Here is a 41868-nt window from a genome sequence, read left to right on the forward strand (position 1 = left end):
GTGCCGTTCGAGCGGTTGGTCGATGAGTTGAATCCGGCTCGTTCCGCCTCCCGCAACCCGCTGTTCCAGGTGATGCTCGCCCTCCAGAACGTGCCGCGCACCGACTGGGGGCTGGACGGACTGGATGTCCACGGCGTCCCTCCGGTCTCCGACCCACCGGCTCGCTTCGACCTCTCCGTGACATTGGCCGAGCGGCGTTCGGAGGACGGTGCGCCGGCCGGGCTGGGTGGCGGGATCCTGTACGCGGCTGATCTTTTCGACGAGGGTACGGTGCGTGGTCTGGCCGCTCGCCTGGCCCGGGTGCTGGAGCAGGTGGCCGCCGATCCGCAGCTGCGGCTCAGCGACCTCGACCTGCTGGACGCCTCGGAACGCGCCACCGTCGTCGAGCGGTGGAACGAGACCGTGCAGGACGTGGACACGGCCTCCGTGTTGGAGCGGTTCCGGCGGCGGGCTGCCGAGGCTCCGGCCGCGGTGGCGCTGCGCTCGGAGGGCCGCACTCTGACCTATGCCGAGGTGGACAAGCGCTCCGACGCACTGGCGCGGGGGTTGGTGGCGCGGGGTGTGGGGCGTGAGTCGCGGGTGGGGCTGTGTCTGCCACGTGGGGTCGAGATGGTGGTGGCTCAGCTTGCCGTGTGGAAGGCGGGCGGGGCGTATGTGCCGCTGGATCCGGAGTATCCGGCGGACCGGCTGGCGTTCATGGTCGCCGACAGCGGTGCGCGGCTCGTCCTTGCGACCGCCGACACTGCCGGAGGACTTCCGGAGGGCGCCGAGGTGGTCCGGCTCAAGGATCTGGAGGTGGGATCCGGTGGCGAGTCACTGCATGTGAGTGTGGAAGCGGACCAGTTGGCGTACGTCATCTACACGTCGGGGTCGACGGGGCGGCCGAAGGGTGTGGCGGTGGCGCATGGTTCGGTGGCGAACCTGGCATCCGCGATGCGTCCGGTACTGGGGGCCGGCCCTGGTGTGACGTCGTTGCAGTTCGCTTCCTTCAGCTTCGACGCGGCTGTGCTGGACGTCGCCGTGACCCTGGCTGCCGGCGGCACGCTGGCGATCGCCTCGGCGGCGGAACGCCTGGACACGGCGGCGCTCGCGGACATGATCGAGGCAAGCGGTGTGGACACGGCGAGTGTCGTGCCTTCTCTCCTCGGGGTGCTGGAGCCGGAGGCCGTTCCCGGTATTGCGAACTGGGTGCTGGGTGCGGAGCGTCTCGAAGCGGGCCTGGCCGCGAAGTGGCGGGCTGCGGCCCGTCTGTGGAACACCTACGGGCCGACGGAGGCGACCGTCATCAGTACGGCTGTCCTCCTGGAGGAGGGCATCACCGGTGAGGATGCGCCTCCCGAGATCGGCCGCCCGCTTCCCAACGTCCGTACCTACGTCCTGGACGCGTTCCTGCGTCCCGTCCCGGTCGGCGTGACCGGCGAGCTGTATGTCGCCGGTGCCGGTCTGGCCCGTGGATACATCGGTCGCCCCGACCTGACGGCGGAGCGGTTTGTGGCCTGCCCGTTCGGGTCGGGTGAGCGGATGTATCGCACGGGGGACCTGGCTCGCTGGACCGTCGAGGGGCAGCTGGAGTTCGTCGGGCGTGCGGATGAGCAGGTCAAGATCCGCGGCTTCCGGGTGGAGCTCGGCGAGGTCGAGGCCGTCCTCGCCGCCCACACCGACGTGGAACGGGCCGTGGCCACCGTCCGCGACGGCCGCCTGGCCGGATACGTCGTCGGCCCCGACGCGGATCCCGACGCGCTTCGGGAGTTCGTCGCCACCCGGCTGCCCGACTACATGGTCCCGTCCGCCGTCGTCGTCCTCGACACGCTCCCCCTCACCCCCAACGGCAAGCTCGACCGCGACGCCCTCCCCGCCCCGGACTTCAGTGCGCGGGCGTCCGACCTGATGCCGGCGGGTGAGGTCGAGGAGATCCTGTGCGACCTGTTCGCCGAGGTGCTGGGCCTCGACCAGGTCGGCGCCGACGACAACTTCTTCGACCTCGGCGGCAACTCCGCGCTGGCCATGCACCTCGCCGGCCGGATCCGCTCGGAGCTCGGCGGCGAGCTGAACATGCAACGCTTCTTCGGCGAGGCGACGCCGATCGGCGTGGCGCGGATCCTCGGGTCGAAGGTGCGCCCGCCGGTGCGCCCGGCCGAGCACGACGGCGACGTCCCGGTGACGGCCCGTCAGCTGGCGCTCTGGCGCGAGGCCGCGGCGAACCCCGGCACCGAGGCCCTGCAGACCGCCCTGGCGCTGCGCCTGGGCGGCCCGCTGGACCGTGCTGCGCTGCGGGAGGCGCTGGGGGACGTGGCGGGCCGCCACGACATCCTGCGGACGGTGTTCGCCGAGTCGTCGTCCGGCGAGCTGCGGCAGCGCATCCTGGAGGCGGGCGACGCCGCGATCCGCCCCGCCCTGCCCGTCATGGACGCCACCGAGGCGGAGCTGCCTGCGCTGCTCGCCGCGCACGCCGCCCACCGCTTCGACCTCTCCCGCGAGACCCCGTGGGCGCCGGTCCTGTTCGCCCTCTCGGAGACCGACCACGTCCTGCTGCTCGTCCTGCACCGCATCGGCGCCGACGACGCGTCGAAGGACCTCCTCGTCCGCGACGTCGCGGCGGCGTACGGGGCACGCCGTGAGGGCCGCGCCTCGGAGCGCGCGCCGCTGCCGCTGCAGTTCGCCGACTTCGCGGTCTGGGAGCGGGAGTTGCTCAAGGGTGAGCGCGACCCGAAGACCCTGATCGGCGAGCAGGTCGCCTACTGGCGGGACATGCTGGGGGACGCTCCCGCGGGTACGCCGCTGCCGGCCGACCGCGAGCGCCCGCGGCAGCCCCGCCGGCGGGCCGGCACCGTGCCGCTGAACCTGGACGCCGAGGCCCACGGCAAGCTGATGGAGACCGCCGGGCAGCTGCGCGCCAACGCGTCGATGGTGGTGCACGCGGCGCTGGCCGTGCTGCTCGCCCGGATGGGTGCGGGCACCGATCTGACGATCGGTGCCCCCGTCCCGCGCCTCGACGCCGACGGCGATCTCGAGGGCGCGGTGGGCCCGTTCGCCGGGCGGGTCGCGCTGCGCACCGATGCCTCCGGCGACCCCACGTTCAGGGAACTGCTCGGCCGAGTCCGTGAGACGGACCAGGAGGCCGGCCAGTACCAGGACGTGCCGTTCGACCGGCTCGCGGAGCTGCTCGGCGCGGCGCGGCCGGGCGACGCCCACCCGCTCTTCCAGATCCTCCTGGAGGTGCAGGACGACACCGCGGAGAAGTGGGACACGCCCGAACTGCCGGGTCTGGACACGGAGGTTGTCGACGTCGCGGCCGCGGCCGTTGAGGTTGACCTGGCGCTCCGGCTCACCGACCGGCACTGGGACGACGGTAGTTCGGGTGGTCTCGACGGGACGCTGTCCTACGCGACGGAGTTGTTCGACCGGGAGACCGCGGAGGCGTTCGCGGCCCGCCTGGTGCGCGTCCTCGAACAGGCTGCCGCCGAACCAGAACTGAGGATCAGTCAGATCGATATCCTGCTGGGCGAGTCGGAGCGGCGTGGGTTGGTGACGAGCCGGATCCTGCCGTCCGAACCGGGACGGATCGCCGCGCTGGTCGGGGACGGGATCGCGGTGCCGGCGCGGCCCGGCGAGCTCCGCGCCCACCTGCTGGACGACCTGCTGCGCCCGGTGCCGGCGGGCGCCGTGGGCGACCTGTACGTGACGGGGCTGGAGCCGGTCGGGGCGTCGCCGTGGCACCTCGTCGCCGATCCGTTCGAGGGCGGGGGCGCCCGTATGCTCCGTACCGGTCGGCGCGCGGCCTGGACCGCGTCCGGGCCGGTCCTGGTGGCGGACCGCCGCCCGGAGCCGGCCGCCCGGCGCCGGGCCCGGAAGCGGGACGACCTCGACGTACTGCTGCCGCTGCGCGCCTCGGGCACCCGGCCGCCACTCTTCTGCCTCCACCACGGCACCGGCCTGAGCTGGGGATACGCCGCACTGCTGCAGCATCTTCCGCAGGACCTGCCGGTGTACGGCCTCCAGGCGCGCGGTCTGTCCGACCCCGACGCGGCGCCCGCCGACATGGACGCGCTGGTCGCCGACTACATCGAGCGGATCCGCTCGGTGCAGCCCGACGGCCCCTACCACCTGCTCGGCTGGTCGCTCGGCGGGGTGCTGGCCCAGGCGGTCGCGACCGGCCTGGAGGAGCGGGGCCACCAGGTCGCGCTGCTCGCGGTGATGGACGGCTACCCCAACGCGGGCGGCCGGGTCACCGGGGGCGGCGGCCCGGCCGACGCGGACCGGGAGGGCCGCGCCGAACTCGCCGAGGCGGAGGAGGTCCCCGGCGGCGGCCCGTTCCTGCAGAACATGGAGGAGACCATGCGGCACCTGGCCGGGCTGGCGCAGCAGTACACCCCGCGCCGCCTCGCCTCGGACCTGCTGCTGTTCGTGGCCACTGTGGAGCGGCCGGAGGACCTGCCGGTCGCGCGGGCGGCCGCGGTCTGGGAGCCCTATGTGACGGGCCGGGTCGAGGTGCACGAGGCCGAGGTGCGGCACACGGAGATGCTGCAGCCGGCGAGCGTCTCGCTCGTCGGCCGGGTGATCACGGAGCGGCTGGGCGGACACGGGAGCGGAGCGGCCTGAGTACACGGCGACGGAGCGGCGCAAGGACCTCAAGGACACGGGAAAGGACACGTGAATGTCGCAATCGGCCGATGTCTTCCAGGATTCCGACCCGGAATCGTTCTCCGGCAATTTCTACGAACTCCATCACCGGGAGGGCTTCGCCCCGCCACCCGAATTGATGCGCTACAGCGAACAGGCGCCGGTCCTTGCGGACACCTCGGAGCTGAAACAGGACTGGATCGTCACCGGGCGCGAGGAGGTACGGGCGGTGCTCGGCGACGCCGAGCGGTTCTCCACGCTGCCGCCCGCGGAGAGCGCCGAGGACTCCCGGCGGGTGGTGCAGATCGGCAACCCGCTGATGCACGATCCGCCGGAACACACCCGGCTCCGCAAAATGCTCACCCCTGAGTTCACGGTGCGCCGGATGCGGCGGATGGAGCCGCTCATAGAACGGATCGTGGCGGACCGGCTCGACGTCATGGAGCGCGCAGGCCGGCCCGTGGACCTGATGCGGCACTTCGCGTGGCCGATCCCCGGCCTGGTCGGCGGGGCCCTGCTGGGCGTCCCCCGTGACGACCAGGCGGAGCTGGCCCGGACCCTCGACGTCAGCCGTCGCACGGAGGGCAACTGGAAGGCACGCCGCACCGCGGCCAACGCCTTCGACGGCTACATGGCGCGGTTCGTACAGCAGAAGCGGCGCGTCCAGGCCGACGACATGCTCAGCATGCTGATCCGGGAGCACGGCGCGGACGCCACCGACAAGGAACTGGTGGGGATCTGTGCGTCGATCATCGCCGCGGGCCTGGAGAACATGGCGGGAATGCTCGGCATGGGCGTCCTGGCGCTGCTGCGCCATCCCGAACAGCTGGCCGCGCTGCGGGAGCGGCCGGAGCTGATGGACCACGCGGTGGAGGAACTGCTGCGCTACACCTCCGTGGTGCCGGTCGCGTCGCCGCGCACGGCGCTGGAGGACGTGCCGCTGGGCGATGAGGTGATCAAGGAGGGGCAGGTGGTGTCCTGCTCCTTCATGACCGTCAACTTCGGCCCGACGCCGGGGGAGGAGGACCGGGAGGGGCTGGACATCACGAGAGAGGACACCTCCCATATGGCGTTCGGCCACGGCATCCACTACTGCGTCGCCGCGGCCCTGGCCCGGCTGGAGCTGCGGATCGCGTTCACCTTGCTGCTGGAGCGGTTCCCCGGCCTGCGGCTGGGCGTGCCGGAGGACGGGCTGCGCTACCGGCCGACCCGCCTGGGCACGTGGAGCGTCGAGGTGCTGCCGGTCACCTGGTAGCGGCGCGGGCGGACGGCCGTACGTACCGGGTAGCGGCGCGGGCGGACGGCCGTACGTACCGGGCAGCGGCGCGGGCGGTACGTACGGCCGTACACGCGAGCCGGACGAGACGAAACGGAAGGGAACGAGAGGGAACCGATGGCGAACTCCCACGACGTGCCCGTGTACAAGCGCCGGGACGGGCTGGATCCGGTGCCGGAGCTGGGCCGGCTGAGCGTCGAGACGCCGGTGTTCCGGGACGGCGCAGCGGGTGTCTACGACTGGATCGTGGTCGGCGGCGAGGAGGTGCGGGCGGTGCTCGGCGACGCCGAGCGGTTCTCCACCCGGCCGCGCCGCGGCCGTGCCGACCACGGGCGGCCCAACTCGCCGCCCGACCCCGGGAACCTGCTGATGTACGACCCGCCGGAGCACACCCGGCTGCGGCAGCTGCTCGCGCCGGTGTTCACGATGCGCAGGGTCCGCCGGATGGAGCCGGCCGTGGCGCGGATCGTGGCCGAGCGCCTCGATGTGCTGGAACGGGCGGGCCGGCCGGCGGACCTGATGCGGCACTTCGCCCGCCCGGTGTGCGGGCTGGTCGGCTGCGCCGTGCTCGGCATGCCCCGCGACGACCTGCCCGAGCTGTCCCGGATGGCCGACGTGCGCGCGGCCGCCCGCAGCCCGCGGCAGGCCGCCGCGCGGAAGGCGTTCAACGCCTACATGGCGCGGCTGATCGCCCGCAAGCGCCGGGACCCCGGCGACGATCTGCTCGGCGCGCTGATCCGGGAGCACGGCGCCGACGTCACCGACAAGGAGCTGGAGGGGATCTGTGCCTCCGTCATCGCCGGTGAACTGGAGAACGCCTCCGAGATGCTGGGCCTGGCCGTGCTCGCGCTGCTGCGCCATCCCGAGCAGGCGGCCGCGCTGCGGGAGCGGCCGGAGATGATGCCGCACGCCGTGGAGGAGCTGCTGCGCTACGTGTCGGTGGTGCCGGTGGTGTCGCCGCGCACGGCGCTGGTGGACGTTCCGCTCGGCGGTGAGGTGATCAAGGCCGGGGAGGCGGTGGGGTGTTCGGTGTTCGCCGCGAACCGCTCCCGTCCGCCCGGCGAGTCCGCCGACGGCCTGGACGTCTCCCGGGAGCCCGGCCGTCACCTGGCGCTGGGGCACGGCATCCACTTCTGCCTGGGCGCGGCGCTGGCCCGGATGCAGCTGGGGATCGCCCTCTCCGGACTGCTGGAGCGCTTTCCCGGGCTGCGGCTGGGGGCTGGGCCGGACGAGCTGAGGTTCCGGCTGCTTGCCCCGCAGCACGGCATCGAGACCCTGCCGGTCCAGTGGTGAGCGGGCCGGAGCGAGGAGCTGTGATGGAGATCCACGTCGACCGTGAGCGGTGTGTGGCAGCGGGCCAGTGCGCGCTGTTCGTGCCCGGGGTGTTCGACCAGTCCGAGGAGGACGGGACGGTGGTGGTGCTGACGCCCGAGCCCGCGCCGCAGGCGCTGGCGGCGGTGCGGGACGCGGTCGGCCGCTGCCCGGCCGGCGCCATCTCGCTGGCCCCGCGCGTGTGACGGTGCCCCGCGCGTGACTGTATCCCCCGTGTGACCGCCGGCTGCGTAGAACAGCTGGCATGCCGAATACATACAAGCGCATGATGGCCGGTCCCGTTCTGGTCGCCGTGTCCGCCGCGGCGGCCGGGATCCTGCTCGCGGGCTGCTCCTCGGACTCGGACACCGCCGCCTCGTCGAGCACGACCGCGGCGTCGCTGACCGGGTACCAGCGGGCGCTGGCCCACGCGAAGTGCATGCGCAGCAACGGGGTGTCCAACTATCCGGACCCGAAGGGCGACAGCTCGGGCCATGTGATGATCGAACCGGGCTCCGGGGTTGACACCACCTCGCAGACGTACCAGAAGGCCGAGGAGAAGTGCCAGTCCCTGCTGCCGCAGGGCCTGACCGGGGGTGCCGCGCCGGGTGGCAGCAGCGGCTCGCTCGACTCGAAGAAGGTCGCGGCGTGGGCGGCGTGCGTGCGCTCGCACGGGGTGCCGAAGTTCCAGGACCCGAAGGTCTCCGGCACCCAGATGATCATCGACCCGATCGCGTCGGGCATCCCCAGCCCCGGTGACGCGACCTTCGCCAAGGCGACGGCGGCCTGCCAGAGCAAGTTCCCGGGCGGCCAGATCATGCTGCAGGCCGGAGGGTCCCAGTGACCGACGGGACGGTGGAGCGCCGGGCAGATACCGAGCAGCCCCTCCTGGCGGACGGCGGGGCGGAGCCGACGGCGGCTCTCCTGGCGGACGGCGGGGCGGAGCCGGCGGCGGCTCTCCTCGCGACCGGCGGGGGCACGGGCGCCGACCGGCCCGAGGACACCCGGCGCCGTAGCCGCCGGCTGCGCGTCGCGCTGGTCACGGCCTGCGCGATCGTGGTGGCCGGGGTGGTGGGCGCCGCCGCCACCGGCGTGCTGGGCGGCGGCGGGACCAAGGCGGCGGCCGCGGCACCGTCCGGCCCGCCGGCGACGACCACGGTCAAACGCACCACGCTGACCAGCACGCAGACGGTGGACGGCACCCTCGGCTACGGGGACACCGAGACGGTCCAGGCGCCGGCGTCCGGCGCCTCGGCTTCGGCGGCGTCCTCGGGCACCGGCCAGTCGGCGCAGTCCGGCGGGAGCGGTGGCACGGGCAGCGGGATCGTCACCTGGATGCCCTCCGACGGTGACGTCATCAGCCGCGGCGACCCGGTCTACAAGGTCGACCAGCAGTCGGTGCCGCTGCTGTACGGATCGGTGCCGCTCTACCGGACCCTCAAGGACGGCAGCACCGGCAGCGATGTGAAGATGCTGGAGCGGAATCTGCACGCGCTGGGCTACCGGGGCTTCACGGTCGACGACGACTACGACGCGAACACCGCGGCGGCCGTCGAGAAGTGGCAGAAGAAGCTGGGCCGTTCGCAGACCGGCGAGGTCGAGGTCGGCGACGCCGTGGTGGCCTCGGGTGCCCGGCGGGTCGCCCACGCGCAACTGGCGCTCGGCTCGGCCCTCGGCGGCACGGTCCTGACCTGGACCGGAACCGAGCGGGTCATCTCCGTCAACCTCGACGTGCAGTACGAGAACCTGGCGCGCAAGGGCGCCACCGCGGTCGTCACGCTGCCCGACGACACCGAGGTCCAGGCCGAGGTCACGAAGATCGGCACGCCCACGACGTCGGGCGGCTCGTCGTCCGGGAGCTCGGGCTCGTCGTCGTCCTCGTCCTCCGGGTCCTCCGACTCGGCGGACTCCTCCAGTGCGACCGTCCCGGTCGAGCTGACGATCAAGGACCCGAAGAAGCTGGGCAACTACCAGGTCGCCTCGGTCACCGTCGAGTTCGCCTCCGAGACCCGCCCCAACGTCCTCGCGGTGCCCGTCAACGCCCTGTTCGCCGAGCCCGACGGGGGCTACGCGGTGGAAGTCGTGACAGGGGGGACGACCGCCTACAAGCCGGTCCGGCTGGGCATGTTCGGCAACGGCATGGTCGAGGTCACCGGCGCAGGCATCGACGCCGGCACGGTCGTGGGGGTTCCCAAGTGATCGGTGTCGCCCACCCGGTGATCGAACTGACCGGGGTCTCCAAGTCGTACGGCGATGTGACGGCGCTGGCCTCGGCGGACCTGGTCGTGCACCGCGGCGAGATGCTCGCCGTCGTCGGCCCGTCCGGCTCGGGCAAGTCGACGATGCTCAACATCATGGGCACGCTCGACCGGCCCTCGTCCGGGACCGTGCGGATCGACGGCCACGCGGTCGCGGAGCTCAACGACCGCGAGCTGTCGGCGCTGCGGGCCGGCACCATCGGCTTCGTCTTCCAGCAGTTCCACCTCGCCGCCGGGGTCCCGGCGCTCGACAGCGTGGCGGACGGGCTGCTCTACAGCGGCCGGCCGCGCCGCGAGCGACGGCAGGTCGCCGAGCGGGCGCTGCGCCGGGTGGGTCTCGGGCACCGGCTGTTCCACGAGCCGCAGCAGCTGTCCGGCGGCGAGAAGCAGCGGGTCGCGATCGCCCGGGCGGTGGTCGGCGACCCTCCGCTGCTGCTGGCCGACGAGCCGACCGGTGCCCTGGACTCCCGCTCGGGCACGGTGGTGATGGAGCTGCTGCACGAACTGCACGGCGCCGGGACGACCGTGGTCGTCATCACCCACGACCGGGACATCGCGGCCTCGCTGCCGCGCGAGGTCCGGGTGCGCGACGGCCGTATCGAGCACGACTCGACGACCGGGTCGGCGCTCGCGGAGCTGACCGCCGAGGGGGTGGCGCGATGACCGCCCCGTACGCGCAGCTGCCGGCCGAACGCCCGCGGCCCTGGGCGGAACTTCCCCCGCCGCCGCGGCCCCGGGCCGCCCGGATGAGCCCGGCCGACGTGGCCCGGGTGGGCGGCTGGGGTCTGCGTTCGCGGCCCATGCGGGTGTTCCTGTCCGCACTGGGCATCGCGATCGGCATCGCCGCCATGATCGGCGTGATGGGGATCTCCACCTCGTCGACGAACGACCTCAACAAGCAGTTGGCGGCGCTCGGCACCAACCTGCTCACCGTCACGCCCGGCACCACCGCGACCGGCGGAACGGCATATCTGCCCAAGGAATCCGTGCAGATGATCGCGGCCCGCCCGGATGTCAAGTCCGCGTCCGGGATCGGCAGCATGGACGCCAAGGTCTACAAGAACGACCGGATCCCGTCCGTGCAGTCCGGCGGGCTCACCGTCAGCGCCGCCAAGAACGACCTGCTCGGCGCCGTCGGCGGGGAGATCGTGGACGGTCGCTGGCTGAACGCCGCCTCGGCCCGCTACCCGGCCGTGGTCCTCGGCGCACAGGCCGCGGCCCAGCTGGGTGTCCACCGGGCCGGCGCGGATGTGCAGGTCTGGCTCGGCGAGCACTGGTTCACCGTGGTCGGCATCATGGCGCCCAACGAGCTCGTGCCCGACATGGACACCTCGGCGTTGGTCGGCTGGCCGGTGGCGGAGCGGCTGCTGGACTTCAACGGCTACCCGACGACCATCTACACCCGGGCGAAGGACGACGCGGTCGAGAACGTCCAGTCCGTGCTGGGCGCGACGGCGAACCCGGAGAACCCCAACGAGGCGAACGTCTCGCGGCCCTCGGACGCGCTCGCCGCCAAGCACGCCACGGACAAGGCGCTGAGCGGCCTGCTGGTCGGCCTCGGCGGGGTCGCGCTGCTGGTCGGCGGCGTCGGGGTGGCCAACACGATGGTCATCTCGGTGCTGGAGCGGCGCTCGGAGATCGGGCTGCGCCGCTCGCTCGGCGCCACCCGCGGCCAGATCCGCACCCAGTTCTTCGCCGAGGCGTTGCTGCTGTCCGCACTCGGCGGCGTCGGCGGGGTGCTGCTCGGCATCGGCGTCACCGTCGGCTACGCCGCCTACCAGGGCTGGTCCGCGGTGGTGCCGGTGTGGGCGATGGCCGGCGGGGTCGGGGCCACCCTCGTCATCGGCGGCCTGGCCGGCTTCTATCCGGCCGTGCGGGCCGCCCGGCTGCCCCCGACGGAGGCACTGGCGACCAACTGAACGCGTCCACCGGGGCCGGCCGACGATCAACCGGCCCCGACCGTCGGCACCTTGACGGCCACCGACCGCGGCCCCCGGTCGCCTCCCCCGTCGACGGGGGGCCGCACCCCGGCTGTCCAAGCGCGCAGGATGGCCGGTTGGGCGTCGCTGTCCTGAAAGGTGTCCGTCGTGGGAACCTGTGGGCTACCACGGGTCGCCCCGGGGGGCTCGCGTGCGTTTTTCCGGTTTTTCTCGGCTGCCAGGCACCGGCGAAAAAGATGATTCATGGCGTATGAAACTATTCGAATTCAGTGTGCCTTGTCGGGTCGCGGCGGGGTCGGATAGCGTCCCTCCTGTCCGTGGAAATCAAATTCTCGGGAGTAGCCGTGGCAAATCCGTTCGACGACGAAAACGGGACCTTTCTCGTGCTGATGAACGAGGAGGGTCAGCATTCGCTCTGGCCCTCGTTCGCGGAAGTTCCCGACGGTTGGCGTCTCGTTTTCGGAGAGGCCTCGCGCAAGGACTGCCTCGCCTATGTGAAGGAGAACTGGACGGACCTGCGCCCGCAGAGCCTCATCGACGCGATGAGGGAAACCGAGGCGGCCGGCTGACGGGCCGTCCGATGTCGACGACACGACCCAGGGGGAACCTGTGGCCATGATGGGCGGCCCCGGCCAGATGATGATCAGGGCGGACGGGCCGGACACCTCGATCAAGAACCAGCGCGCCAAACCCGGAACAGCGAAACGCATCCTCCCGTACACCCGCGGGCACCGCCGCTCCATCGGCCTTCTCGTGGTCTGCACCACGCTGAACGCCGTCTGCGCCGTGGCCCCGCCGCTCCTGCTCAAGTACCTGATCGACGACGGGATCGGGCACCACGACACCCGGACCGTGGTCTGGCTCGCCGTGGCCGTCGCCGTCGCCGCCGTGCTCGCCGTCGGCGTCGGCTTCGGGGAGACCTGGTACTCCGCCAAGGTCAGCGAGGGCCTCGTCTACGACCTGCGTGTACAGGTCTACGACCATGTGCAGCGCCAGCCGCTCGCCTTCTTCACCCGCGCCCAGACCGGCGCCCTGGTGAGCCGGCTCAACACCGACGTGGTCGGCGCCCAGCAGGCGGTGACCCAGATGCTCTCCACCGTCGTCTCCGCGAGCCTGACCGTGGTCTTCGTCCTGGGCACGATGTTCTGGCTGTCCTGGTCGGTCACCCTGCTCTCGCTCGTGCTGGTGCCGTTCTTCGTGCTGCCCGGGCGCCTCGTCGGACGCCGGCTGCAGGGCCTCGCCCGCCGCCACATGCAGATCAACGCCGACATGGGCTCGCTCATGCACGAGCGCTTCAACGTGGCCGGCGCGCTGCTCGCCAAGCTCTACGGCCGCCCGGAGACCGAGACCGCCCGCTACGGGCGGCTCGCGGCCCGCGGCCGGGACATCGGTGTCCGCAACTCCGTCGCGATGAAACTGCTCTTCCTTACCTCGATGTTCGTCGGCTCGATGGCCACCGCCGCGGTCTACGGCGTCGGTGGCGTCCTCTCCCTGCACGGCGCGTTCGAGATCGGCACCCTGGTGGCGCTGGCCACCCTGCTCACCCGGCTGATGGCCCCGGTGGGCCAGCTCGCCAACGCCCAGGCCGACGCGATGACCGCGCTCGTCAGCTTCGACCGGCTCTTCGAGGTGCTCGACCTCAAGCCGCTCATCACCGAGAAGCCGGACGCGGTGGCGCTGCCGCCCGCCGGTGCCGACGGCCCCGCGCCCGAGATCGAGTTCCGCGGGGTGTCGTTCCGGCACCCGGAGCCCGCCGACGTGTCGCTGGCCTCCCTCGAGGCCTTCGCCGCGCCCGCGCCCGCGCCGGAACACGACGACGACGCATGGGCCCTGCGCGGCCTCGACTTCACCCTGCCGGCCGGCAGACTCACCGCGCTGGTGGGCCCCTCCGGCGCAGGCAAGACCACCATCACCCACCTGGTGCCCCGGCTCTACGACCCGGACGAGGGAACCGTCCTCATCGACGGCCACGACCTGCGCGACCTGACCCTCGGCTCGGTCAACGGCACGGTCGGCATGGTCACCCAGGACGGGCACCTCTTCCACACCAGCATCCGGGACAACCTCCTCTACGCCCGTCCGGACGCCACCGAGGAGGAGCTGATCGAGGCCTGCCGGGCCGCACAGATCTGGAAGCTGGTGGAGTCGCTGCCCGAGGGCCTCGACACCATGGTCGGCGACCGCGGCTACCGGCTGTCCGGCGGCGAGAAGCAACGCATCGCCATGGCCCGCCTGCTGCTCAAGGCCCCACCGGTGGTCGTCCTCGACGAGGCGACCGCCCACCTGGACTCGGAGTCCGAGGCCGCCCTGCAGCAGGCTCTCAAGACCGCCCTGGCCGGCCGGACCTCGCTCGTCATCGCGCACCGCCTGTCCACCATCCGGGACGCCGACCAGATCCTGGTGCTGGACGCGGGCCGGATCGTGGAGCGCGGCACCCACCAGGAACTGCTCGACAGCGGCGGCCTCTACGCGGAGCTGTACCGCACCCAGTTCGCCGGGCCGCAGCCGTCCGGGCCGGACGACGACCGGACCCCGGAGCCGGTCCCCGCGGGCGGCCTCCCGGAGCCCTTCATGGGCCCCGGCCCCGGCGGCGGCGCCGGGATGCTCCCCCCGCTCGGCCCCGGCCCCGGCGGCCCGGGCCCCGGCCGGCTGCTGCACGGCCCCGGACCGGGCGGCCCCGGCGCTCCCCCCGGCCGTCCCGGGGGACCCCCGCCCCGCTGACCCGGAAGCGGTGCCCGGCGCTCCGAACGGAGCCCCGGGCACCGCTTTCCGTCCTCCCGGCCAACCCCCTATGCCGCACCCCCGCGCCATGAGTGACAGGGGTTTCGAACGAACTCACCGACTGTTACTTTCGAACTCGTCCACGGCGGGTGACGTGCGGCACCGGGTTCCGAAATCGAACACGATTCGACGGGAAAGCCCGGTCGGCACCGCAGAAGTCCCCCGCAGACGGACGGTTCAACAAGTAATTCCTCTTCTCGGGAACGAAACGACTGCCCGTCGCCGTTGCGGAGGGCAGGTGAGGAGTCGGAGTGAACAACGGGGGATTCATCGATCAACAGTCCGTAGTAAGAGTCGAAATCGACGCCTTACGCCTGGCCGGGTCGCCTCGGCTGGCCGGAGAGAAACAGGAGCACATCGAGATACTCGCGGCCGCACCGAATCCGCTGCCGCCGATCATCGTCCACCGTCCCACGATGCAGGTCATCGACGGCTTCCACCGGCTGCGCGCGGCCCGGCTGCGCGGGGACACCACCATCGCCGCCCACTTCTTCGACGGCGACGAGTCGGCCGCCTTCGTCCTGGCGGTCCAGCTGAACGTCACCCACGGGCTGCCGCTGGCCCTCGCCGACCGGCAGCGCGCCGCGGAACGGATCATCGCCGCCCACCCCCACTGGTCCGACCGCAGAGTGGCCTCCGTCACCGGAATCGCTCCCGGAACCGTCGGCGAGATCCGCCGCCGCCTTGGTCCCGGTGCCGCCGGACCGGACGAGCGCCGGCTCGGCCAGGACGGCCGGATGCGCCCGCTGGACGGCACCGCCGGCCGCCTGCGCGCCGGCGAACTGCTCGCCGAGAACCCGGATCTGTCGCTGCGTCAGGTCGCCCGCGCCGCCGGCATCTCCCCGGAGACCGCGCGCGACGTGCGCAACCGCCTGCGCAACGGCGACGACCTGCTGCCCCGGTCGCGCCAGCGCGACCGCGAGGTCCAGTTGGACCACGAGCACGCGGCCGAGACGGAGACCGGAGCCGGGGCCGACACCGACACCGACACCGGAGCCGAGCCCCTTCCGGCGCCGCGCGGCGAACCCGCCGCCCTGCGCCTGGCCCGACCCACCGCCCGGGCCCGCACGGACGCCACGCTCGACCGTGCCGTCCTGGTCAAGCGCCTGACCGCCGATCCGGCGCTGCGCTTCTCCGAGACCGGCCGCAGCCTGCTGCGGCTCCTCGCGATCCACGCGGTCCGCGAGGAGGAGTGGGACGCGATCATCGGCAACGTCCCGCCGCACTGCAGCGGCATCGTCGCCGACCTCGCCGTCCAACTCGCCGACATGTGGGCGGACTTCGCCACCCGTGTCCGGCAGGACGTCACGGCGTCGGTCGGCTGACCGCCGTAGCGGCACAACGGACATGCCCGTCGCGGCAACGACCGCAGGACCGATCGACGAGCGACTACCCTGGAAGCAAGCTGTCGGGGGAACAGCGAGTCGGGGGGCCAAGTGCCGCGCAACCTCCAGGAACAAAACGGGGAAGTCCAACAGCTCCACCAGCTCTACCGGGCGTGTGCCGCGGGCAGCGGCGCGGTCGTCCTCGCCGACGGACCCGTCGGCTGTGGCAAGACCGCGCTGCTTCGCTCGCTCGCCGAGTGGGCCGCCGGACAGGGCGCGCTGTGCGCGTCGGCGACGGCGTCGCCGGCCGAACGGCGCGACCGTCTCGGCCTGATCGAACAGTTGATGACCGCACTGCGGGCGGCGGCCCGGTCCGTGGACGTCGGGGCCGCCGACGACTGCGCCTTGATCGCCGCGGCCGCGGCCGCCGGCGGCCACGCCTCCCGCGCCCTGCTGAGGCGTTTCGCGCAGGCCGTCACCGGCCTCGCCGAGCGGGCACCGGTCCTCCTCCTCGTCGACGATGTGCATGTCGCCGACGAGGACTCGCTCGCCTGCCTCCGCTACCTGATGCGCAGGATCGATTCGGCCGCCGTGCTCGTCGTGCTCACCGAGTGCGTCGGCCACGAACGGGCGCTGGTGTCCTCGCACGCCGAGACCATGCCCCTGCCGTACAGCCACCGGATCCGGCTCGCGCCGCTGTCCGTCGCGGGTGTGCGGAGCCGGCTGGCGGACCGGCAGGGCGCCCGCGCGGCGGACCGCGTGGACGCCGCCGCCTGGCACCGGGCCACCGGCGGCAACCCGCTGCTGGTCGAGGCCCTCGCCGACGACGCGCGGGACGACCGGACCAGTACCCCGCCGGCCGGCGGGACGCCGAGCCGCGTGGACGCCACGGTCTGGCACCTGGCGACCGGCGGCAACCCGCTGCTGGTCGAGACTCTCGCCGACGGCACCCGGGACGGCCACGCCGGCACCCTGCCGACCCGCCCGGTACCCGGACCGGCCTTCCGCCACGCCTATCTGCGCTGCCTGCACCGTGCCGGCCCCGCGGCCCTCGCGGTCGCCCGCGCCACCGCCGTGCTCGCCGGCCCCGGCACCGATCCCGCCCTGATCGCCGCCCTTCTCGGCGAGGACACCGCCGGCGTCCGGCGCACCGCCGACGACCTGCGCGAGGCCGGCCTGCTCGCGGACGGCACCGGATTCCGTACCGAGGCCGCCCGGTCGGCCGTCCTCGACGACCTCCCCGCCGACGAACTGGCCGCCCTCCGCGGCCGTGCCGCCGAACTCCTGCACCGGGACGGGGTGCCCGCCCGGATGGTCGCCGAGCAACTGCTCGCCGCCCGTGGCTCCGCACGCTCCCGCTGGCAGTCCGACGTGCTGCGGGCCGCCGGTCACGAGGCGATGGCCGCCGGCGACGCCGGACCCGCCGTGGACTACCTGCGCCGCGCCACCGAACTCACCGCCGGCACCCCGTACGAGGAGGAGGCGGCCGCCGCCCTCGCCGAGGCCGAATGGCTCGTCGACCCCGCCGCGGCCGCCCGACGGCTGCCCCCGCTCGTCCGCGCCGCGCGCACCGGTCGCGTCACCTCCGAGCAGGCCCGCGCGGTCGTCGAACAGCTGCTGTGGAACGGGCAGTTCACACAGGCCGAGGCCGTACTGCGGAGTGTCGCCGACGGCACCCCCGGCACCCCGGCGGCACTCGCCGTGCTGTGCGACTGGCTCTGGCTGGTCCACCCCGACCTCGACGCCCGCACCCGGCCCCGGGCCGCCCGGACGCCCAGCGCCCTGCTGGCCCGCGCCGCCGGACCGGCCGGCGACGGCGGGGGCGGCGCGGACGACCGGACGGCCGACCGGATGCTGTGCGGCACCCGCTTCGACGGCCCACTTCCGGCCACCCTCCTGCTCCTGGCCTGTCTGCTGGAGGACGGCCGGCTGACCGGCGCCGACCGCTGGCCCGAACACCTGCTCGCCGAGCCCGGCCATCGCCATGTCCCCGTCCGGCGCGCCCTGCTGCAGACCGTCGCCGCCGCCACCGCGCTGCGCCGCGGCCAGGTCGACGAAGCCGGACGCCTCGCCCGTGCCGGGCTGTTCACACTCACCGCCGACGCCTGGGGCATCGCGATCGGCGCCCCTCTCGCCACGGCGCTGCTCGCGGCCACCGAGGCCGGCGACACCGCCGCCGCCCGCGACGTGCTCGACGTGCCCGTTCCCGGCGCGATGTCCGGCACCCCGTTCGCGCTGCCGTACCGCTACGCGCTCGGCCGGTTCGAGGCCGCCCGCGGCCGCACCCCCGAAGCACTGCGGCACTTCGAACGCTGCCGGGAGCTGGCGGTCCGGTGGGGGCTGCACGGCCCGGGCTTCGTGGACTGGCGGCAGCGCGGCGCCGTACGACTGGGCCGTACCGCGCGCCCGGCCGCCGGTCCCGCGCTGCTCCCCGAACTCACCGAATCGGAACGGCGGGTGGGCGCGCTCGCCGCCGCCGGCCGCACCAACCGCGAGATCGCGGACCTGCTCGGCATCACCGTGAGCACGGTGGAGCAACATCTCACCAAGGTGTACCGGAAACTCAAGGTGCGCCGCCGGGCGGATCTTCCGGAACCTCTCGCACATTTCTCCGGGGAAGTTCTGCACATGGTCGAAGAAAGCCGCGTCTAGCGTTCGGCGGCGTTCGTCCTTATGTCTCTGGCCACTGCCCGGCGGTTTCTTCGACATGCCCTTTCGAAACCGTCCAACCGGCCTTCCGGTCTCTTGGACACGTTGTTGAGGCGGCCGGAATCATGTGATGCTGACCGGGAAAACGGCGCGACCCACCCGAAGATTCCAGGGTCATGGACGCCGTCGATTCTCACCGGGGGAGATACGTTTCCGTGTCCGCCACCGCATTCCCGAACACACCGCCCGACGGCCGTGTGCTGCGCAGGGGGGACCTGCACGCCTGCGTCCGTGATCCCGTCCTGGACACCATGACGTTCCTGAACGAGATCACCCACCGCTATCCCGACGCCATCTCGTTCGCGCCGGGCCGGCCCTACGACGGCTTCTTCGACATCGAGCAGGTCTTCGACCATCTCCGGGGCTATCTCGACCACCTGGCCGCCCTCGGCCGCACCCCCGCCGAGGTGCGCACCGCCCTCTACCAGTACGGCCCCACCGCCGGCCAGATCCGCGGGATCGTCGCCGACTCGCTCCGTGCCGACGAGGGGATCGACGTACCGCCGGAGTCGGTCGTCGTCACCGTCGGCGCCCAGGAGGCCATGCTGCTGGTGCTGCGCGCCCTCGTCGCCGGCCCCGAGGACGTCGTCCTGGTGACCAGCCCCTGCTACTCCGGCATCACCGGCGCCGCCCGCCTGCTCGGCGCCACCGTCGTCCCGGTCGACGAGGACGAGTACGGCTTCTCGCTCACCGAGCTGGAGACCGTGATCGCGCGTGAACGGGCGGCCGGCCGGCGGCCCCGCGCCCTCTACGTCATCCCCGACCACTCCAACCCCTCGGGCAACACACTGGACCGGGACACCCGCGACGGCCTGCTGGCCGCCGCCGAACGCCACGGCCTGCTGATCATCGAGGACAGCCCCTACCGCCGGGTCAGCCCCGGCACCCCGCTGCCCACCCTCAAGTCGCTCGACCGGTCCCGTACCGTCGTCCACCTCGGCTCCTACTCCAAGACCGTCTTCCCGGGGGCCCGCGTCGGCTTCGCGGTCGCCGACCAGGAGGTCGTCGACGAGGACGGGCGCACCGGCCTGCTCGCCGACGAACTCACCCGGATCAAGAGCATGGTGACGGTCAACACCTCCTCGCTGAGCCAGGCCGTGGTGGCCGGTGCCCTGCTCGCCGCGGACGGCCGGATCTCCACGCTCAACGCCGAGCCGGCCGCCTACTACGGCGACGCCATGAACACCACACTGCGCTGTCTGGACGCCCGCCTGCCGGCCGCCCGCCGTGAGTCGCTGGGCGTCCGCTGGAACCGGCCCACCGGTGGTTTCTTCCTCACCGTCCGGGTCCCTTTCCGGGCCGACAATGCGGCGCTTGCCCGCTCAGCCGAGAAATTCGGGGTGCTCTGGACGCCCCTGAGCTACTTCTATCCGGACGGCGGCGGAGAGCACGCCCTGCGACTCTCCACCAGCTATCTCACAAAGGCCGACATCGAGGAAGGCACGGCGCGCCTCGCCGATTTCATCGAGGCGCAGTCGGCCGCGGACCAGGACCTCGTTCCCGTGCCCGCGGACATCCGGCACCGCTGAATTCCACGACCGTTTCCGAAAGTCCGAAAGGTGGAATCCGTGCGCGATTTCGGCACGAATCCGCGATCACTTCAAAAACCGCGCAGCAAGTCCCGTATGTGGGGGTGGACCTTCCGATGACCATCACGCTCGAGGCAGGCGACGGAGTCGTCACCGCGGCACACCGGCCGCGCATCACCGGCGTCGGCACCGCAGTGCCCCCCGCCTCCTACTCCCAGCAGGACGTCCTCGACGCCTTCGCGATCAGCGACCCGAAGATCACCTCCGTCTTCCGCAACAGCGCCATCGACCGGCGCCACCTCCAACTGCCCGAGCCCGGCCCGGACGGCGTCCGCAGCCCCGAGGCCCAGGGCGACCTCCTCGACAAACACAAGCGGTCGGCCGTCGAGATGGGCGCCGAGGCGCTCCGCGCCTGCCTCAAGCGGGCCGGTGCCGACCTGTCCGACCTGCGCCATCTGTGCTGCGTCACCTCCACCGGCTTCCTCACCCCCGGCATCAGCGCGCTGCTCATCCGCGAACTCGGCATCGACCGGCACTGCTCGCGCAGCGACATCGTGGGCATGGGCTGCAACGCCGGCCTCAACGCCCTGAACCTGGTGGCCGGCTGGTCGGCCGCACACCCCGGGGAGCTGGCCGTGCTGCTGTGCACGGAGGCCTGTTCCGCCGCCTACGCCATGGACTCCTCCATGCGCACCGCGGTCGTCAACAGCCTCTTCGGCGACGGAGCGGGCGCCATCGCGCTGCTCTCCGGCCCGCAGAAGGCGGCGCCCGCCGAGGAGGGCCCGACCCTCCTCAAGTTCGCCAGCTGCATCATCCCCGAGGCCGTCGGCGCGATGCGCTACGACTGGGACCGCGACCTGGGCCGCTTCAGCTTCTACCTCGACCCCCAGGTGCCCTACGTGGTCGGCGCGCACGCCGAGATCGTCATCGACCGGCTGCTCGCCGGCACCGGGCTGCGCCGCAGCGACATCCGGCACTGGCTCGTGCACTCCGGCGGCAAGAAGGTCATCGACTCGGTCGTCGTCAACCTCGGCCTCACCCGGCACGACCTGCGGCACACCGTCGGCGTGCTGCGGGACTACGGCAACGTCTCCAGCGGGTCGTTCCTCTTCTCGTACGAGCGGCTGCTCGACGAGAAGGCCGCCGAGCCCGGCGACTACGGCGTGCTGATGACGATGGGGCCGGGATCCACCCTCGAGACGGTACTGGTGCAGTGGTGACGGGAGACCCAGGAGACATGGACGTGACTGTGGACGAAGCGCCGACCCTGGCCGTGGACGGCCGACGGCCGCCGACGGCGGTGGCCGTGAAGGAACTCGCCGCGCTCTGCGACCGGGTGGAGGACGGCGGCCCCGCCGTCGCCGTGCTGCGCGTCTCCGGCGCCCCCGACGCGGACTGGGCGGACGGCCTCGACACCGCTGTGGTCACCAAGTGGGAGCGCACCCTGCGCCGCTTCGAGCGGCTCCCCGCCGTGACCGTCGCCGTCGCCGCCGGGGACACCGGCGGCACCGCCCTGGACGCCTTCCTCACCGCCGACCTGCGCCTGGCGGCGCCCGGCACCCGGCTGGTGCTGCCCTCCGACGGCGAGGCCACCTGGCCCGGCATGGCCGTCTTCCGGCTGGTCCGCCTGCTCGGCGCGGGCCGCGCCCGCCGCGCCGTCCTGTTCGGCGACCCGATCGGCGCCGAGCAGGCCCTGGCCCTGGGCCTCGCCGACGACTTCACGGACGACCCGGAGGCCGGCCTGGCCGCCCTGATCGCCCGTTACGGCGAGGGCGGCGGCAGCGAACTCGCCGTACGCCGTCAGCTCCTCCTCGACGCGGCCACCACACCCTTCGAGGACGCTCTCGGCTCCCACCTGGCCGCCTGCGACCGCGCCCTGCGCCGTACCGCCGGGGAGCCGGCATGACCGGCACCCCGCCGGGCGGCTCCGGGGGACCGGACCCGCAGCGCCGGTCGCTTCCCGCGGCGGCCGACGGCGCGGCGGACCTGGCGGGCCCGCGGTCCGGTGCGGGGGCCTCGGGTGGGGCGGATGCGGGGGCTTCGGGCGGGCCGGACCTCCCGGCGCAGCGGTTCGCGGGGGAAACCGGCGGCGTGTCGGAACTGCCCGGCTGGCGGGCCGTCGTGGCGGCGTCGGACCAGGCGGACCGGGTGCTCGCCGGGCTGGCACCGCCGGCGAGTCGGGGTCCTGCCGCGCGTGAGGCGGCCGAGGCGGCCAAGGACGCGGCGCGGGCCGCGCGCTCTCGTTTCCTCGACGTCCATGCCGACGCCGTCTACGACCACCTGACCGACGGCCGTACCCGCTCCCTCCGACTCGACGAGCTGGTCGAGGCGGCGGCCGCCGCCTACCCCGGTCTCGTCCCCGCCCCCGAGCGGATCGCCGACGAGCACGCCCGGCCGCAGGCCGACAAGGAGGGCCACGAGATCGACCAGGGCATCCTGCTGCGGGCCGTGCTCCGCTCGCCGGTCGCGGGCCCGCACCTGCTCGACGCGATGCTCCGGCCCACCGCCCGCGCGATCCGGCTGCTCCCCGAGTTCCGGCGCACGGGCGTGCTGGAGACGGAGTCCGTCCGCCTCGAACGCCGCGACGGCGTCGCCCGGCTGACGCTCTGCCGGGGCGACCGGCTCAACGCCGAGGACGAGCAGCAGGTCGACGACATGGAGACCGCCGTCGACCTCGCCCTGCTCGACCCGGGTATCCGGGTCGGCCTGGTGCGCGGCGGTGAGATGACCCACCCCCGCTACCGGGGCAGGCGGGTCTTCAGCGCCGGCATCAACCTGAAGAGCCTCAGCTCCGGCGGTATCTCGCTGGTCGGCTTCCTGCTCCGCCGCGAGCTCGGCTACCTCCGCAAGCTCTCCCACGGCCTGGCCCTCGGCCCCGCCGCGACCTGGCACACCCGGCGTGCCGACAAGCCGTGGCTGGCCGCGGTCGACGGCTTCGCCATCGGCGGCGGTATGCAGATGCTGTTCGTGTTCGACCATGTGGTGGCCGCCTCGGACGCGTACTTCAGCCTCCCCGCCGCCAAGGAGGGCATCGTCCCCGGCGCCGGCAACTTCCGCCTGGGCCGCTTCACCGGGCCGCGGCTCGCCCGGCAGATCATCCTCGGCGGCCGGCGGGTCAGGGCGGCGGAGCCCGAGGCCCGGCTGCTGGTCGACGAGGTCGCCGAGCCCGAGGAGATGGACGCCGCCGTCGAACGCGGGCTGGACCGGCTCGACGGCGAGGCCGTGCTCGCCAACCGCCGGATGCTCAACCTCGCCGAGGAACCCGAGGACGGATTCCGCGCCTACATGGCCGAGTTCGCCCTCCAGCAGGCCCTGCGGATCTACGGCGAGGACGTCATCGGCAAGGTCGGCCGCTTTGCGGCGGGGAGCGGGTGACCGGTGCCGTACGCGCGGATCGACGGCAGGGACCTCGCCTACGAGGAGTACGGCGCCGCCGGCGCCCCGGCCGTGGTGCTGGTCGCCGGCACCGGTGCGCCCGGCCGGGTGTGGCGTGCCCACCAGGTGCCGGCGCTGCGCCGGGCCGGCCACCGGGTCGTCACCCTCGACAACCGGGGGCTCGGCCCGGAGCCGGCGCCGCCCGGCTCCTTCACCCTCGCCGACCTGGCCGCCGACGTCGCCGGGCTGATCGAGCACCTCGGCGCGGCGCCGTGCCGGCTGGTGGGGCACTCGCTGGGCGCGATCATCGTGCAGGAGGTGGTCCTGGCCCGGCCCGAACTCGTCGACCGGGCCGTCCTGATGGCGGGCGGCGGCCGGACGGACGCGCTGATCGCCGCCGCGTCCGCGGCCGACCTCGCGCTCGCCGACGGGGGTGTCCGGCTCCCGCCCGCGGTGGCGGCCCACCGGCACGCCCTGCAGAACCTCTCGCCCCGCACCCTCGACGACGACGTGCGGCTCGCCGACTGGCTGAGCCTGTTCGAGCTCACCCTCCCCGACCCCGCCGCCGTCCGTGCCCAACTGGGCCTGGAGCTCATCCCGGACCGGCTGGCCGCCTACCGCCGTATCACCCGGCCCTGCCTGGCCGTCGCCTTCGCCGACGACGTGGTGGTCCGCCCCCGCCTCACCCGCGAACTCGCCGACGCCATCCCGGGCTGCCGCTACACCGAGATCCCCGGTTGCGGCCACTTCGGCTACCTGGAGCGGCCCGAGGAGGTCAACGCGGAACTCGTCGGCCATCTCGTGGGAACCCGGGTGTGACGACGCGTCAGGGGACCCGCTACTTTCCGACCAGCCGGTCGGTCGCTCAGGCCGAGGGCTCGGTCACGGTGGGCTCGCGGCGACGGACGGTGACCACGCCCGCCCATGCCATGGCCACCAGCGGGATGACACCGGAGATGATCACCTGTCCCTGGCTGGAGACCGCGCTGTTGGGGGTGCCCAGCAGGAAGCCGGCGCCGATGCAGCTGCGGGACAGCGCCTGGAAGCAGGCCCAGGCACTGCCGTGCACCTCGGCCGGCACGCGGGCGTGCACCGCGTTGCGCAGGCCGACGTTGCAGGCGCCGTTGCCGAAGCCCGCGATCAGGAACAGCGGGAAGATCACCGCGGCCACCGGGATCAGACCGGTGAGGAGCAGGCTCAGGCCCATGCCCAGGATGCCGGTGACGATCAGCTGGCCGTGCCGGTCCGACCAGCCCGCGCGGCCCGCGAGCAGCGCGCCCGGGACGGACCCGAGGGCCCAGGTCGCCAGGATGAGGCCGAACACGGTGTCGTTGCCGTTGACGACGTCCCGCAGGTAGTAGACGCCCGCGACGTTCTCGATGCTGATGGCCAGGATCGAGGCCGCCAGCGCCGGCATCAGCGTGCCCACCACCGGCGCGTCGCGCAGCGCCCGGTAGCCGTCCGCGAGCCTGGTGGCGGGGCGGCGGCCGATCGCCACGTCCACGGTCTTCGGCACCGCCAGCATGGTGCAGCCCGCGAGCACCAGGAAGGACGCGGCATCCACCGCGAGCAGCGCGGGGGTGCCCCACAGGGAGTTCAGGAAGCCGGCCAGGGGCGGGCCGACCAGCCCCGCGACGGACAGGCCCGCCGTCAGCAGGCTGTTCGCCCGGCCCGTGTGCTCCTCGCCGGCCACGGCGGGCAGCATCTTGAACCCGGCGGCCACCGAGGCCACTCCGGCCAGGGCGGACAGCGCGACCAGGGCCACCCGCGCATGGAACCCGCCGACCGCGGTGGCCGCGCCCAGGGACAGTGACTGGAGCAGCAGCGCCCACAGGCAGACCGCACGCGCACTGAACCGGTCCACCACGGTGCCGATCAGCGGAGCCGCGAGCACCGTGGGGATGAGCTCGGCGAGCATCACCTCGGTCACCCCGAAGCGGATGTCCCGGTCCGCCGCGTGCAGCACCAGGCCCAGGGAGGCGAGTGTGTCACCGAGACGGGAGAACAGCGTTCCCGCGATGAGCACCTGCGCGGCGACCGGCATCGTGGCACCGGGGCGCAGCGCGGCGAATGGCGCTCTCCGCGTCTTTTCCGTGTCCAATCGATTCCAATCCGTCCGTTTTCCGGTCCCATTCAGCCTGCTCGCGCATCAGATTAGGCCTGTTCGTTCAGTGGTAGAGCGTCCACCGGCCACCGGGACGGACCGCTTCCCGGGCATTGCGCGCCCCGCCGGAACCCAAGGCGGGGTCCCAATTTCTCAGCCAAGAGCAGCGCTTCACCGAATGTCCACACATGTTCCACACCAACTCCCGCTGGGCCGGTGCTGGAAGGCCCGCTTCCCGTGTCACCCGGGATGATGTGGATCCGGGGCGTTCCGGACGTCCTTTCCGGCCTCGGCGCCGCCGGTGCGGTGGATCGGCGCCCCGATGTCCCCGTGGAGGCCGTAAAGCGTGTTTTTCGGCCAATCGCTGGAGTTGCGGTGATCTCTGCCGGTGAACAACTCCACTCCCGTCCGTCGATCCGGAAAGCGCCTTCCCGGTGCATGGCGTTATCCATGCCGGCCGGATGAATGTCCGGAAAATGTCGGGACAACGAGCCGCCGCATTCCCCGAGCAGTGGAGAAAAGGGAACGAACCGGTATCTCCGCCCGGCCCCGGGCCGGCACGCCCGGTCGGGGTGTCCGCCGGAGTGCCGGGAGTGCCGGGAGTGTCCGAAGTGCCAGAGCGAGGCGGCCGGTCGAAAACCGAGTGCCGCGCCCCGCACCGCCTGTTTACACTCACCCGGTATCACGCACCGTAGCCGCGGAACGCGGTCCAGGTGCTTTGCCGTGACGAGTTCGGACGAATGAGGGGAGAGGGCCATGCGGGATCGCGCCGCCTTCGCCTCTCCCCGTTCCCGCTACGAGGTGATCCTCGTGTCCCCGTCCCTCCGGTGCCCGCCGCGCGGCCGGCACCGGACTCCGTGACGCGCGACCGGATCAATCAACTACTGGCATATGCCCACGCTTTGACGTGTCGTCAGGCGTGACCGGTGAACTTCGCCGCACGGGAAATTGCGCCGCCCCTTCCCTGAGCAGTTCCGGGAAACCGTCATTCGAAAGGCATCGGGCCATGCGCGCCGAACTCCACCCGAACTCCGTCAACCCTCTTGCCGCCGTTCGCAACCTGGGCATCCTCGCCCACGTCGATGCCGGAAAGACCACCGTCACCGAACGCATCCTCTTCGCCACCGGCACCATCCACAAACGCGGCGAGGTCCACGACGGCACCACCGTCACCGATTTCGACCCCCAGGAACGTGACCGCGGCATCACCATCTTCGCCGCCGCGGTCAGCTGCGCCTGGAACGGCCATCGCGTCAACCTCATCGACACCCCCGGCCACGTCGACTTCGCCGACGAGGTCGAACGCTCCCTGCGCGTCCTCGACGGCGCGATCGCCGTCTTCGACGCGGTCGCCGGCGTCGAGCCGCAGAGCGAGTCGGTGTGGCGGCAGGCCGACCGGCACGGTGTCCCGAGGATCGCCTTCGTCAACAAGCTGGACCGCGCGGGCGCGGACCTCGACAGAGCCGTCGAGTCGATCCGCAGCCGTCTGCATCCGGTCCCGCTCGTCGTCCAACTGCCGATCGGCACGGAGGACGGCTTCACCGGCGTCGTCGACCTCGTGCGCATGCGCGCGCTGGTCTGGGCGGACGACGGCGGTACGGCGCTGGAGGGGCCCGTTCCGCAGGAGCTGAAGGAGACGGCGGAGCAGCGACGGCGCGCGCTGGAGGAGACGGTGGCCGCGCTGCACCCGGCCGCGCTGGAGGAGTTCTGCGCACCGCCCGGCCGGCTGTCCACCGCCACCCTGGCCGGCGCCCTGCGCGACCTCACCCTGACCGGCGAGGGCGTGGTCGTCCTGTGCGGCTCCGCCTACCGCAACCGGGGCGTCGAACCGCTCCTCGACGCGGTCGTGGCGTATCTGCCCTCGCCGCTCGACGTCCCCGCGGTGCGCGGTACCCATCAGGGAACCGAGCAGCGGCGGGCCGCCGACCCCGAGGAGCCGTTCGCGGCGCTGGCGTTCAAGGTGACCGCGACCGCCACCGGGCGCCTCACGCACGTCCGGATCTATTCGGGCACGATCGAGAAAGGAGCCACCGTGTGGGACCCGGCGACGCGCCGTACCGAACGAGTGGCGCGCATCCTCCGCGTCATGGCCGACCGGCACCAGCCCCTGGACCGGGCGGTGGCCGGTGACATCGTCGCCGTCGTCGGGCTGAAGTCGGCCCGCCCCGGCGCCACGCTGTGCGCTCCGGACGCCCCGCTGCTCCTGGAGCCGCCGGTCGCCGCGGAACCGGTGGTTTCGGTCGCGGTAGAGGCCCGCCGCCGTACCGACACCGACCGGCTGGCGCAGGCGCTGGCCAGGCTGGCCGAGGAGGACCCCTCGCTGGTGGTGCGTACCGACGCGGAGACCGGACAGACCGTGCTGTCCGGAATGGGGGAACTGCACCTGGAGGTCGCCGTGGAGAAGATCCGCCGGGACGGCGGCCCCGAGGTCGCGGTGGGCCGGCCGCGGGTCGCCTTCAGGGAGACCGTGGCCCGCGGGGTGACCGGCTTCGTCTACCGGCACGTCCACCAGAGCGGCGGGGCGGGGCAGTTCGCGCACATCGTCCTGGACGTCGAACCCCTCGGGCACGAGGGCGGGCGCGAGCGTGGGCACGAAGGCGGGCACGAGGGCGGCTTCGAGTTCCGGTCGGCGGTAGTCGGCGGCCGGGTGCCGCAGGAGTACGTACGCGCGGTCGAGGCCGGCTGCCGGGACGCCCTCGCCGAGGGCCCCCTCGGCGGGCATCCGGTCACGGGGCTGCGGGTCACCCTGACCGACGGCTCGACGCATGTGAAGGACTCCTCCGACACGGCGTTCCGTACGGCGGGCCGGATCGGTCTCCGGGAGGCCCTGCGGGCCTGCGCGACGACGCTCCTGGAGCCGGTCGCCGAGGTCACCGTCACCGTGCCCGAGGACGCGGTGGGCGGTGTGCTCGGCGACCTGGCCGCCCGGCGCGGCCGGGTCACCGGTTCCACGGCCCGGGGCGGCACGGCGGTGCTCACCGCCACCGTGCCGCTGGCCGAACTGTTCGGCTACGCGACGCGGCTGCGCGGCCGCACCCAGGGCCGGGGCACCTTCACCACCCGCCCGGCCGGCCACGCGCCGGCCCCGGCCGAGGTCGCGGCGCCCACCCGGTGACACCGAGGCGGGGGCCGGGGACAACCTCCCCGGCCCCCGCCGTGGTGCCGGGCGTCCGTCTCGCCGTCGCACCCCGCACCCCGCACCTCGCCCCACCTCCCGCCGTCCGCAATGGGCCGTCGAAACACAACCGTTGTGGAACGGCGTCCGGCCCCTCTCCACGCAGGTCGCCCGGCTCCGGCCCAGGTCACACCGCCGGGCGCGGCCGTACCGTCGGCCCGGAACCAGCTGTTCCCCGGCCCGCCTGCGCGGATACCCGTGCCGGATCCCTTGACGAGCTACTGTTCGGGGGATTAACTCACGTCCTAAATTAAGCCATGAGGGGCTTCGGAAGCCGAACGTCGGTCTCGGCGTCCGCACTCGCGGGCGCCGGCCTTCGCGAAGCCCTCTCGGGGTTCTCGACTCCCGGAAAGGCACAGCTGGAGCCATGCGCAGCATCCGAGCCGCGGCCGTAGGCGCCGTCACCATGTCTCTCGCCCTCGCGGCCACGGCCTGCGGTGGCGGTTCGTCCACCGGGGGCGGGTCCAACGACTCCCCGAAGACGCTCACCTACTGGGCCTCCAACCAGGGTGCCAGCATCGAGGTCGACAAGAAGGTGCTCCAGCCGGAACTCGACAAGTTCCAGAAGCAGACCGGCATCAAGGTCAAGCTGGAGGTCGTGCCCTGGTCGGACCTGCTCAACCGGATCCTCACCGCGACCACGTCCGGCCAGGGCCCCGACGTACTGAACATCGGCAACACCTGGAGCGCCTCGCTGCAGGCGACCGGCGCGCTGCTGCCCTGGGACGCCAAGAACTTCGCCAAGATCGGCGGCAAGGACCGGTTCGTCGACTCCGCGCTCGGCTCCACGGGCGCCGTGGGCAAGGACCCGGCGGCCGTACCGCTGTACTCGATGGCGTACGCGCTCTACTACAACAAGAAGATCTTCGCCGACGCCGGCATCGCCAAGCCCCCGGTCACCTGGGACGAGCTGATCGCCGACGGCAAGAAGATATCGGCGAAGGGCAAGTCGGTGCTCGGCGCCGAGGGCGGCAACGGGGCGGAGAACATCCACCACGTCTTCGTCTTCGCCAAGCAGCACGGCGCCGACTTCTTCACCTCCGACGGCAAGCCGGACTTCACCAACGACAACATCGTCGCCGCGGTCAAGCAGTACGTCGACCTGATGGCCAAGGACAAGGTCATCCCGACCGGCGACGCCGAGTACGCGCAGAACCAGTCGGTCAGCGACTTCGCCAAGGGCAAGCAGGCCATGCTGCTGTGGCAGTCGGCGTCCGCCAACCTCAAGTCGCAGGGCATGAGCGACAGCGACTACGGCATCGCCCCGGTACCCGTGCAGTCCGGCACCCCCGGCACCGGCACCCAGGTCAACTCGATGGTCGCCGGCATCAACCTGGCGGTCTTCAAGAACACCAAGAACCTCGACGGCGCCGCCAAGTTCGTGAAGTTCATGACCAGCGACGACGAGCAGAAGATCCTCAACACCGCCTACAGCTCCATCCCGCCGGTCAAGGCGGCACAGGAGGACGCGGCCTTCAACACCCCGGCCAACTCCGTCCTGAAGAACACCCTCGCCACCAGCGCCGCCGCCCTGCCCCAGGTGGCCTCGGAGTCGCAGTTCGAGACGACGGTCGGTACGGCCGTCAAGAACCTGTTCGCCGACGCGGCCGCCGGGCACGCCATCACCACCGACTCCGTGAAGGCCGAGCTGGAGAAGGCCCAGCAGCAGATGCCGGCGGCCTGAGCACCATGACGACCACCACCACCGCTGTGCAAGAGCCGGTGCGTGCGAACCCCTCCGGGACGGCGGGCGGCTCGGGCCGCCGTCCCGGGCGGATCCGCCGGATCGGGCTGCCCTACCTGCTGCTCCTGCCCGCCCTGCTGCTCGAACTCCTCGTCCATCTCATCCCGATGGTCATCGGCGTCGTGATGAGCTTCAAGGAGCTCACCCAGTTCTACATCCGGGACTGGGGCGCCGCCCCCTGGTCCGGGTTCGACAACTACAAGATGTCGGTCGACTTCGACGCCCCGGTCGGCAAAGCCCTGTTGCACTCCTTCTTCGTCACCGTCAGCTTCACCCTCCTCTCGGTCGGCCTGTGCTGGCTGATCGGCACCGCGGCCGCGGTGTTCATGCAGGACACCTTCCGCGGCCGGGGCCTGCTGCGCGCCCTGTTCCTGGTGCCGTACGCGCTGCCGGTCTACGCGGCCGTCATCACCTGGGTGTTCATGTTCCAGCACGACAACGGCCTGGTGAACCACGTCCTGCACGACCAGCTGCACCTCACCGACAAGCCGTCCTTCTGGCTGATCGGCGACAACAGCTTCTACGCCCTGCTGACCGTGTCGGTGTGGAAGGGCTGGCCGTTCGCCTTCCTCATCGTGATGGCCGGACTGCAGAACATCCCGAGGGAGCTGTACGAGGCGGCCGCCCTGGACGGCGCCGGCATGTGGCAGCAGATCCGCCGGATCACCCTGCCGTCGCTGCGCCCGGTCAACCAGGTCCTGGTCCTGGTCCTGTTCCTGTGGACGTTCAACGACTTCAACACGCCGTACGTCCTGTTCGGCAAGTCCGCCCCGGAGGCCGCCGACCTCATCTCGGTCCACATCTACCAGGCCTCCTTCGTCACCTGGAACTTCGGCACCGGCTCGGCCATGTCCGTGCTCCTGCTGCTCTTCCTGCTCGTGGTGACCGGCGTGTACCTGGTGTTCACCTCACGCGGGCGGAGGACCGCCGATGTCTAGCCCCAGCTCGCCGATGGCCCCGCCGCGGTCCTTCCTCTGGTCCCGGCGGATCTTCCTCACGCTGCTCACCGGGTTCGTGCTGATCCCCGTGTACGTGATGATCTCCAGCTCGCTCAAGCCCCTCGCGGACGTCACCGGCAAGTTCCGCTGGCTGCCGAGCGGGCTGACCATCCGCCCGTACATCGACATCTGGTCGACGGTCCCGCTCGCCAAGTACTTCGTGAACTCGCTGATCGTGTCGGTCGCGGCGACCGTCTGCTCGGTCGTCGTCGCGGTGTTCGCCGCCTACGCCGTCAGCCGTTACGAGTTCCGCGGCAAGCGCGTCTTCACGGTCACCGTGCTGTCCACGCAGATGTTCCCGGGCATCCTCTTCCTGCTCCCGCTGTTCCTGCTGTACGTCAACATCGGCAACGCCACCGGCATCGCGCTGTTCGGCTCCCGCGGCGGCCTGATCCTCACCTACCTGACCTTCTCGCTGCCGTTCTCGATCTGGATGCTGATCGGGTACTTCGACTCGGTGCCGAAGGACCTGGACGAGGCGGCGCTGGTGGACGGCTGCGGGCCGCTCGGCGCGCTGCTGCGGGTCGTCGTACCCGCCGCGATCCCCGGCATCGTCGCGGTCGCCGTCTACGCCTTCATGACCGCCTGGGGCGAGGTGCTGTTCGCCTCGGTGATGACCAACGACACCACCCGCACCCTGGCCGTCGGCCTGCAGGGCTACTCCACGCTCAACGACGTGTACTGGAACCAGATCATGGCCGCCTCGCTCGTGGTGAGCGTCCCCGTCGTGGCCGGCTTCCTGCTCCTCCAGCGCTACCTCGTCGCCGGGCTGACCGCCGGCGCCGTCAAGTGAACCCGCCTCGTACCGAAGCCAGTTCCGAAGCCGGTTCTGAAGCTTCTTCCGAAGCTGCTTCCGAAGTCTGTTCCGAAGGGAATTTCGTGACCATCGACCTCGCCGCCCTCCCGCACGACTTCCTGTGGGGAACGGCAACCGCGGCGTACCAGATCGAGGGAGCCGTCGCCGAGGACGGCCGTGCACCCTCCATCTGGGACACCTTCTCGCACACCCCGGGGAAGATCGACAACGACGACAACGGCGACGTCGCGTGCGACCACTACCACCGCTGGCGCGAGGACATCGGCCTGATGCGCCAACTGGGCGCGAACGCCTACCGGTTGTCGGTCGCCTGGCCGCGCGTCCGGCCCGGCGGCGACGGCCCGGTCAATGCCAAGGGCCTCGATTTCTACGACGAGCTGATCGACGGCCTGCTGGCGGCCGGCATCACCCCGTCGGTCACCCTGTACCACTGGGACCTGCCGCAGGCCCTCCAGGACCGGGGCGGCTGGCCCGAGCGGGCGACCGCCGAGCACTTCGCCGCCTACGCCTCCGTCGTCGCCGAACGCCTCGGCGACCGCGTCCAGCACTGGACCACCCTCAACGAGCCCTCCTGCTCGGCCTGGATCGGCCACCTGGAGGGCAAGATGGCCCCCGGCTGGACCGACCTCACGGCCGCTGTCCGCGCCTCCTACCACCTGCTCCTCGGCCACGGCCTGGCCGCCCAGGCGATCCGTGCCGCCGCGCCCGGCGCCGAGGTCGGCATCGTGAACAACCTCTCCACCGTGTTCGCCGCCACGGACCGCCCCGAGGACGCGGCCGCCGTCCGCCGCCACGACGGACACGTCAACCGCTGGTGGCTGGACCCGGTGCACGGCCGCGGCTTCCCGGCCGACATGGTCGAGACCTACGGCGTCGAACTCCCCGAGCGGCCGGACGACCTGGCGACCATCGCCACCCCGCTCGACTGGCTGGGCCTGAACTACTACTTCCCGGCCTACATCGAGGACGACCCGAACGGCCCGGCCCCGTACGCCCGTTCCGTGCGCCGCCCCGACGTCCCGCGCACCGGCATGGACTGGGAGATCGACGCGAGCGGCATCGAGACGCTGCTGCTGCGCCTCACCGAGGAGTACGGCGCCCGCAGGCTCTACGTCACCGAGAACGGCTCCGCCTACCCGGACGTGGTCCGCCCCGACGGCACCGTCGACGACCCCGAGCGCCAGGAGTACCTGGCCGCCCACCTCGCGGCCTGCGCCTCCGCCGCCCGCAAGGGTGCCCCGCTGGCCGGCTACTTCGCCTGGTCGCTGCTGGACAACTTCGAGTGGGCCTACGGCTACGACAAGCGCTTCGGGCTGGTCCACGTCGACTACCGCACCCAGGTCCGCACGATCAAGGGCAGCGGCCGCCGGTACGCGGACATCATCCGCGACCACCGGGGACAGGCCCGCCGGGCGGCCTGACACACACACCGCGGTGGGCGCGGACCAGGGGAGTCCCGCGCCCACCGCACACTCGACCGGCACGCGTGATCGCCGTACGCACGAGCACCAGGCACGGAGCTTGATCTGTCATGCCCACGACACAACCGAACGGACCGCCAACGCTCAAACGGACCGCCAACGCTCAGGAGACCCGCATGCCAACCCCGTTCCGCATCCCCCGTACCGTCCTGTCCGCCCTGGCGGCGGCCGCCCTGCTGACCTCGGGCACGATCCTGGCCGCCCCGGCATCCACCGCCGCCACGGCCGTGAGCTGGGACACCGACCGCGCGAACACCGCCTACGCCGCCAACCCCTCCGCCGTCACCGCCTCCGGCTACGAGAACGCCGGCACCACCCCCGGCATGGCCTTCGACGGCGACGGCGCGACCCGCTGGTCCAGCAACTTCGCCGACGACGCCTGGATTCGGATCGACCTCGGCACCACGATCCGCATCGACAGCGTGGAGCTCGACTGGGAGGCCGCGTACGGCAAGAAATACGTCCTGGAGGCCTCGAAGAACGGCACGGACTGGACGCCCTTCTACACCGAGACCGCGGGCACCGGCGGCTCGGTCACCGCGCACACCTACCCGCAGGAGGTCACCGGCCGCTACGTCCGCATGCGCGGCATCCAGCGCGCCACTCCCTACGGCTACTCGCTCTGGAACTTCAAGGTCTACGGCGGCGAACCGGCCCCCGCGTCCTCGACCGTCACCAACCTGGCCCTGAACCACCCGGCGTACTCCGACTACTACCAGCACGCGGGCAATTCACCGGCGTTCGCGACCGACGGCGGCTGGCCGGCGAACCTGAAGGGCGACTACACCCGCTGGTCGAGCGACTGGAACGCCGACCGCTGGATCTCGGTCGACCTCGGCGCCGCCTCGACCATCTCCTCCGTGGACCTCTACTGGGAGTCGGCGTACGCCGTCGACTACCTCCTCCAGGTCTCCGACGACAACGTCAACTGGCGCACGGTGTACGAGCCTTCGGCCGCCGACATAGCCGCCCGCCGTGCGAACGTCGTATCCCCCTCGGACGCCTCCGGCCTGCACGACACCGTCACCCTCTCCTCCCCGACGACCGGCCGCTACGTCCGCATGCTCGGCAAGGAGCGCCGCAGCTTCTACAACCCGGCCCCCTACACCGCCCAGTTCGGCTACTCCCTCTACGAGTTCCAGGTCTGGGGCACCGGCGGCAGCGCCTCGGCGGCCTACCCCGCCCTCCCCGGCGACCAGTCGGGCACCTACCAGACCACGTTCTTCGACGACTTCACCGGCTCCTCGCTCGACCGCTCCAAGTGGCGGGTCGTCCGCACCGGCACCGAGATGGGCTCGGTCAACGGCGAGTCACAGGCATACGTCGACTCGACGGACAACGTCCAGACGCAGAACGGCGAGCTGATCCTGAAGGCGAAGTACTGCAAGGGCTGCACCCAGGCGGGCGGCGGCACCTACGACTTCACCTCGGGCCGCATCGACACCAACACCCACTTCGACTTCACGTACGGCCGCGTGAGCGCCCGTATGAAACTCCCCGTCGGCGACGGCTTCTGGCCCGCCTTCTGGCTGCTCGGCAGCAACGTCGACGACCCGTCCGTCTCCTGGCCGGCCTCCGGCGAGACCGACATCATGGAGAACATCGGCTATCCCACGTGGACCAGCACCTCCCTCCACGGCCCCGGCTACTCGGCCGACGGCAACATCGGCGCCCGCCAGACCTTCCCGAACGGCGGCTCCATCGACCAGTGGCACACCTACGCGGTGGAGTGGACGCCGACGGCGATGCGCTTCTACGTCGACGACACCCTGGTCCAGGAGACGACCCGGAACATCCTGGAGTCGACCCGCGGCCAGTGGGTCTACAACCACAACCAGTACGTCATCCTCAACCTCGCCCTCGGCGGCGCCTACCCAGCCGGCTGGAACCAGGTCACCACCCCCTACTGGGGCCTCCCGCAGTCCAGCGTCGACAAGATCGCGGCCGGGGGAGTACAGGCCGAGGTGGACTGGGTGCGGGTGGAGCAGAAGAAGTAGCACGACGCAGGTGCGCCGGGACCCTGGGCGGGAACACACCCGCCCGGGGCTCGACTCTCCGCCGGGTCCAGGACGGAAACACCGTCCGGCCCGGCCGGATCACTGCTCGAAATGCTGAGCGCGCATGTTCCTGACGTACTGCCGCAGAGCGTCGGCGCTGTGGAAGACGCGGTAGTCGCTCGCCTCCAACGCCCCCTGCTCCTTGGCCGTCGGGTCCAGAACAAGGACCACGGGAGCGCCCACCTCCTCCTGAAGCCCCTGCGGCCAGTAGGCGGCCGCCACCGTGATCGCGGCGCCGGTGCGCGGGTCGATGACCTCACTGTCCAGCTCCGGAGCGGCGAACCCGGCCTTCTCCACCTCGGTCAGCAGCGACGCGAGGCCGGGGACGTCGTCCACCGCCGGCCCGGCAACGGCCACGGTGGTGGGGGGCAGACCGGTTCGAGTGGCCGCCATGAGGTCCACGGGTGACGGTCCGTCGTGCAAGGTGTCCAGGAAGTCGTTCGCCGCGTAGGAGAGCAGTTCGCGACGGGCCGCGAGGAAGTCCAGGTAGTTCTCGACGCGCCAGAGCCTCGGATCCACGGGGATCCACTGCGACTCCAGAGCGCCCGGCACCCGTTGCGTGATCTCCGCCAGGTAGTCCGCCGGGTTCCTGGCACCGACCCGCAGGTTGGTGTCCTGGGTGAGGAAGCAGAAGTTCGCGACCGCGTTGATCTCGGCGCGGTTGTACCCGTACTCGCGCAGACGCGCCTTGGGGAAGATGTGGTGCACCTGGAGCGAACTCAGCCGCCCCAGCATGCCGTCCCGCAGTGGTACCCCGCTGCCCAGGTCCTGCGCTCTGTGGACCCGGGTGAGCATGTAGAGCAGCGGATAGAAGCGTGATCCCATCCCGGCACCCACGAAATCGTCGGGCCTGACTTCCAACCGGCCGCCGCGGCTGCGGCGTAGAAGGTCGGTCAACTGGTCGACGCCACCGTCTTCGAGTGCCTGGAGGTCCTGGTTGAGCGCGGTCTCCGTGGCGCCCGTGTGCCGGCCCCACAGAAAACTGTGCACATACCAGTGGAAGAGTCGGTCCCGAGTCATCGCGTCCGGGAAGCGGCCGCCGTGGTCGTGCAGCAGCCGGCTCATCACCGGGAACGCGCCCCGGCCGCTGAGTACTTTGCCGTGGTCCAGACCCAGCCGACCACCCAGGGCGTTCAGCAGATGGGCGATCGAGTCGATGGTCTCCGTCAGGCCCTTCTGGAACGTGGGCACATCGACATCGGCGAGCTTCGAGAACTGTGCCTCGCCGGTCAGTACGGCGTTGACGTTGCGCAGGAGCCAGTCCAGCTTGAAGTCGAAGCCCGCGTCGGACCAGGTCGACAGCGCCGCGTTCATCGTGGGCCGGGCTTCCGGCCAGGAGGCGCAGATCGCCGCCAGTGCCAGATCCCCCTTGGAGAGCTTGGTGCCGCCCGAGTTCACCTTGTTGAAGATCTCGACGACGACGTCGATGGTCTTGTCCTGACCGGTGACCTCGTCGATGTGGATGTCGCGTTCCTTGATCTGGGTGATCCGGTTGAGCCGCTCGATATAGGGGCCGTACAGCCGGCCGTCCCCCTGGGTGAGTTCGGTGACCTGCTGGAAATGGCCTGCCAGTCCTTGCTGAAGCAGGGAGGAGACGTCGACCCAGGCCGGGTTGTCCTTCATCTTCGCCGGCGCGTAGAACTCGAACGCCTCCGTGTCCAGGTTGAAGTGAAGACCGGTCAGGGTCGCCGGATTGCCCTCGAAGAAACGGGGCGGACGGCCGTGGGTCACACCGTAGAGCGTCGTCACGCGCTGCTGGCCGTCCAGGAGGAGGTGGATCGCGCCGTCCCGGGCCGTGCCGTCGCCTCTGGTCTGCGTGGTCTCGGCCTTGGTGCTCCAGGTGAGGAAGCCGCCGATCGGATAACCCCGATACAACGACTGGAAGAACTCGCGTACTTGATCACGTGTCCACACATATCCGCGCTGGAATTCCGGCAGAGCGATGTCACCGGAGTCCACCTTGTCGAGAATCTGTGAAATACGCACTGTCTTCCTGCTCTCCAGCCCGGCGGCGTCCCCCCACCAGGATCCATGCGATCTTCACACGTTATCAGCCGGTCTGTGTGGGTGGCACCGGAATGGGGCGGCGGGCTTCGACGCGGTTCGGCCTCTGCACCGGAGCCCTCACAGCAGGCCACGGCCATCGCACGGGAAAACCCCAGCCGTGAGTGAACGGGGCGTCCGCGTCCCGCGTACCCCCGGCCGTGGGAGGATCGCTCACCATGGATGCGTCACCGGCGGTACGGAGCCTGCGTGCCGCGGTGTTCGCCGCGGTGTGCGTGCTCCTGGCCGCCGCCGGCCACGGCCTCGCCATGGGCGACACGCCGCCGCTGTGGGCCGACGCGGCCGGATTCGCCGCCGTGTTCGCCCTGGGCCGCGCCCTCGCGGGGCGTGAGCGCGGACTGCCGGAGATCGGCATCGGCATGCTCCTCACCCAGGCCGGTCTGCACTTCGGCTTCGACGCGGCCCGCGCGGCCACCCCGGCTCACGCGCCGACCGCGGACACGGCTCCCATGCGCATGCACGGCCATGCCATGGCCGGTATGGCGGGTGTGGCCGGTGCCGCGCAGCAGCACCCGCAGGTCCACGTCCTGACCGCGCACGCCACCGTCGCCCATGTCGTCGCCGCGCTCGTCGCCTCGTGGTGGCTGCGGCGCGGCGAGGCCGCGCTGTGGTCGCTGCTGAGGCGGACGGCCGCGCTCGTGCCCGGTCTGGCCGCCTGGTGGCACGACGCCCCCCTGCCCGCCCCGGCCGACGGCCCCCGCCTGGCCCCGGCCGGCCCGATACGGCCCCGCCCGCTGCTCGCGCTGCGGCACGCCGTGAGCCGACGCGGCCCCCCGAACCCGATCCCGTACACGGTCTAACACCAGTAAGACTCTCTAACAGACATCACTCGTACGGAGATCGACTCACTCATGCCTGCTGTCTCTGCGACTCGTCACACCCTCCGCCGCGCCGCCACCGTCACCGCGGTCACCGCCGCGTCGGTGCTCGTCGCCGCCGGCGTCGCCTCGGCGCACGTCACCGTCCACCCCGAGAGCTACGCGAAGGGCGCCACCGACGGCGTGCTGACCTTCCGCGTGCCCAACGAGGAGGACACCGCCTCCACCGCCAAGGTCCAGGTCTACCTGCCCACCGACCACCCGGTCCTGGGCGTCCTCGTCACCCCGCAGGACGGCTGGACCGCCAAGGTGACCACCACGAAGCTCAAGACGCCCGTGAAGACCGACGACGGCACCATCACCGAGGCCGTCTCCGAGGTCACCTGGACCGGCGGCAAGATCGGCGCCGGCCAGTACGAGGACTTCGATGTCGCCTTCGGGCAGCTGCCGGAGGACACCGACCAGCTGACCTTCAAGACCCTGCAGACCTACTCCGACGGAAAGGTCGTCCGCTGGATCGAGGAGGCGCAGAGCGGCGGCGAGGAGCCGGAGAACCCGGCGCCGACGCTCAAGCTCACGGCGGCGGGCGCCGAGGACGCCGAGTCGACCGCGCCGGCGACGAAGACCAGCGCCAAGGCGACGACCACGGCCGCCGACTCCAGCGACTCCACCGCCCGCGGCCTCGGCATCGCGGGCCTGATCGTCGGCGCCCTGGGCCTGGCGGCGGCCGCGTTCGCCGTCGTACGGACCAGGGGTGCACGGTCGTAGGCCTACGGGCGTAGGCACGTCAGGTGCGGGCTTCGGCCCGCACCTCCGATCCGTGTGTGCGGCCAATGCTCCGCACATGGAAATGCGTCATATGCTACGTATGTGCCAATTTGTGCTAGCGGGAACTTCCTCTCTGGACCCTTGACTGCGAGGGCTCACGGAGGTGAAAGGAGCGCATCGTGATCGCCAAGCTGCTTCGCAGGTTGTCCTTCACCCGCCACTACGGTGCGTACGGGGCCCACGACTGGGCGGTGTACGGCGACGACTCGGTGTGATCGCACCGCCGGCGGGCGCCCCACGGGCGCCCGCCAGAGGTCAGGGACGGTCTCATGGGCCGAGTGGACGAGCCGCCGCGGTTGCCCGAAGGCAGCTTCGCGGCCTGGAGCCGCGACCGGCTGGCGCTGGCGCGCCGTGGCGCCGAAGAGTGCGGGGACGTCTGGCAGCTGGAGCCGGGGGTCTATGTAGCCGCCGCGGCCGGGCCGTGCGAAGCGGTCCTGCGTCGCGCGCAGGACTTCCCCAAGGCATCCTCGCCGCTCTTCCCACCGTTGAGGCGGCCGGGCGGAGCACCGACACCCGAGGAGCGTGCGTACGCTCACGCGGCCCGCATGCGTGGACTGCGTGCGCAGGCGGTCGCGGCCCGGATCGGTGAGATCGCGCCCCGGACCGCTCGTTTTGCCGACCAGTGGCCCACGGACCGGGACGTCGAGATTCTGCCCCCGGTCCGGCACGCCCTGGCAGAGATCGGCGTCAGCTATCTGTTCTCCGAAGACGCTCCCGCCCTGCTGCCCTATGCCGCGCAGCTCTTCCTGGCCCGGGAGGTACTCGTACAGCCCTCGCGTTGGGTGTGGCCGCGTTGGGTCCCCACCCCGGCACGGCGGTTCCGCACCCGGCAGCAGATCGCCTTCACCGACGCCTTGCGGCCCGTCGTCCGCCGCCGTCGTTCATCGGGCCGGCTCGGTGACGACGTGCTGGGACAGATGCTCCGGCCCTCCCCCCGCTACGGCCTGCTGCCGGAAGAGGCCGTCCTCGACACGCTCCCCGGAATCACCGTCGCCACCTTCGAGACCCCTTCCCGGGCAGCCGGGTGGATCCTGCTCCACCTGGCCCGCTACCCCCAGGCGGCGAGCCGGGTCGCTGCCGAAGCCGCCTCGCTGCCCGCGGACCCGGCCGCGACGACCAGCACCCATCTCGGCGGCCTGCACTACACCCAGGCTCTGGTGAGTGAGGTGCTCCGGCTGTACCCGCCGAGCTGGCTGCTGACCCGGCGCGCCCCGCGACAGACCGAGCTGGCCGACTACACCATCGACGCCGGGTCCACCGTTCTCGTCTGCCCCTACACCGCCCACCGCGACGCACGGGAACATCCCGACCCGGACCGGTTCCGGCCCGAGCGCTGGCTCCCCGATTCGGGCTCGCCGACGAAACCCGGGGCCTTCCTCTCCTTCGGCACCGGGCCGCATGGCTGCGAGGGCACCGCTCTGGCCATGGCGATGCTGACGCTCCTGACCGCACAGACCGCCCGCGCCCACCAGTTGAGCGAGCCACCCGGACCGGAACCCAGCTACCAGGTCACCACTCTCGAAGGTCTCGCGACGGCCGGCTTGCGCCTGCGGGCCACCTCGCGCGGCTGAGGCCAGCCCTGCACTCCGGCCCGCTTTCGGCCCCGCGTGGACGGCCGGCTCATGGTCGGCTCTTCGTGTGTCGCTGGTCGAGTTCCTCGGCGAGCATGCCCATCATGACGAGGTCGTGGTGCCGGCCGGCGAAGAAGACGTGTTTCCGCAGGCGCCCTTCCTCGGTGAAGCCGAGCCGACGGAAGAGTGCCAGCGATGCCTCGTTGTCGGCGAAGACCGCCGCCAGGCATTTGTGATAGCGCCGCTCGGCGAACATGAAGCGCAGCAGCAGCACTACGGCTTCCGACGCGTAGCCCCTGCGCCGGTGGTCGGCGCCGATCGCGACATCGAGCTCGAACCAGCCCGAACGGGGGCCGGTGCGATGTGAGCCGACGGTGCCGACCAGCTCTCCCGTGGCCGTCGCTTCGACCGCCAACCGGAAGCGGTCGTCGTCGCACTCGGCGACGGCCTGTTCCTTCGCCCAGGCACGGTAGCTCTCGGCGGACCGCGGCAGATCCAGCCTGCTCCCGCGCCGCCCGTCGTCGTCGGCCAGGCGCATGAACGCCGTCCAGTCGTCGGGCTCGACAGCGCGCAGGCGTACCCGATCACCGGTCCAGGACGATGCCATGCCCCATTTGATCACGCTGCTGTGCGCACGAGGCCGAGAGGCGCACCGCAGTCGACTCGCCGGCACCGGCCAGCGGTGCCGCTGCCGCTGTTACGCTGATTCTCTGACGGTATGAGCACCGCTCCCGTGACCAGAATCCAGCGGCCAGGGACAAGTCCCCGGTCGGACGCCGTTCGCCTCAGCCCCTTGCCGCGCGCCGCAGTGGCGCCGCCTCAAGGGCCTTCAGCTCCCAGCTCCCTGTGGAGGTCGGGGTGAAAGTTGTCGTCTCTCTTTCCCGGGCGTCCCGGACGCACGGCGAGAAGACGCTCATGGACGACCCGCACCCCGACGACGCGCGGCACGCACCAGCGGCGGCGTCGTCATGACCAGTGCCGAAAGCCTCCGTGCGTTCAGGCGCGACGGCCGCATCGTGATCGTCGGGGCGTCGCTGGCGGGACTGCGGGCCGCGGAGTCCCTGCGCGACGAGGGTTTCACCGGATC

Annotated in this window: 29 protein-coding genes; 26 read left to right on the forward strand and 3 right to left on the reverse strand. The window is 71.9% G+C overall.

What is annotated here, in order from left to right; all coding sequences use genetic code 11:
* The 17 genes from ACFWPS_RS45725 (at position 1) to ACFWPS_RS45805 (ending at position 23943) form a co-directional block, all read left to right on the forward strand.
* The gene (locus ACFWPS_RS45725) at positions 1 to 4599 is read left to right on the forward strand and encodes an amino acid adenylation domain-containing protein (protein WP_383717902.1); all 4599 of its coding nucleotides are present in this window, start codon (positions 1 to 3) and stop codon (positions 4597 to 4599) included.
* Positions 4600 to 4654: 55 nt separating this feature from the next.
* Positions 4655 to 5875 carry a cytochrome P450 gene (locus tag ACFWPS_RS45730; protein WP_383717905.1) on the forward strand — a complete coding sequence of 407 codons (1221 nt, stop codon included), beginning with the start codon at positions 4655 to 4657 and terminating at the stop codon, positions 5873 to 5875.
* Positions 5876 to 6013: 138 nt separating this feature from the next.
* Positions 6014 to 7189 (forward strand): cytochrome P450, encoded by a 1176-nt coding sequence (locus tag ACFWPS_RS45735; RefSeq protein WP_383717908.1) that lies wholly within the window; start codon positions 6014 to 6016, stop codon positions 7187 to 7189.
* Positions 7190 to 7212: 23 nt separating this feature from the next.
* Positions 7213 to 7413, forward strand: a complete 201-nt coding sequence (locus ACFWPS_RS45740) for a ferredoxin (RefSeq protein ID WP_383717913.1) — start codon at positions 7213 to 7215, stop codon at positions 7411 to 7413.
* A gap of 59 nt (positions 7414 to 7472) precedes the next feature.
* On the forward strand, positions 7473 to 8051 hold the full coding sequence (locus ACFWPS_RS45745; protein WP_383717916.1) for a hypothetical protein: 579 nt from the start codon (positions 7473 to 7475) through the stop codon (positions 8049 to 8051).
* Positions 8048 to 9406: a peptidoglycan-binding protein gene (locus tag ACFWPS_RS45750; RefSeq protein ID WP_383717918.1), complete on the forward strand. Its 1359-nt coding sequence runs from the start codon at positions 8048 to 8050 to the stop codon at positions 9404 to 9406. The genes ACFWPS_RS45745 and ACFWPS_RS45750 overlap by 4 nt, the downstream gene beginning before the upstream one ends.
* Positions 9406 to 10128: an ABC transporter ATP-binding protein gene (locus ACFWPS_RS45755; protein WP_383717973.1), complete on the forward strand. Its 723-nt coding sequence runs from the start codon at positions 9406 to 9408 to the stop codon at positions 10126 to 10128. Before ACFWPS_RS45750 ends, ACFWPS_RS45755 begins: the two co-directional genes overlap by 1 nt.
* Positions 10125 to 11384 (forward strand): ABC transporter permease, encoded by a 1260-nt coding sequence (locus tag ACFWPS_RS45760; RefSeq protein ID WP_383717920.1) that lies wholly within the window; start codon positions 10125 to 10127, stop codon positions 11382 to 11384. The genes ACFWPS_RS45755 and ACFWPS_RS45760 overlap by 4 nt, the downstream gene beginning before the upstream one ends.
* A 365-nt stretch (positions 11385 to 11749) precedes the next feature.
* Positions 11750 to 11974 carry an MbtH family protein gene (locus ACFWPS_RS45765; RefSeq protein ID WP_383717922.1) on the forward strand — a complete coding sequence of 75 codons (225 nt, stop codon included), beginning with the start codon at positions 11750 to 11752 and terminating at the stop codon, positions 11972 to 11974.
* A gap of 46 nt (positions 11975 to 12020) precedes the next feature.
* The gene (locus ACFWPS_RS45770; protein WP_383717924.1) at positions 12021 to 14126 is read left to right on the forward strand and encodes an ABC transporter ATP-binding protein; all 2106 of its coding nucleotides are present in this window, start codon (positions 12021 to 12023) and stop codon (positions 14124 to 14126) included.
* Positions 14127 to 14437: 311 nt separating this feature from the next.
* A complete protein-coding gene (locus ACFWPS_RS45775; RefSeq protein WP_383717927.1) occupies positions 14438 to 15511 on the forward strand; it encodes a ParB N-terminal domain-containing protein in 1074 nt (357 codons plus the stop codon).
* Positions 15512 to 15622: 111 nt separating this feature from the next.
* Complete coding sequence (locus tag ACFWPS_RS45780; protein WP_383717930.1) at positions 15623 to 18163, forward strand: AAA family ATPase; 2541 nt, start codon at positions 15623 to 15625, stop codon at positions 18161 to 18163.
* Between the two features lie 308 nt (positions 18164 to 18471).
* Complete coding sequence (locus tag ACFWPS_RS45785) at positions 18472 to 19749, forward strand: PLP-dependent aminotransferase family protein (RefSeq protein ID WP_383717977.1); 1278 nt, start codon at positions 18472 to 18474, stop codon at positions 19747 to 19749.
* 116 nt (positions 19750 to 19865) lie between these two features.
* Positions 19866 to 20969: a 3,5-dihydroxyphenylacetyl-CoA synthase DpgA gene (gene dpgA / locus ACFWPS_RS45790; protein ID WP_383717933.1), complete on the forward strand. Its 1104-nt coding sequence runs from the start codon at positions 19866 to 19868 to the stop codon at positions 20967 to 20969.
* A gap of 23 nt (positions 20970 to 20992) precedes the next feature.
* Complete coding sequence (dpgB, locus tag ACFWPS_RS45795; RefSeq protein WP_383717936.1) at positions 20993 to 21655, forward strand: enoyl-CoA-hydratase DpgB; 663 nt, start codon at positions 20993 to 20995, stop codon at positions 21653 to 21655.
* Positions 21652 to 23124, forward strand: a complete 1473-nt coding sequence (dpgC, locus tag ACFWPS_RS45800) for a (3,5-dihydroxyphenyl)acetyl-CoA 1,2-dioxygenase DpgC (RefSeq protein ID WP_383717939.1) — start codon at positions 21652 to 21654, stop codon at positions 23122 to 23124. The genes dpgB and dpgC overlap by 4 nt, the downstream gene beginning before the upstream one ends.
* A 3-nt stretch (positions 23125 to 23127) precedes the next feature.
* The gene (locus tag ACFWPS_RS45805; RefSeq protein ID WP_383717943.1) at positions 23128 to 23943 is read left to right on the forward strand and encodes an alpha/beta fold hydrolase; all 816 of its coding nucleotides are present in this window, start codon (positions 23128 to 23130) and stop codon (positions 23941 to 23943) included.
* 46 nt (positions 23944 to 23989) lie between these two features.
* Here the strand turns inward: ACFWPS_RS45805 and ACFWPS_RS45810 are convergent, their stop codons facing one another.
* Positions 23990 to 25168, reverse strand: coding sequence for an MFS transporter (locus ACFWPS_RS45810; RefSeq protein WP_383717945.1), 1179 nt, complete (start codon positions 25166 to 25168; stop codon positions 23990 to 23992).
* Positions 25169 to 26234: 1066 nt separating this feature from the next.
* On the opposite strand from ACFWPS_RS45810, the gene fusA reads away from it, so the two are divergent.
* From fusA to ACFWPS_RS45840, 6 genes are all read left to right on the forward strand, one after another.
* Positions 26235 to 28343 carry an elongation factor G gene (gene fusA / locus ACFWPS_RS45815; protein WP_383717946.1) on the forward strand — a complete coding sequence of 703 codons (2109 nt, stop codon included), beginning with the start codon at positions 26235 to 26237 and terminating at the stop codon, positions 28341 to 28343.
* A gap of 427 nt (positions 28344 to 28770) precedes the next feature.
* Complete coding sequence (locus ACFWPS_RS45820; protein ID WP_383717948.1) at positions 28771 to 30087, forward strand: ABC transporter substrate-binding protein; 1317 nt, start codon at positions 28771 to 28773, stop codon at positions 30085 to 30087.
* A gap of 5 nt (positions 30088 to 30092) precedes the next feature.
* Positions 30093 to 31085, forward strand: a complete 993-nt coding sequence (locus ACFWPS_RS45825) for a carbohydrate ABC transporter permease (RefSeq protein ID WP_383717950.1) — start codon at positions 30093 to 30095, stop codon at positions 31083 to 31085.
* Positions 31078 to 31938, forward strand: a complete 861-nt coding sequence (locus ACFWPS_RS45830) for a carbohydrate ABC transporter permease (RefSeq protein WP_383717952.1) — start codon at positions 31078 to 31080, stop codon at positions 31936 to 31938. Before ACFWPS_RS45825 ends, ACFWPS_RS45830 begins: the two co-directional genes overlap by 8 nt.
* Before the next feature lie 86 nt (positions 31939 to 32024).
* A complete protein-coding gene (locus ACFWPS_RS45835; protein ID WP_383717955.1) occupies positions 32025 to 33383 on the forward strand; it encodes a GH1 family beta-glucosidase in 1359 nt (452 codons plus the stop codon).
* Positions 33384 to 33559: 176 nt separating this feature from the next.
* The gene (locus tag ACFWPS_RS45840; protein ID WP_383717958.1) at positions 33560 to 35440 is read left to right on the forward strand and encodes a discoidin domain-containing protein; all 1881 of its coding nucleotides are present in this window, start codon (positions 33560 to 33562) and stop codon (positions 35438 to 35440) included.
* A 99-nt stretch (positions 35441 to 35539) separates the two neighbouring features.
* Here the strand turns inward: ACFWPS_RS45840 and ACFWPS_RS45845 are convergent, their stop codons facing one another.
* Positions 35540 to 37486, reverse strand: coding sequence for a DUF262 domain-containing protein (locus ACFWPS_RS45845; protein WP_383717960.1), 1947 nt, complete (start codon positions 37484 to 37486; stop codon positions 35540 to 35542).
* A 236-nt stretch (positions 37487 to 37722) separates the two neighbouring features.
* Between ACFWPS_RS45845 and ACFWPS_RS45850 the strand changes: the two genes are divergently transcribed.
* From ACFWPS_RS45850 to ACFWPS_RS45860, 3 genes are all read left to right on the forward strand, one after another.
* Positions 37723 to 38364, forward strand: coding sequence for a hypothetical protein (locus ACFWPS_RS45850; protein ID WP_383717962.1), 642 nt, complete (start codon positions 37723 to 37725; stop codon positions 38362 to 38364).
* Between the two features lie 51 nt (positions 38365 to 38415).
* Positions 38416 to 39150, forward strand: a complete 735-nt coding sequence (locus tag ACFWPS_RS45855) for a YcnI family protein (RefSeq protein ID WP_383717965.1) — start codon at positions 38416 to 38418, stop codon at positions 39148 to 39150.
* A gap of 329 nt (positions 39151 to 39479) precedes the next feature.
* Positions 39480 to 40781 (forward strand): cytochrome P450, encoded by a 1302-nt coding sequence (locus ACFWPS_RS45860; protein ID WP_383717968.1) that lies wholly within the window; start codon positions 39480 to 39482, stop codon positions 40779 to 40781.
* A gap of 49 nt (positions 40782 to 40830) precedes the next feature.
* On the opposite strand, the gene ACFWPS_RS45865 is transcribed toward ACFWPS_RS45860, so the two are convergent.
* Positions 40831 to 41388: a GNAT family N-acetyltransferase gene (locus ACFWPS_RS45865; protein WP_383717970.1), complete on the reverse strand. Its 558-nt coding sequence runs from the start codon at positions 41386 to 41388 to the stop codon at positions 40831 to 40833.
* Positions 41389 to 41868: the final 480 nt, after the last annotated feature.

The sequence above is a fragment of the Streptomyces sp. NPDC058457 genome (assembly GCF_042720695.1).
In the GTDB taxonomy this organism is placed as follows: Bacteria; Actinomycetota; Actinomycetes; order Streptomycetales; family Streptomycetaceae; genus Streptomyces.

Coding starts and splice junctions, on each gene's coding strand:
- ACFWPS_RS45730 (WP_383717905.1), top strand. CDS start 4,655: ATGTCGCAATCGGCCGATGTCTTCCAGGATTCCGACCCGGAATCGTTC.
- ACFWPS_RS45735 (WP_383717908.1), top strand. CDS start 6,014: ATGGCGAACTCCCACGACGTGCCCGTGTACAAGCGCCGGGACGGGCTG.
- ACFWPS_RS45740 (WP_383717913.1), top strand. CDS start 7,213: ATGGAGATCCACGTCGACCGTGAGCGGTGTGTGGCAGCGGGCCAGTGC.
- ACFWPS_RS45745 (WP_383717916.1), top strand. CDS start 7,473: ATGCCGAATACATACAAGCGCATGATGGCCGGTCCCGTTCTGGTCGCC.
- ACFWPS_RS45760 (WP_383717920.1), top strand. CDS start 10,125: ATGACCGCCCCGTACGCGCAGCTGCCGGCCGAACGCCCGCGGCCCTGG.
- ACFWPS_RS45770 (WP_383717924.1), top strand. CDS start 12,021: ATGATGGGCGGCCCCGGCCAGATGATGATCAGGGCGGACGGGCCGGAC.
- ACFWPS_RS45785 (WP_383717977.1), top strand. CDS start 18,472: ATGACGTTCCTGAACGAGATCACCCACCGCTATCCCGACGCCATCTCG.
- dpgA (WP_383717933.1), top strand. CDS start 19,866: ATGACCATCACGCTCGAGGCAGGCGACGGAGTCGTCACCGCGGCACAC.
- dpgC (WP_383717939.1), top strand. CDS start 21,652: ATGACCGGCACCCCGCCGGGCGGCTCCGGGGGACCGGACCCGCAGCGC.
- ACFWPS_RS45810 (WP_383717945.1), bottom strand. CDS start 25,168: ATGCCGGTCGCCGCGCAGGTGCTCATCGCGGGAACGCTGTTCTCCCGT.
- fusA (WP_383717946.1), top strand. CDS start 26,235: ATGCGCGCCGAACTCCACCCGAACTCCGTCAACCCTCTTGCCGCCGTT.
- ACFWPS_RS45820 (WP_383717948.1), top strand. CDS start 28,771: ATGCGCAGCATCCGAGCCGCGGCCGTAGGCGCCGTCACCATGTCTCTC.
- ACFWPS_RS45825 (WP_383717950.1), top strand. CDS start 30,093: ATGACGACCACCACCACCGCTGTGCAAGAGCCGGTGCGTGCGAACCCC.
- ACFWPS_RS45830 (WP_383717952.1), top strand. CDS start 31,078: ATGTCTAGCCCCAGCTCGCCGATGGCCCCGCCGCGGTCCTTCCTCTGG.
- ACFWPS_RS45840 (WP_383717958.1), top strand. CDS start 33,560: ATGCCAACCCCGTTCCGCATCCCCCGTACCGTCCTGTCCGCCCTGGCG.
- ACFWPS_RS45850 (WP_383717962.1), top strand. CDS start 37,723: ATGGATGCGTCACCGGCGGTACGGAGCCTGCGTGCCGCGGTGTTCGCC.
- ACFWPS_RS45855 (WP_383717965.1), top strand. CDS start 38,416: ATGCCTGCTGTCTCTGCGACTCGTCACACCCTCCGCCGCGCCGCCACC.
- ACFWPS_RS45860 (WP_383717968.1), top strand. CDS start 39,480: ATGGGCCGAGTGGACGAGCCGCCGCGGTTGCCCGAAGGCAGCTTCGCG.
- ACFWPS_RS45865 (WP_383717970.1), bottom strand. CDS start 41,388: ATGGCATCGTCCTGGACCGGTGATCGGGTACGCCTGCGCGCTGTCGAG.